Origin of the sequence: Sinomicrobium oceani, from assembly GCF_900119185.1 — a bacterium.
In the GTDB taxonomy this organism is placed as follows: domain Bacteria; phylum Bacteroidota; class Bacteroidia; order Flavobacteriales; family Flavobacteriaceae; genus Sinomicrobium; species Sinomicrobium oceani.
The window spans coordinates 91,938-149,608 of the sequence record NZ_FPJE01000011.1 but is presented as its reverse complement, the minus strand read 5'-3'; the positions used below and the strand labels follow the sequence as shown (position 1 = coordinate 149,608).

Genomic DNA, 57,671 nt, shown 5'->3' with positions numbered 1-57,671 from the left:
TGCAGAAGAACGGAAACAAAAATACGTTTCCCCGGTCCGTGCCACCCTCGAAGAATTGAAAGGTTTGCCCCCTGCCTTGATCCAGGTTGCCGAAAATGATATTCTGTATGATGAAGGCGTGGCTTATGGCCGGAAACTGGATGAAGCGGGAGTGCCTGTTACCACAACGGTGTACAAAGGTATGATACACGATTACGGCATGTTGAATCCGTTGTCGCATATTCCCGGGGTACAGGAAGCGTTGACACAAGCTTCGGCCGTATTGCGGAAAGCGTTGTTTGCCCGATAATCTTTTTAAACGTCATCACCGTGCCGACTGAAACCGGCACGGTGTATATATAGAGAACTTCAGTGCTAAAAATACAAAACAATGAAAACAATATTTGAGCCCATTCCCCTGGTGAAAAATGAGGATAAGAGACGTTTCGAAATAAAGGTCAATCACAATTACGCCTTTACCAATTACGGGGAGTTCGGCAACCAGATGGCTCTGGTCCATACCGAGACCGATCCGGAACTCTCCGGACAGGGAGCGGCCAGTGCCCTGGTTGAAAAAACACTACACTACCTTGAGGACAACGGCATCAGCCTGTTGCCGTTCTGCCCCTTTGTATTTGCCTATATACAGCGACATCCGGAATGGAAACGTATTGTAAGCAAAAAATTTAAGGGCTATGATAAACTGTAGCGGAGCATAATAACCATATTCGGACATAAAATTTTAAACAGATGAAAACAACGACAGTCTCCATCGGGAAACAACAATATAAAACCGAGATACAAGCGGGAAACCATATCATTATGGCAGATGAGCCGGTGGAGGTAGGGGGACAGGATTTGGGGTTTACACCTACAGAACTTCTTGAGTCCTCCTTGGCGGCATGTACGGCAATGACCATACGAATGTATGCCGACAGAAAAGGATGGGGCCTGGAAAAGGTGGAAATCAAAGTCGGATTCAAAAGAAAGATGACCACAGGTGAGGTGACTTTTAAAAAAGAAATCCGATTGTTTGGAAATCTCAACCGTGAAGAGCAGGAAAAGTTATTGGAAATAGGATCTAAATGTCCTATTGAAAAAATGATTACGGGAAATATCACGGTAGAGTCCAATCTAATATAAGATTTAAAAAAGCGAATATAATCATGAACAGAGATTTTGATACGTTGAGCCAGGCAATGAACGCTTTAAGGGAAGAGGGTTATGTGGAAGACTTTAACCTGAAACAGAATTGTATCGAATGCCGAAATGGCGAATATAAAATATTCCATGACGAATTTGAGGTTGATGAATACTTCCGTTTTGAAGGTATGAGCGACCCCGGGGATTCCAGTATTCTATATGCTATTTCTTCGGATAAATACAAGCTAAAGGGACAACTGGTCAATGGCTATGGGATTTATTCCGAAAGTATTACCGATGAAATGTTGGAGAAAATTAAGGTTTGACCCAAAAAGGCACAAATAACTCAAAAATATGAATGAAATATGAAAGAACGATGATAATTAAATTTAAACCATTATTTGGATGAATGTGGATATGAATGGCATCGGTAGGATTGCCTCGGAAGTACGAAAAACTACTTTATTGCGGTTTAAAAAAGATGTGCTGGATGGCTTGCTGGCTTACCCAAAACAATTGCCTTCCAAATATTTTTACGATAAAAAAGGGTCGGCATTATTCAGGGAAATCATGGCCCTCCCCGAATATTACCTGACCGATTGTGAGCTGGATATATTCCGGAACAGGGCCGGTGAGTTGAGTTCCTTTGTTATGATGGACGATACTCCTTTTGACCTGATCGAATTAGGAGCAGGCGATGGGTTAAAATCAAAGTACCTGCTTCGGGAGCTGTACCGGAAAAGCGCAAAATGTATCTATATGCCCATTGATATTTCCGGCTCCGTTCTCGATGTTCTGGGTAGTTCGTTGCAACGGGAGCTCCCCGAACTGGAAGTACAGGGCTTTGAGGGCGAATACATGGAAATGCTGGCCGAGGCATGCTCCCGTTCAAATCGTCGCAAAGTGGTACTTTTTTTAGGGGCCAATATCGGAAATATGGAACCTCATGAATGCAGGGACTTTTGTTGCCAATTACAAAATTTACTATCTCCCGGCGATATGGTACTCATCGGGTTTGACCTGAAGAAAAACCCACAACAAATACTCCGGGCTTATAACGATGCCTCGGGGGTGACTTCCAAGTTCAACCTGAACCTGCTGGAACGTATCAACAGGGAACTTTTTGCCAATTTTGTTCCGGAACAGTTTGAACATTATCCTATGTATGATCCCATTAGCGGTGCATGCCGGAGCTTCCTGGTGAGTAAGAGGGAACAACAGGTCGATATCGATGGACACACTATTCGTTTTGGGAAAGGAGAGGTGATTTGTACGGAGCTTTCACAAAAGTGCGATACTGCCGAAATCCGTCAATTAGCAGCGTATTCCGGATTTGAGACTATCGGAATGCTTACGGATTCCGAAGCGTGGTTTGTAGACGCCATTTGGAAAATCAGACCCGGGGAGCAGTTCAAAGTAGAAGCCCGATGAGAACTCTGCCAAAAGAAAAAAATAGAGGACAAGGACTATTGGAAACCTATAAACTTGTCAGAAAGGGTACCGAGACCATATGTTCCCCTCTCCAAATTGAGGATTATGTGGTACAGCCCATAGGAGACGTGAGCCCCCCCAAATGGCATTTGGGACACACGACCTGGTTTTTTGAAACCTTTGTTTTAGCTCCCAACTTGGTAGGTTATAAGATGTATGATTCCAATTTCAACTATGTGTTTAATAGTTATTATGAAACGGTAGGGGCACGGGTGATCCGAACGGATAGGGGAAACCTTAGCCGTCCTACAGTATCTGAAATATATCGATACCGAAAATATGTGAACGATCATGTTGAACAATTGTTTGAGAATACGGACATCGACAAAGAACTGCAGGACATTTTGGAATTGGGAATCCACCACGAACAGCAACACCAGGAACTGTTGTTCATGGACATCAAATACATCCTGGGGCATAATCCGTTGTTTCCTGCCTATTCCAATGAAACGGTTCTTGATGAAATGGAGGTTTTGCGGGAAGAGCCAGTTACTTTTTCCGAAGGGGCCTATTGGATCGGGCACAAAGGCAAAAGTTTTTGTTATGATAATGAGAAGGGAAGACATTTGGTGTATCTGGATGCATTCGAGATTGCTTCCCACCCCGTTAGCAATGGAGCGTACCTGGAATTTATACGGGATGGGGGATATACGGATTTTCGGTTTTGGCATGCAGCAGGTTGGGACTGGGTGAACAGGAACAAGATCAAGGCCCCGTTATATTGGCATTTCATGGATGGGCATTGGATGCAGTATGGACTCAGGGGTATTCAGGAAATTATCCCCACAGAAGCTGTTTGCCATATCAGCTATTATGAAGCGGCGGCATTTGCAGCATGGAGTGGCAAAAGATTACCTACGGAAACAGAATGGGAGGTGGCTTCGGGCCGGATCAGCTGGGGCCATCGTTGGGAATGGACGGAAAGTGCCTACCTGCCTTACCCGAAATTCAGGAAAGCCAAAGGAGCAATCGGAGAATACAACGGGAAATTTATGGTGGACCAGATAGTCTTGCGGGGGGCTTCCGTCGCGACTCCCGAAGGACATAGCCGTAAAACATACCGGAACTTTTTTCCGACCGATCGCCGATGGCAATTTTCCGGAATGAGATTGGTGCAATAAACGGTTTGCCACCGGAAGGTCTTCAGGGAACAAATGGTAACAAACTGTAACAAACGGCCCCAACAGGAGACTAATGGGGTGCACCTTGTTTTCTGAGTGTTGCAAACCGTCCGAAAATCCAATTTCAGGTATGGTCGATACCATTACAAATATGAAGCTAAAGACTGTCTGGTTTATTGTATTTACTTTTGTAGGATCTTACCTGACTACTTTTATGATTTTGCCCCTCCCGGTTTTAAAATCACATTATACGGTTCCGATTGGTGAGCTATGTATGGATATATTGACGAATCTCCTGTTCTGTATCGGTATGGTTAAACTTAGTCTTTTTGTCGATAATTTTTTAAACAGGAATATTTCATGGATGACCCGTCCATGGAAACGCTTATTGTTACAGGTGCTGTTGCAAATTACAGGCGTGGTGATCCTGGTTATTGTAGTGGGATTACTTTACCTGGTTTTTCAGGATCCCCAGGAAACACCACCGTCTCCTGTCCGTGTACGACATGGAGTATATATATTGATAGCTATACTGTTTTTGACATTGACGATCAGTACATTGAATACCGGTTATTTTTTGCTCGGAAAGTGGAAAGATGAGACCTGGAAAGCTATGGAATATAAGCTGGAGGCCGCCCGAAACCGGCAATTGGCTTCGGAAAAGGAACTGCAGGCCCTTAAACTGCAACTTGACGCACATTTTGTATTTAATAACTTAAGCGCGCTTTCAGAACTGATAAGGAAAGATCAACAGTTGGGATATGAATACACAGAAAACTTCACGAAGGTCTATCGCTATTTACTGGTCAATTCCAAAAACAAATTAATACCGCTTTCCGAAGAAATAAAATTTCTCAGGGCGTACCGATTTCTCATTAAGCACCGAATCGGTGACGGTTGCCGGTTTTATGTTGATATTGATGAATCGGGGTCTGACCTGATGATACCTCCCCTGACTTTGCAGCTGCTGATTGAAAACGCTTTAAAACACAATCGCACGGAAGCCGATGATCCCCTGGAAATAAATATTGATCTGAATGCGGATAATGAACTTGAAATATCCAATAAAATTTTACCGGTAACAAGAACAATGGATTCCACGGGAATGGGGTTGAAAAATATATGCGATCGTTATGCCTTGTTGGGAGACAAAATGCCCGTTGTGGAAAAAACAGAACACATGTTTAAAGTGAAAATACCCCTGTTGCAATGAATGCCGGTATGAAAATATTGATCCTGGAAGATGAAAAACTGAATGCGGAACGCATAGAGCGATTGCTATTCGACATTAGAACAGATATAGAAATTGTCGGTGTTGTAGCGAGTATTAAAAAGGCCGTGAATTGGTTCTCGGCAAACAATGGTCCGGATCTTATACTGATGGACGTGAAATTAGCCGATGGGCTGAGTTTTGAGCTTTTTAACAGGGTACATATCGAATGCCCCGTGATTTTTACGACGGCGTACGATGAGTTTGCCATTAAGGCATTTAAATTTAACAGTATTGATTACCTGCTCAAACCCATTGATAGCGATGAACTGGCATTTGCCCTGTCTAAGTTTGATCGTACAGCCCGGAAATCGTATCTGGGGAAACCGGTTATTGAGGAATTGATTGCCCGGGTCCGGCCAAAAAAATACCGGAACCGTTTTCTTATACCTTATCGGGACACCTACAGAAAAGTGGATGTTAGTGAAATCGCTTTTTTTCACTCCTTTCAAAACATCTGTTATGCACATTTATTTACAGGGGAGAAAGTAAGTATTCCGCACATTTTGGAGTCATTGGACCGGGAACTGGACCCCGGGATATTTTTTAGGGCGAACCGCCAATATATCGTCCATATCAATGCTATCGAAAGTGTCCATGACCATTTCAATGGCAAGTTGAAACTCCACATGAAAAAGCAAGGAACCGATATCATGGTCAGCAGGATCAGGGCGCCACGGCTTAAGGCATGGCTGGATTATTGACAGCCAGGGGTATCTTCGGGTTTCGGGATAAAAAAACAGCCGGTATCAGGTGTACCGGCTGTTTATCCAGGGTATTATGGTTTGTACACGCCTTTATTATCACGGTCTGTCGGGTGTACCTGACGTGTATGCACGTGGAAGGTGGACTACGAAACTGTTTAAGTTTTATGCCCTTCGGCAGGAGATTAGCAACCGTGGCGATCACACTTCAAAGCACCTTCGCCTGATAAAAACCCGGCGGCAGGCGTGCAGGAATACATTACAAAATATTCCAAAAACAAAATTTAAGCAGTTTTTAATTCCTGAACTCCGTTTTCTTTCGGAATACCATGTTAATCCTGTACTTTGCATTACTGCCAAAAGCCTGGACATCTTCTCCCGCGGCAGCGCCTACAGTACCAGCTGATGCATTGTAAGCATCGACATAATCAAAACCTAATTTCGACATGGCATTGAGCAAATCCGTTTGATTACGTATGGCGAGGTTCCTGTTTTTTTGGAGCAGGGCTTCTAAATCTTTTAATACATTCTCATAACTCGATTTTTTACTGGCTATATTAATGTTCATCCCTCCAAGTAATTTGGTGTTCTCGGAAGTGATAACCACATATTCCGGAAGCTTTTCGATTTTAACGGAAGACGAGTTATCGACAGTCAGTTCCTGTGCCGATACTGTAATGGATACCAGGGCTAAAAATAAAACTAATGTTTGCTTTTTAATTGTCATGTTACTTATTTTTTTAAATAGTGGCGCTAAATTATTACGTACGAAAATGATGCAGATTGTATTTTTTAGTGACATGTGAAAAATGCATATCGGAATGAAGCATGGACCTGTTGAAATGAAATTGAGCCATACCGTAGTGGAAGTCCCGGATCTGGTATTAACTGCTAATATCACGCGAATACTGTTTTAGCATTTTTGAGGTGTAAGTATCCGTAAGACTTTAATCTCCTCCGACCGTACCGGTACTTGCTCGGATAACCCGGAAGCACTACCGGTATTCATTAGGGTGGTGAAGGAAACTACGGGATTGTGTATCCCCGGGTAAGCCGGAATAGTGCCATTTAAGGGATTGTGTATACGCCGAACCGGTTTGGTTTAGCCGCTTAAGCAATTGCTTATGCGGCGTAAGTAATCCTGTTAGCGGTCAACTTAACCCGGTTAGCCGCTTGAGTAATTGCGTATGAATTCGTAAGCAACCCTGTGGGCAGTCCACCTTACTGTGTGTGCCGCTAAACTAATTCCTTTAACGGCTAACCCATTCCCTTAAGCGGTCCACCTAATCCGTTTAGCCGCTTAAGTAATTGCGTATGAATTCGTAAGCAACCTTGTGGGCAGTCCACCTTACTGTGTGTGCCGCTAAACTAATTCCTTTAACGGCTAACCCATTCCCTTAAGCGGTCCACCTAATCCGTTTAGCCGCTTAGGTAATTGCGTATGAATTCGTAAGCAACCTTGTGGGCAGTCCACCTTACTGTGTGTGCCGCTAAACTAATTCCTTTAGCGGCTAACCCATTCCCTTAAGCGGTCCACCTAATCCGTTTAGCCGCTTAGGTAATTGCGTATGAATTCATAAGCAACCCGGTTAGCGGCTAACCGAACTACTTCCGGTGTCAAAGGGATTGCTTTAATGGCCCTTTTACAACTTTCCAAGGGAAAATACCTAACCCGAATCCATGGGGCATTACCCGTGAAGCGTGGCGGTTCGGGGGCAGGTATGTACCTGTCCTACGGGATGGCGATATCGGCTCCTGTGAAGATGTGGTATGAAGTGCATGGTTTTTGTGTAAACGGTTGTTTTGAGGTCGTTGTTTTTCTGAACGTGAATACTGTTTAAGTGTAGCGGGTAAACAGTTCGGAACCGGGAGAAATACAAAAGTTAAGGATAAACACATCTTCCGAGGAGCGGATGCTTTTTGTCTTATCGGTTATTCATGTTAACCTATGGTTGGTAATGATGGGTTTGAAGATATGGGATCGTTTCTGCAACACGGATTTGATTCGTCGGACCGGGGGGGAGGCTTAAGCGTAAAAGGACTGTGGAAATTAATGTGATAGCGCTAAGATCCTTTTAAAATGGATATAAAAATATAAAACGTAAGAAATGAAATCTTACGTTTTATAGGATACTGCACAGCGATTATTGAATAGCGGTTTAGCGGGTAAGCTTTCCCATAAAAGCCCTGATCTTCTCCATAATGGGTTCCCCCTCTTCCTCCAGGGCAAAATGCCCGGTATCGTAGATGTTGTAATCTATTTCCTTGAGGTCTTTGCGAAAAGCAGCCGCTCCGCGCTCCGGGAAGTATTCGTCGTTTTTCCCCCAGACGATAAGCATGGGCGGTTGATATTCCCTGAGGTACTGCTGCCATTCGGGGTATTGCTTTACATTGTTCTGGTAGTCATACCAAAGATCAAGGTTTACCCGGTGTGCATGAGGGCGTGACATGCGGAGGTAATCCAGGTGCCAGGTATCGGGATTTACGGTTTCGGGATTCCGGGTTCCGTGTGTGTATTGCCATTTCAGACCGTCCAGGGTAAATGCGGGAAGCAGCGCCTTTTCGGTGTGCTCATTCCTGTCGGCCCAGAATTCCCGTATGAGTTTCCAGCCGTCCCCGAGTCCTTCCTCGTAAGCATTTCCGTTCTGATTGATGATGGCCGTAACTCTTTCGGGATGCCTGACAGCGATCCGAAACCCGATCGGTGCGCCGTAATCCTGCATCATAATGGCATACGACATCAGTCCCTTTTTTTCCAGGAAGGCATCCATAGTACGGGCCATGTTGTCAAAGGTGTATTCGTAGGTGTCGGGAGCAGGGAAATCACTGTTGCCGTACCCGGGATAATCCGGGGCTATAAGATGAAAGGTATCCGATAATCGGTTCAGTACTTTCCGGTATTGATGGGAGGATGCAGGATATCCGTGTAATAGTACGATCGTCGGATTCTCCGGATCTCCGGCTTCCCGGTATGCGATATGTATACCGTCTACGTCAATACTTCTGAATTTTGTGGTTTCCATAGTGGATATGTTTTTAGGTTTAACATTTTGTGATCATGGATAAACTTGCCGATGTTTACACCGGTATTAGCAGATCGACAGGATTTAATAATTACCGAACATTCGGTAAAATATGAAAGCAAATTTTTTAACCGTACCTGTTTTCTATTTTTTTCAATGTGTTTTTAAAGATATTGTTATCCTGCAATCCTTTACTCAGAATGAGGCTACCCTGAATATCGATTAAGCTCTGAAGCGCATTTTCTTCTGCAATTTTATCGGACAATCCCATAGCAGTTCCGAGATTTTTAAAAGCATTTAACCAGTCGTTCATTCCTTTTTTTATACCCTCTTGAAACAGGTCAAGTCCCGCCTGCATGGAGAATGCCCTGAAAATGCAGCCGTCCTTACCACCGTCATAAAGTTTCCCTATCTGTACCAGGGCATGCTTCAGCCTGGTTTCCGGAGGAAACTCTTCCTTAGTAAGTATATTAAAGATGTTTGTAGTAACCCACTGGCCCATATATTCCAGTACGGATTCGGCCATTTCCTGTTTACCGTCAGGGAAACGGTGATACAGACTGGCCTTCTTCAGCCCGGTGACTTCCGCTAATTCCTTGAGGCTTGCTCCTTCATAACCTTTGGTGCGAAATACCCTGGTCAGGGCAGGCAGCAACTGATCATCCGCTATCTTTTGTGGTCTCATGGTACAAATATAGGTAATTAATTTTAATTACCGAACGATTGGTAAAATAATATGATCGGAAGAAATATTGTTTTCAGATACGATGTAGAGCAAGCGCCCGGGGCAGAGGAGGGCTCCGTATATCAACAGCTACGGAAAGAAAGACCCCGGCAGCGCATAACGGATAGTGGAGCATGTGTCGTCATTATTGATATTTATTCCGGTATTCGACAGGAGTTAATCCCGTAATTTTTTTAAAGACATTGCGAAAAGCCTTGGTGTCCGAATACCCCACGTCATACATGACTTCCGTTATATTTTTCCGGGTACTTTCAAAGCTTCGTTTGGCGGCTTCGATCTTTACACGTTGCAGGTATTCGATGACCGTATTGTCGGTAGCCTGTTTAAACCGGCGTTCGAGACTCCTTCTGCTGACGGCAACCTTTTTTGCCAGCTGGTCTATCGTGATTTTTTCCTGGTAGTTTTGCTCTATATATTCCTGGGCTTGTCTCACTTCTTCATCATTGTGATCTTTCTGGCCTCTGAACATCATGAAAGCAGCCTGGCTTTCCCGGTCGATATCTATGGCAAAATATTTGGAAGCGAGTATAGAGATATCCCTGTCCGTATATTTTTCCAGAATGTAGAGCAAAAGATTCCAGAACGAGTGGGCTCCGCCACTGGAGTAGATGCCGTTTTGTTCCGTAATAACACCGCCGTCCACGATTTCGACATCCGCAAAGTTTTCCTTGAATTCATTGTAGTATGCCCAGTGGGTAGAACATTTCTTGCCCTGCAGCAGGCCTGTTGAAGCCAGCAGAAAAGCACCTACACAGAGCGAGGCCACTTCTGCACCATTCCTGTATTGTTCTACAATCCAGGGTAGTGTTCCGCTATTAAGGTGTACGGATGTGGTCATATTGCCGAAGAGCGGTGGTATGATCACCAGGTCGGCCTGTCCGGATTCGTGCAGCAAAGACTGGGTAGAGACCGAATATGTGCCGTCTTCTATGCGCACTTCCTTTTTTTGTCCGACCAGTGTCACCTCAAACAAAGGAGCTTTCCCTGATGCTTTCAAAAACCGGTTTGCCGTGGTAAAGAGATAGCGCGGTCCGGTAACCCCGGAGGGAACGGCAGTTTCCGGAACCAGAATAAATATTTTTTTCATACGTATAAAGATATGAAAATAGTATGGCGTAAATACCCCTGCTGAAAGCCGTTTTTGCACCCCGGAAACTGCTATATTCTTTACCATCTTTGTAAAACACCAAACCCGGAGGATGGACCAAATCATTACATACCTGACATTTAATGGAAACTGTAAAGAGGCTATGGAGTTCTACCAAAGTTGTCTGGGAGGTGAGCTGGAAGTGAAATCTTTAACCGAAACTCCCTATGGATACAGGTTACCGGACGAGTTTAAAAAGCTTGTCGTCACGGCCAGTCTTAAAAAAGAAAGTATCCTGCTGATGGGAACAGATCTCGGTGATGATGAAGTTGTCCGCGGAAACCGTGTTTCCATGTTGCTGGAGAGTAAAGACGAATCACAGATCAGGATGTATTATGAAAAGCTGGTGCAAAACGGAAAAAGGACACATCCTCTCGAAAAAACATACCGGGGAGATCTTTTCGGTCAGTTAACGGACCGATACGGACATCATTGGCTTTTTCACTGTAGAAAATAACAGGCCGTACGGATTATGGCCAAATTACAACTACATAGTAAATGTTTAACTTAAAAAATCAGAAACCATGTCAAAAAACAAAGTAACATTACATCGCGTTCTCGCCGCACCGCCCGAAAGGGTTTTCAAGGCTTTTTCCGATCCTCGTGCCTATGCTTCCTGGGTACCGCCCTATGGCTTCATCTGTACCATCGGAGAAATGGAATTCAGGGAAAAAGGGAGTTATAAGATGTCATTTATCAATTTTTCTACAGGCAACAGCCATGCTTTCGGAGGTGAATTCCTGGAAATAAAACACGGAGAGCTGATCAGGTACACAGACCGGTTCGACAATTCCGGCTTGCCCGGTGAAATGACCACTACGGTAAAACTGAGCAAAGTTTCCTGCGGTACGGAACTACACATCGTACAGGAAGGTATCCCGGATGCCATTCCGGTCGAAATGTGTTACCTGGGATGGCAGGAATCGCTGGAGAAACTGAAGAAACTCGTAGAACCGGAAATCCCGGATGCATAATATCCGTTTTCCGGAGACGACATGCAAAAACAAAGTCAGATTAAAGAGCATCGGAATGAGAAAAATAATTTTAATATCCATGATCACCATGGACGGAGTAATACAGGCTCCCGGCAGTGCGAGGGAAGATATTTCAGATGGTTTTACGTATGGGGGCTGGGCAGCACCTTACGGTGACGAACTGTATAAAAAGGAAATGAATAAGGAATTGAACCAGCAGGTCGATTATCTTTTGGGAAGAAAAACATTTGAGATCTGGGAAGGGTACTGGCCGGAGCATGGCAATGTTTGGGCGAACATCAATGAAGGGACGAAGTATGTACTGTCGGCTACCCGTAACGATACGCAGTGGAAAAATACAGACTTTATTAGAAATGCGGAAGATATTGATACCCTGAAAAAATCGGCAGGTAAGGATATTCAGGTCTGGGGCAGTAGTGCACTTGTTCAGCTATTGCTGAAAAATGATCTGGTCGACGAATTGCGGCTGAAAATTTTTCCGTTGATCCTGGGAAGGGGAAAGCATCTGTTCGGTGACGGGACCGTACCGGCAGCTTTTACCTTGACCGGGAGCAAGGTAACTTCAAAAGGTGTTATCCTGGCTAACTATACAAGGACCGGAGCTTTACGTACCGGAAATATCGGAAATTAAGAATACGTTCCCCGGGAAAAACCGAATGGACCTCCAGTTAAAATAACATGAAAACTTTAGTACCTGTACAAAATAATGTAGAGTATGCTCCGTATTTGTCGATGTCGTGTTTATACGTAAAAGACACGGGATAAGGAATGGGGCTCATGCGGTGCAAACCTTTACGATACTATGATCGGTTATGACATAGCGGATGGGAGAATACCAGGTATGTTGTGGTTCTTAAAGTTTCAGGCGTTATCTTAGTATCTGATCATACGGTGTTGTAAACCAAAATAAAGGATGAGGGCAGAATCGCAAATTAGTAGTAACTTACAGCAGTAAAGTTGTTTTACCGATTATAAAAAGGAGACTACAGACATGGTATTTCATGTTGTTTCTGATGTTTTTTAAACGTTAATAGTTACAGCAACTTAATTTTGTTTCCGTACCGAGAATGCCAAAAATAGAATTACATACCGAAATACAAGCAGCCAGGAAAATAGTTTTCGACCTTTCCCGGAGTATAGACCTGCATAAAGTATCTACGGCGCATACACAAGAGACAGCTGTTGCAGGAAAAACAAGTGGATTTATCGGTTTGAACGAGACGGTGACCTGGCGGGCAAAACATTTTGGAATATATCAAAAAATGACAGTCAGGATTACCGCTTTTGAATCCCCTGATTATTTTGCAGATGAAATGGTGCGTGGTGCATTCCGCGAATTTAAGCATGAACATTACTTTAAAGAATCGGGAGGAATAACCGTAATGACAGATGTTTTCAATTATCGTTCCCCGCTCGGATTTGTCGGCAGATGGGCAGACGTACTGTTTCTGAAAGAGTATATGACCGATTTACTTGCAACACGTAACCGGGTAATCAAAGAGTTCGCTGAATCCGGGAAATGGAAAACACTGTTCACAGTGTAAAAGCATTGTCGCTTTAAAATGCCAGAAATAGCCTGCCACCGGGATTTTGTTATCGGATTCCGTATAATTTAACGTGAATACTGTTTAAGGGATTTATTAATGATTTCATTTTTAGTATTTTAAAATATAAATATCGCCACTGCGACGCCGAGCCATAGCGAGGGGGCGACAGTCTCCAGGCAGGCATACTATGGGGAGTATGCTGCCAGCCTTATGAGATGGCCACGTCACTTTTGCCAACGCGGCAAGCTGGCTCCATCGCTAAAAAGGTACACTGTACCTTTTCTTGACGCCCGGCCCTTCGCTCCCCGGTTATCAGGAGACGCTTTTAAATTTTATGGCTTTGGGAGAAAATATCCGGATCGTCACTACGATCTCATCGGTTTATTCATTATTCACGTTAATTTAGTATCTTTCTGCTGTGGTATTTTACATTTCTCTCAGGTTAGCACATAGATATTCTTCATGTTTTATTGAGGTTTAGAAACAATCATAATATGGAATTCAGCCCCGCCAATCACATTGTACAACTTTGCCTTCAGGGTATGGCCATGGAAGACAGGGACAGTCCCGAAGAAGCACTGACATGGTTTCTCCGGGCCTGGGAGGAAGCCTCCTGTGACTTCGAAAAATTTCTTGCAGCATATTATATCGCCCGGCATCAACACCATACTTCCGACACCTTACTATGGCTGGAAACAGCGCTGAAGGCTGCGCTCAGCGCAGCTGATGCGTCCGTTCGGAGTGCCCTGCCCGGGCTATACTCGAAAATAGCCGGGTGCTACGAGGATTTAAACGATACGGAGAATGCTGAAAAATATAGAATCCTGGCCGGCTCTTCCCAGGGAGAAACAGAAGATCGGGGTCCGTTTTACCACGGCACAAAAGCAGATTTGAAGACAGGTGATCGGTTAACCCCGGGCGGTTTGTCCAATTACAAAGCTGATCTTAGGATGAATCATATCTATTTTACGGCTCTGGTCAACGGAGCCGGACTTGCTGCCGCAATGGCCAAAGGCGAGGGGAACGAAAGGGTTTATATCGTGGAACCCGAGGGAAGTTTTGAAAACGACCCGAATGTTACGGACAAAAAATTTCCGGGAAACCCCACACGTTCCTATCGCTCCGCATCGCCACTGAAGATCATCGGTGAAGTAACCGATTGGAACAGGCAAACCGATAAGGAGATCCGGAAATGGAAAGAAAAACTGGCAAATAACCGTGGCGAAATTATCAATTAATGGTTGTGGATGTACCGCAACCGTTGTGGAAGTATATCACTTCCGGACAATACTCGTGAAATTTGACTAAAAAGGACAGTTCTAATGAAATTAAAATACATCGCTTTAATAGCAGTTTATGCCGGGTGTTTAAGTTGTAAAGACGGGGATATGATAACGGTCCGTCTTGACCCGGAAAGTACTTTCGACACCATTTATATGACCGAATTAATTACAGAAAAGGATATAGCCGAATTACCGGCGAACAGCGAAATAAAAAATATACCACTCGATTATACCACCATTGCGGATATCCATACCAAAAACAATGAAAAACAATATCTGACTATATGGACCCCGGGTAAAGAACTGGTGATATCGGAAACTCCCGACGCCGGTATAACGACAAATGATACCGGAGACTCCCTGGTCAACGATCTTCGAAGGGGGACTTTAAATTTTATACAGCGAAACAGCGCTCTGATCTTTAATCCTGAGGTTAAAGATTCCGTTCCGGGTGTATTCGAAAATTTCCGGAAAGAACGAGAAGCTGCAATAGATCGTTTCCGGGAAGTACTGAATCCGGAAGTTATAGCGCTTCTTCATTTCCAGAACGATGCCCGTATTTATTCCTTTTTGTTCTGGTTGGGAAGAATTTCTAAAAAGCTGGATGCCGATGATCCGTATTTCGATTTTATCACAGATATTCCGGAACCCGGCCAGTTTCTGAAAACACTTCCCGATGTGTACCTTTACAGGTATGAGGTCGAATATTTGAGGGCAAACCGTTCCATAGCGGATATCCCGGCCTTCCTGAGGTTTATCGAAGCGAAGACAGGCGATAAGGACCTGTCGGACTTTTTGAAAGTGATTTATATCAGGGCTCTTATCGAAAATCCTTCATACTGGGAAAGCCATGAACAACTATTCACCAGTGAACTATTAACGCAGGTTTTGGAAACCGAGAAAAGTAGCAATTCCTATTACCGTATATTGGAAAAGCCCATAGCAGGTTTTTATGCTTCCCGGAACGGACAGGAAGCGTTTTTGTTTGAGGCCGAGGATGAATCCGGAAAAAGTTTTCACCTCGAAAGCTTCAAGGGAAAAGTTATTTTTATCGATGTCTGGGCGACCTGGTGTGCACCATGCGTACAACAAAGACCCGAAGTGCTGGAACTCGCCGAAAAGTATAAAGAAAATGATGATGTCAAAATTTTATTGGTTTCTGTAGACTCATCCCGTGAGTGGTGGTTGTCATTTCTGGAGAACGAAACAACCTCTCCGGGCACAAATCTGTATATCGAAAACGGTATGCGAACCGAATTCGGAGATCATTACAATATCAGGTCGATTCCGAGGTATATACTTATCGGAAAGGACGGGAAAATTGCAGACTCACAGATGACGGGCCTCTCCCTGGAGACTGAAAATAAAATCGAAAAGGAATTGAGCAGGAATAATTACCGCTGAAGTTTTATAAAAGGGGTGTGGAATCCGGTTACTTGCTTAAATTTACCAATTCAATTTGCTGTACTGCATGGCATGTAGTTAAGAATCGGGGGAGGCCCGGCTGAAGAAAGATCCCGTCAAAGTGATCGATCCGGACTTTCCGCGTAGCTCTGATGTGCTGCCATGGGACTATAGCTTTAAAATAAATCGAAAAATGACCGGATATAAATACGCTGTACTTCTTTTGCTCACCATGTTTATGGGGTGTCAGACCACCACCGATAAGGAAAGACCGGCCCCTTCCATAGACATTCGGACCGGTTCTGACCGTCCCGAACTCTTCGGGAAAAATATCATTTCCACTTCGTTACCCGAAAGAGATGTGGCTATCCATCCTCAGGGAAAGGAACTGATCTATACCGTGGGAGATTATAAGAACAAAAAGATGTGTCTGGTCGTAGTACGAAAAGTAAACGGGGATTGGGGTAAACCCGGGATCATGCCCATTTCCGGGAAGTACCGCGACCTGGAACCCTTTTACAGCCATAACGGAGACCGGTTGTTCTTCGTCTCCAACCGTCCTGTGTTTAATGATAATACCCGGAATGATTACAACATTTGGTTCAGTAACAGAACAGCAAACGGCTGGTCCGAGCCCGAAGCGCTGGATTCTGTCGTCAATACGAGGGGACACGAATTTTACCCGTCGTTAAGCGAAAAGGGAAACCTGTTCTATACTGCCCGGCGAGCGGACGGGATCGGTGGGGAAGATATCTTTATGTCCGAATTCAGGGAAGGCCGGTTCCAGGCTCCAGAACCCCTTCCCGAAGCCGTAAATACGGAATTCGACGAATTTAACGCGTATGTAAGCCCCGGGGAAGACCTGATTGTTTTTAGTTCGTATGGCAGACCTGACGATTCGGGGCGGGCAGATCTGTATATCAGCCGTAAAGATGCCGCCGGAAAATGGACCCCTGCAAAAAATATGGGACCCCTGGTCAATTCCGATCAACTGGATTACTGTCCGTTTATAGATTGGGAAAACCGTAATTTCTACTTTACCAGCGAACGGGCGGCGGCAGAAAACAGCGGGATCGAAAATATAGATTCCCTGAAACAGGCAGCCCACAGTATCCTGAACGGTTTTGGTAATATTTATAAAATAAGTCTCGATGCCCTGGAACAAACGGAATAACCCGTTTTGAGCTATTGTGCCCGGGAAATCCGGAAGGACCATACGGCAAGTGTCGTGCAACAGCCATCATATCGAAAGGGTAAACAGGGTGTTGGCCCGGGGAATTATGAATGCATAACAACCGTCACAAGATGTTCAAGCAGTACCAGGAAAGAGATTCCATGGTCCATGGGGACTTTTACCATAATTTCCGGAATAAAGATCGTGTTTCCCGAACGGAAACGCTATGCCAGAGCTGAAAATTTGAGACCATATAAAGTTCTCCAAACATAAAACATCCGAAAATCTGACTTAAACTGTAACTTTTTTCATTTTTCTTAATCTTTAGAAAAAGCATAAGAGATGAAAAAGCTATTTGTTCTTGTTACCATACTCACGATGGCGTATTTCTGCCAGGCTCAGGAATTAAATATAATAGAGCAGGATTATAAAAAAGCATTACATATAGCCCGAAAAGAAAATAAACTCATTTTTATTGATTTTTATACCGGCTGGTGTGCTCCCTGTAAAAAGCTGGACCGGCTTGTTTTTCAAAACGACTCCATACAGCAACTTCTCGGAAAAGAATTTGTCTTACTGCGTTATGATGCGGAAAATGATAAAGTCTTTAACCTATCCAAAAAACACCATATATCGAGCTACCCTACCGCTATTATACTCAACCCCGAAGGATATGTGTTGACAAAGCAATACGGATTTCAAGGGGAGGATTTCGACAGGTTAAGTGAAAATGTACTGAAATTCACCGGGCAGGGCATTGTGGCGTACCGGGAACACAATGTATTAAAAGGATACGCCAATACCATTGATATTTCCATGTATCCGCAGTTTTATATCGATTATGTAAACAGGGACAATATTAAAGTGACTAACACTCCGGAGTTTAAAGCATATTGGAAATCTTCTGTAAACAGGACTTCCGAAGCTTACTTTTCTACCCTCATATATTTTGGCAGCGATGTACCGGATTTCGTAGCAGACACTACACTGTTATATAAGAAAGATTACCTTGGCCTTTACGGAGTAACAGATACGGAAACATTGTTTTATTTTCTGAGCGCTGCAAAGTTCGGCAGGGCGATATCTGCCAAAAATCAGGAAGCGTTTGACCAGGCGGAGGTATATGCCAAAAAGGCATTGAGCAAGGCCTGGACTGACGATATTATCCCCGGTTTTAAAGTGACTTTTTTTAAGGCTCAAAACAGGTGGGATCGGGTTTTCGATCACTATCAACAACGCAAAGACCGCGGGCAGCTTAGTCACGAAAATATCAGTTTCTTTTGCCGTGATGTGTATAAAAACTGTGAAGATCCGCAGGTTATTGCACAATGTATGGACTGGATGCAGGAAATCACCGCCCGCGAACCTGTATATGATTACCTGGATACTTATGCTTTTTTGGCCTTTAAAGCCGGAAACAGGGAGAAAAGCAGGAAGATTGCCGAACTGGCATTGGCAGCCGCAAGAAAAGAAAACAGAAAGACCGTAAAAATAGAAGAACTTCTGGAAAGGCTTTAGCGGTATAGCGTATATAAGGCCGGTGGATCTGCCGGTTTCAGTAATACCTTTGATCAGGCAGGGTTTGATCCTCTTCCAAAGCGGTTACGGGATCCCTTATGCATAGGATTTCCGAATCTTTCCGGTGAGGATGTAACATTTTTCCGGGCCATCCGTCTTCTGAAAAAAAGGTATAATGAAAAACACGATGTTCAAGTTTATTCTATTGGTAAATCTCATGATCACGACCGGTCTGGTTATTTATATCGTAAAAAACCATAACGTAGAGATCGATTTGTCCCGGGAAGTACTTCAGGTCAGAGGATTGGTCGTTACCGACTCCACTGGTGTGGAGCGGGTCATTATAGGAACGCATCTGCCACCGGCACAAGGTTCCGGATACCGGTTTTACAGGGGTGACAATTCCGGTGTTTCGGGGGTCATGCTCTACGATCATGAAGGACAGGAGCGGGGAGGTTACGTAACCGACGATTCCTATGGAAACATATTTCTGACGCTCGACTCCAAAATTTCGCAACGCGTATTATTTATGGCTGAACCCCAGGGAGCGGCAACACTCAAAATGTGGGGTAAAAACCAAAACCAGATCAATCTCGGAACTTCCGACGACGGTATCTGGTTTGACGTGTCCGACCAGGGAAAAAATCAAAACATCATTGAAGATAATTAATAATGACAGGATTCAGCAAGATCATAGTACTCTTTTTAATCGCCGGTTTTATTGCCGGTTGTCAACAGCATATCACAGTAAAGAAAACCAAAATGACGGGAATAAACCCGGTATCTTATACGGATGTCACGTTCAGGTCCGGCCGGGATACGGTGCTGGTCTCCACTTTTGACGGTAAAATATATGAAGTGGTCCGTAACCATCCCGGTAAAAAGCAGGTAGCCCACATAGATGATGAAATATACGACATGGCTTATGATCCGGGTAAAGAGGAAATATATGCTGCCACACTACATTCCGGTATAGCGGTTATCGATGTCCGAAATGGTAAAACGGTAAGAACACTTCCCCTAAAAACAACCTGGGCACACCGGCTGTGCTATAACCCCGAAAACGGTATACTCGCGACCTACGATTTCAAGGGTAATAATTATCTGTGGGATACGACAAAAGATTTCAGTACACTGGACATTCCGGAACAACTGAAAAAGTTACGCCCGCAATATATAGCCGATAATGGTACCGTCTATTTCGACGGAAACGGAAAGATCACAGCCTGGAATTCCGGCACAGATACTGTGGAGCAAACTGATGTAAAAGGTAGATTGGCCGATGTGGACGATGAAAATAACCTGCTGCTGACCGGTGGAAAAGAATTTGCCTTTTACCATTCGGAACAAGACAGTGTGTATTACAGGAAAGCACATCCGGACTGGCCCATCTATTTGGCTGACAGGGATACCATTGTGAAAGTTCCGTTAAGTCTGGAGATCAACTTTGCATTGATGACCGGAGAATCCGTTTACACCTGTGGATTGGATAAGTCTTTACGAAAATGGGACAAACGTTCCGGGGCACTTGCCGAAACTTTTTCTTCGCACAGAAATACACCCAGTGGTATGGATATGAATACGGGTAAAACCCAGCTGGTCACTGTCGATCTCGGCGGGAATATCCGGTTTTGGGACCTGTAAAATTATGTGAACAGGGAGATGCTCCCATGCTGTGTAAGACACGTATGGGTATAGAAATAAAGCGACCCGGAACGTGTGAAACGAGGAGGTATTTTATTCGGTATATATGCGAAATCGATACTCCTGTTCAAAAAGCAGGACATTTCATTGGATTAATTTTCAAACATGCTTATCTTGTGAGGGGATAACACCTTTCGGGTAAGCCGGTCAGATAAGAGTTGTAAGTCTGTTGGTACTGATGGCAACTCTTTTCGGTCTTTTAGGTATGGGACGCCCGGGAGTTTTTCTGGGATATCTGCAGGGAGCAGGAATGTACCGGTCCTCTGACAGTTGTTTGGAGTTTAAAAAAATCTTCTGATTTAATGGAATTAACCAATGAAGCATCTGCAATACGGGCTACTTATTTCAGCATTATAGGTAATATTTTATTGGCAGCAGTAAAATTAGTGTCCGGTTTTCTGGGCAACTCGTACGCATTGATAGCAGATGGTATGGAATCGACTACAGATATTTTCTCTTCGTTTTTCGTGCTTATCGGGTTTAAATATGCGCAGCGTCCGCCGGATGAAAACCATCCGTACGGGCATTCGCGTATCGAACCGTTGATTACCTTCCTGGTCGTAGCCTTCCTCGTTACTTCAGCGACTGTTATAGCCTATGAGAGTATTGTGAATATCCGCACCCCCCATAAAATACCCGAGGCCTGGACACTGATCGTTCTGCTGATGATTATATTGTGGAAAGAAGCTTCGTACCGTTATGTGCTTCGTAAAAGCAAAAAGATAAACAGTTCTTCGCTCAGGGCGGATGCCTGGCACCACAGAAGTGATGCGATTACTTCGGTAGCGGCTTTTATCGGGATTTCTGTCGCACTGATCTTCGGTAAAGGATATGAAACGGCAGACGATTGGGCAGCACTGTTCGCCTCCGGATTTATCCTGTACAATGCCTACCTGATTTTCCGGCCGGCCCTCAGTGAGATTATGGACGAACATACCTATGATGATATGGTCGAAAATATACGGGAGATCTCCTTAACCGTTAAGGGCATTACGGGAACGGAAAAGTGCTTCGTCCGAAAAGCCGGAATGAAATACCTCGTAGAACTCCACGCTATGGTAGACGGAAAGATCACCGTTGAGGACGGCCACTACCTGGCCCATAAACTACAGGATAAACTGCAAAACGAAATTCCGGAAATATCACATATCACCATTCATATAGAGCCGGAAAGTATGGGAAAGCTATAACCTTAACCCATGAATCCCGGAGTACCGCGTAAAATCGTACCGTATGTTAAGAAGGTTTCCGAAAAATCTTCCTGGAAAATTACGGTATAACGGTCATATCTCCCCAACAACATCAATCAGTAGCCATAAAGCAACTAATACGAGCGAAGCACTGAAGATGTAATTCAGTACTTTTCGCGACTTTTTATCTCTGATAAATCTTGTGATAAAGTTTCCGGTAGAAACCCATAAGATATGGCACAAAACAGTGAGAACAAGAAGCATTAAAGTAAGGGTAATTGCCTGCCGGCCCTGGTTTTGCTGCGCATCGAGAAATAAAGAGAACATCAGAAAGAGCGACAACATGCCTTTCGGGTTCAGCAGTTGCAGTATCACCCCGTCATAAAAACCATAGACCTTTACCGTCTCCTCACTGTCTGTAGTTTTTTTTGCTTTGAGAAACTTATAGGCCAGGTAGAAAATATAGAGGATGCCCGCTATTTTAATACCCAGCAGCCATTTGGGGTAATGTTTTATGAATTCGCCCAGTCCGAAACCGATGAGCAGGGAGTAACCGGCAATAACGATATTGATGCCTGCAATCAGGGGAATGGATCGCCTTAACCCCTGTTTCATCCCGGCACCGGCCAAAAGTATATTGGCAGGCCCCGGGCTGATCATCAAGGGAAGCATAACTCCAAGCCAGCTTATAAAAGAATCGATATTCATCATAATTTCGAGTGTTTTGTACGATGTGTTTTTGGTATAGGTTGAAGTTTTTCCCCTGCACGATACAACTTTTATCCGAGCTGTCTGCCTGTGAAAAGAAAAACTTCAAAGGTAACCTTTTTTATGAGATAAAGCTCCCGTGACCGCCGGACAGGATACAGGACAATATATGTTACTATTTCATTAAAGAGCTTTACAGTACGGAAGATATTGTACCTTTATACGATTTACAATACAGGCATGTGGTGTAGAATGTTAATGCCGGAATGACTAATATGCTTCCGGGTACACGGGGGCAATATAAGGGTAGCTTAGATGACGACAAAGAAAATCATGAGTATTATAGCAGTGCTTATTATCGTTGGGATAGCGGGCTTCATATTTTTGCTGTACACGACTATAAAAACGAAGTCTGCGGACATTTCGGGATATGAGCCTTTTAAGGCATGGGTAGGACAGACCGTCAGACTCGATAAAGAAACATTGTTGTTCGAGCAAAAAGCTGGGATGAATAACCATAACAGATATCCGTATATCCTGCTGGATAGCCTGCATCCGCAATGGCAGCACGCAGAGGAGGCGAAGGATGTCGAAGATCCCGATCTGAAAGAAGTAATGGCTTTCCCGGCCGGTACACATTTGAAGATCGAAAAAGCTATCCAATACACCAATGGTGTTTCGGGATTTTCTTCTCCTATGCTATTCGGTACCATAAATTATGCAGGCCAAACATATAAAACCGGATATCAATGGGGAGAAGCTGACATCTCCAAAGATCTCAACAATATAGAAAAATGCTGGAAATTTCACCGTGCACCCTGGCAGGCGCAGGAAGATACTTCCTTTTACGCATTACCCAAAGCCGGGATCTGGTGAATGGGCTGACTTTTTTAATGTAAATGTAGCTTTCTGAAATGAATTGACATCCTGTTGCGGCAGTTAAATCCGTATATACAAAAATAGGTTTTGCCGGGTTTTGAAGATGCTATTTGTCAACCTGCCTGCCTGTAATTTTGTCCTGAATCCATAAGATGGTATGTCTGCATAAATATCCGATACGGATTCGTGATTTTTAACATTCCCAACCGATATTTTAATCTTAAAGTGTTTTTGTGTACATTTTCATGGTTATATTTAGTTTTTAAAACAGTATCAATCGTAAAAAAACCACCAAAAAGTGAGAACATATACTATATTAACCCTGTTTTTTGCATTATATTCAATAACCGGATTTGGGCAGGATAAAACCGGGTTAAAGCTGTGGTACGATACCCCATCCGGAGAAGTCTGGGAGAATGCCCTGCCTGTCGGAAACGGCTTTCAGGCTGCTATGGTATACGGCAATCCGGAGAAAGAGATCTTTCAGCTTAACGAACATACCGTATGGAGCGGTAGTCCCAACCGCAATGATAATCCCGATGCGCGGGAGGTACTGGATGAAGTACAGCAGCTTATTTTTTCGGGGGAGTACAAAGCAGCGGAGCACCTTGCCAACGAAAAGATTATCAGTAAGAAGTCGCACGGACAGCTGTTTCAGCCTGTGGGGCAGCTCGAACTCACCTTTGCGGGCCATCAGGATTATTCCGGTTATTACCGGGAGCTCGATATCGAAAAAGCGGTGGCTATGACGCGTTATACCGTGGATGGGGTGACGTACACCCGCGAGGCTTTTATATCCATGACCGACCGCATCATGGTGATACGGCTTTCGGCGGACCGGCCTGGGCAGTTGTCGTTCAGGGCTGCGCTGACTTCACCGCACACCAAAAAGTCATTGGAAGTAACAGGGCATAACACGCTTTCGCTCCATGCCACCACCAGCGATCATGAAGGCGTGGAAGGCAAGGTCGTATTCAATGCGCTGGCCGGGTTTCAGGCAGCGGGAGGAACGATGAGTGTTGAAGGAACTGATATAGTGGTAGACCATGCAGATGAGGTGGTGATCAGGGTATCCGTAGCAACCAATTTCAACAACTACAAGGATCTTGGGGGCGATGCGTCGCGGCGGGCACAAAACTACCTGGCCAAGGTTTCCGGAAAGCGATATGACGTCCTGAAAAAAGCACATATTGCCGGTTATCAGTACTACTTTAACCGGGTATCGCTCGATTTTGGCGCTACCGATGCGGAAAAGCTCCCGACGGATAAGCGACTGGAAAATTTCAGGAATACCGACGATCCTTCTTTCGTTACCCTTTATTACCAGTTTGGAAGGTATCTCCTGATATCGTCTTCCCAGCCGGGCGGACAGCCTGCCAACCTTCAGGGGATCTGGAACGGGCAGATGAAGCCTGCCTGGGACAGCAAATACACGATCAATATCAATACGGAAATGAATTACTGGCCGGCCGAAAAGACCAACCTTTCCGAAATGCACGAACCCTTGCTGAAGATGGTCAGGGAACTCTCCGAAACGGGGAGAGAAACCGCAAAAACCATGTATGGGGCCAATGGCTGGCTGGCTCATCATAATACCGATATCTGGCGTATTACCGGTCCGGTAGACGGTTCCTTCTGGGGAATCTGGAACGGTGGAGGAGGGTGGCTGAGCCAGCATCTGTGGGAGCATTATCTCTATACCGGAGATGAAGCTTTTCTGAAGTCGGTATATCCCGTTCTGAAAGGAGCTGCCGAATTTTATGCCGATTTCCTGGTGGAACATCCCGAACATCACTGGCTGGTCGTAGCTCCCGGAAATTCGCCCGAAAACGCTCCGGAAGAGCACCAGGGAGCATCGATTACCGCAGGTTCTACCATGGACAACCAGATCGTTTTTGACGTCTTTAGCGTTACGGCCAGGGCCGCTGAAATTCTGGGAAAAGACAAGGATTTTGCCACAAAACTCGACAGCCTGAAAAAAAGGCTGCCGCCCATGCATATCGGTAAACACAACCAATTACAGGAATGGCTGGACGACATTGATGATCCGCAGGACCACCACAGGCATATCTCGCATTTATACGGACTTTATCCTTCCAACCAGATATCCGCATATCAGCATCCGAAGCTTTTTGCGGCTGCCAGAAATACATTATTGCAACGTGGCGATGTGTCTACCGGGTGGAGTATGGGCTGGAAAGTTAACTGGTGGGCCAAGATGCAGGACGGCAACCATGCGTACAAACTCATCCGCAACCAGTTAACCCCGCTCGGGGTGGTAAAAGGCGGGGGGGGAACCTATAACAACCTGTTCGACGCACACCCTCCTTTCCAGATAGACGGGAATTTCGGATGTACTTCCGGAATTACGGAGATGCTCATGCAAAGCTCGGACGGTTCCGTACATCTGCTTCCGGCCCTTCCGGACGCCTTGCATACCGGAAGAGTAGGCGGATTAAAGACCAGGGGCGGATTTGTTATTTCGGATATGACCTGGGAGCACGGAGTCCTTACAGCCGTTGAAATAAAAGCGGACCTGGGAGGAAACCTGAGGTTACGTACACCCAACGAAATAAAACAGGTATCCGGAAACCAACTGAAAAAGGCCAATGGAGATAATCCGAACGGGTTTTTCAGGGTTCCGCAGATCAAGGCCCCTGTGATTTCCGGGGCATCCGATATTATACCGCTGCAATTGCGCAAAACCTATCTTTACGACATAGCTACCGAAAAGGGCAAAACCTACAGGTTTGTCCTCAGGTAATCGCGGACAACGGGTGTAGGGCACTCCCCGGAATACTCCGGTTTGCTCGCGGTGTTTTACGCCCCCGGCAGATACATGTCCTTCGAAATTATAGTATAAAAGGAAAAGCAAAGGATGCCGGGTAGTTCCTGTAACGCGATCAGCGGCCCGGTTAGCTAAAGTGCTTACGGAATTCCACCGGGGTCTGCTGCGTTTTGTTTTTAAAGAGTTTACTAAAAGACTGCGGATGCTCGAAACCCAGCAGGTAGGCAATTTCGCTGACCGAAAGACTGGTGGTACTCAACTGTTCCTTGGCATAAGCAATAAGCTTGTCGTGAATGTGCTGCTGTGTACTTTGGTGCGTGTGCAATCGCAGCAATGTACCGAGATAATTGGGCGATATATGCATGTGTTCCGCAAGTTGCGCTACGGTAGGAATGCCGTTTTCCACCAGGTATTCCGTCCGGAAAGAAGCAGTAAGGAGTTCTTCGAAACGAAAGAGCAGTTCGTCTCCCGATTTTTTCCGGGTTATAAACTGCCGTTCGTAGAAGCGTTCCGAATGAATGAGGAGGAGTTCCAGCTGTGCAATAATGAGCTCCTGTGTAAACCGGTCTATATGGGATTGATACTCCGTCCGTATATTCACCAGAATATTTTCCAGGATGTGTTCTTCCTTTTCAGAAAGAAAAAGAGCCTCGTTGACTGCGTAGTTGAAGAAGTCATAAGATTTGATCTTTCCGGCAAGGGAGGTATTCCACAGAAAATCCGGATGAATAAGCAACAACCATCCTGAGGGTACTGTTTCCACATCCGGAAAGACTTCCAGCTTTAAAAATTGTGCCGGTGAGATAAAGGTCAGCACCCCCGAATTGAAATCGTAGGGCTGCTGACCGTAATTGAATTTGTGATGGACATTACGTTTTAACCCGATGGAATAAAACTGCTGTACCCATTTGAGGATATCGCCTGTTATAGGGTAGCTGACCTTGCTGTAATCAATAAGACTGATTAACGGGTGTTCCGGTTGCGGAAGGTTACAGAACGAATGGAATTCTGCGATCGAATTAAAATGAAACGTGTGGTCCATAATGTATTGTTATTCTTTATAGAGGATCATTCCGGCGTGGTATAAAATACCGTCTTTAAATTCGCCATCAGCCGTAAATCCGGTATCGTCCCGGTAATCGATATGGTTTCCTGTTACTTTATAACGTCCCCGGTAAGCGCTCTTTCGTGTTCCCCTGGATTCGTCATAACGGCCATTCGGTAACAGTTCGTGCCGGATATGACCGTCTTTGGTTACCCACATCCCGAGATATTCGCCGGTAGCCTCCATGGTTCCCTGCGGCCCTGTCCTGTTTTCTGACCTATTATCTTTCATTAAAATTACCAATTCGTGCGTATCTAAAAAAGCAATTCCCCGTATAATTTTTCCTGCTTCCAACTGTAGCTTCCACAAGTACGTATTTTCATAAATCCGTCCTGATAGCGTCGTGGCACGGGCTTTGAAATGTAGCCATACATACTTGTTGTCGGTGGTAATACCGATGAGTTCCGGAACCAGGGGAGCGCGGAATTGACCGAGTACAGGGGCCACCGCCTGGTTCATAAAACATGCTTTACCCTTATAGGTTCCCGAAACCGGTGATCTGCCACTTACGGTCCATATCACATCATCGTGCAGAAGATCGAAGAAGTTTCCTTTGCCGCGTTGCCATTGTGCAAACTGACGGGCTACGATATCCCCGGAGAGGGCCACCCCGCAGGGGGCAGGGGAATACGGTTTGCTGCCGCAACCCTGCTGAAGCATTCCCATACCGAGGAGAAAAGCCGCTATTGCAGAGCGATGTGTTCTCAGAAGCCGTTTCAGGTACGGATACATTTAAAAACTTTTCTGTGCCGTGTGCCTTACCACGATCTCGTTGACATCCACATCCGCAGGCTGGGCCATGGCGTATGCTACCGCTTTTGCTATGGCCGCTGCAGGCAAGAGGTCGGTACGGAATCTTTCGATAGCCAGTTTTTTGAGTTCCGGGTCCGAAATACTTTCGGCAAGTTCCGATTCCGTAGCTCCGGGAGCGACCAGGGTAACCCGGATGGTAGTACTCACTTCCTGCCGTAACCCCTCGGATATGGCCCGCACCGCAAATTTGGTGCCGCTGTACACCGTAGAAGTCGGCCCTACCCAACGATCGGCTACCGAGGTGATATTGATAAACTGACCACTGTTGCGGCTTTCAAATACGGGAAGTGCCGCTGCAATACCGTGTAGGACTCCCTTGATATTCACATCGATCATGCGGTGCCATTCCTCTATCTTATAACTGTTGATCATAGATAAGGGCATAACCCCGGCATTGTTGACCAGCACATCCGGTGCCCCGAATTGCTCCGTGGCGAACTGTATAAATGCACGGACATTTTCGATATCGGTCACATCCAGTTTCCGGTATACGGCCTTACCGCCTTCTGCTGTGATCGATTCCGTAACAGCGCTGAGTTTGTCGACCCGGCGGGCACCGAGAACAACCCTGGCCCCGAGACTCGCCAGGTGTCGGGCAGTAGCTTCACCGATACCACTGCTGGCCCCGGTAATAGCAACCACTTTTCCTTCAATACTTTTCATAAGATCTGTTTTTTAAATTGAACAGGGCAAAGATCAGGAGTACAGCGATATGGGATGTAGCCGGATCGTTAAAGAACGTAACCGTATCGTGAATGAACGGAAATTTCTCCGCTCAACGCGATTTAAAAAAGAAAAGTTTGATCAAAAAAATAAACCACCGGGTTGCACAATATATTTAATCATCGTAATATTGCAATAAATAAATAGATGTGGTCATGGGAATAACCAAAAGCGAAATATTTACGGACAGACAAAATCGTATTGCCATGTTTGCAAAAGTATTCGGACACCCGGCGCGCGTGGCCATACTCGAGCATCTTTTTAAGATACAGACCTGTGTCTGCGGAGATCTTGTCGAAGAGATAGGACTCGCACAACCTACCATATCACAGCATCTCAGAGAACTCAAACAGCTCGGGCTTATCCGGGGAACCATAGAAGGAACGCGGGTGTGCTATTGTATAGACCCGGAAAAGTGGACAGCGATGAAAGCCGTGCTTTATGATTTCCTGGACCGGGAGGCTCCCGGTACGGAATGCTGTTAAAAAAATTTATACCATTCAATCGTAATATTACAATAGATAATAAAAAATGAAACTCAGACAACTCCGAGAAATACTCCAAAATGCGGCAACCATAGCATTTCGCTTACCGGACGGTTCACAGGTACCGGGACATTTTCACGTTACGGAGATCGGTAAGGTCACCCGGCATTTTATAGATTGCGGCGGAACCGAACGTAAAGAAGAGGTTGTTAATTTTCAATTGTGGAATGCCAACGATTACGATCACCGGTTGCATCCGGACAAACTGCTTCGTATTATAACACTTGCCGCAAAGACCCTCGGGCTTGACGATGAGGAGATAGAGGTAGAATACCAGGGGCAAACCATTCAGAAATTCGGACTGGATTTTGACGGGGAACGTTTTTTACTCACGGCGACCCATACCGATTGTCTGGCAAAGGAGGCCTGTGGAATCCCGAAACAAAAGAAAAAGATACGATTATCCGAACTCCGTTCCGATTCCTGTTGTTCCCAGGATATCAGGAAATAACGTAACGTTCGTAAACAGGCCATCATCGGGGATACACAGTATTTTTTAATCACATTTTTTGATATGTACAAAGCACTAACCACATCGATCAGGGAGCTCGACCCACAGAACATTCCGTCAAGCAGGAAGGCCCTGCTGCAGCCGCTTATCGCCTATATAATAAAGAAGCTCGGGGATGGGGAGGATATCCGTATGGTATTTATCTGTACCCACAATTCACGCCGGAGTCATTTGTCCCAGGTTTGGGCACAGGCGCTTGCATCGTATTTCGGAATACAACGGCTATACTGCTATTCCGGCGGAACCGAAAGTACGGCACTGTATCCGGCCGTGACCGGGACACTGCGGGAGTCCGGCTTCCGGATCGAAGTGCTTTCCGGAGGAGAAAACAAGGTGTACGGTATAAAGTATGCCGAAAACGAACCTGCGGTTATCGGGTTCTCCAAACGGTGGGATCATCCTTTCAATCCCGCAACCGGCTTTGTCGCAGTAATGACCTGTTCGGCGGCCGACAGTGACTGTCCTTTTATTCCCGGGGCAGACCTCCGTGTTTCCATGCCCTTCGAAGATCCCAAGCGCTATGACGATAGTCCGCAACAAGCTGAAAAATACCGCGAATGCAGCCTGCAGATCGCAACCGAACTCTATGATGTCTTTACCGAAATAACTACGGGATCATGGCGGTAAAAAAACTGGGTTTTCTGAACCGTAACCTGACGCTGTGGATTTTTGTGGCGATGCTTACCGGAATAGGTTTGGGCTATTTCTTTCCTGCATTTCCGGACATGATGAACCACTGGAACGAAGGAACCACCAATATTCCCATAGCCATAGGGCTGATCCTGATGATGTACCCGCCCTTGGCAAAGGTAAAGTACAGGCTGTTGCCCCGGGTATTCAGAAATACGAGAATATTGTCCGTTTCCCTGTTGCTCAACTGGGTGGTGGGTCCGGTACTGATGTTTGTACTGGCCCTGTTGTTCCTGCGCGATGATCCGGAATATATGGCCGGTCTCATCCTTATCGGCCTGGCCCGGTGCATTGCCATGGTCCTGGTATGGAACGACCTGGCAGGCGGCGATAGCGAATACGGGGCGGGACTGGTGGCCCTGAACAGTATTTTCCAGGTATTTGCCTACAGTTTTTACGCCTGGCTGTTTATGACGAAGTTGCCCCCTCTGTTGGGTTATGAAGGTGCCGTAGTACAGGTTTCGATGGGCACTGTTGCAGAAAGTGTGGCGATCTACCTGGGTGTCCCTTTCCTGCTGGGCATACTGAGTCGGGAAATTCTCGTAAAGTTGAGGGGAGAATCGTGGTACGATGAAAAATTTATTCCTGCCATAGCTCCCCTGACCCTGATAGCCCTTTTATTGACTATTGTTCTGATGTTCTCGCTCAAGGGCGAACTGATCATAGAGATCCCTTCGGACGTTTTGCGTATTGCGGTGCCGTTGCTGCTTTATTTTGTGATCATGTTTGTCATCGGTTTTTTTGTGACCAGGGCCATGGGGGCGACCTATGACAAAACGGCTGCGGTGGCCTTTACGGCGGCAGGAAACAATTTCGAACTGGCTATAGCGGTAGCCATTGCAGTTTTCGGACTGGATTCGGCACAGGCGTTTACCGGGGTCATCGGTCCGCTGGTAGAAGTCCCGGCACTTATTCTATTGGTAAAGGTATCCTATTACCTGAAGGATCGTTTTTTTTAATCATTGCGATAGCGGGAGAACAGATCATCCGGGCATACGTTTATTTCTACAGGACTATTTCCAGGTTTTTTATCCCGGAGTTCATCATTTCCCCGGTCTTTTCTTATATTTAGAAAAACATGAACCTGCCCGACTATGAACTTATACCGGTTACTTCCCCTGATATTCCTTCTTTTTTTGTGTAACGGCTGGACTTATGCCCAGCATCCCCCGCATATTATCCTTATTCTTACGGATGATATGGGATATGGGGATATAGGTTGTTACGGAGGAGATTTTGTACCCACTCCCCATATAGATCGCCTTGCGGAGGCCGGCACCAGGTACACCCGGTATTATAGTGCAGCCCCGATATGCAGTCCTTCCCGCGCCGGGATACTCACGGGGATGTTTCCGGCACGGTGGAATTTCACCACCTTTTTAAACGATCGCAGGAGTAACGCCCGGGCGGAGCAGGCCAATTACCTGAATGTAAATGCTCCTTCCATGGCTAAAGTGCTGAAAACAGCCGGGTACATGACCGCACATTTCGGAAAGTGGCATATGGGCGGAGGCCGGGATATCAGGAACGCACCCGGTTTTGAACAATATGGTTTTGATGAACATGCGAGTACCTACGAAAGTCCCGCCCCCGATCCGTTACTGACAGCAACGGATTGGATATGGTCGGATAAAGACAGTATAAAACGATGGGACCGTACAGCATATTTTGTAGACAAGACCCTGGATTTCCTCGAAAGGAACAAGGACACACCGTGTTTTATTAACTTGTGGCCGGACGATATGCATACGCCCTGGGTGCCGGAAGCAGCGGGTCGGCAGACCGGCAAATACCCCATGAATCCCGAAGAGGAAAAAGCATTCAAACTGGTGCTTAAGGAATACGACAGGCAGATGGGGCGCTTGCTGGACGGTATCAGGAGCCTGGGCATAGCCGATAACACCCTGATCATTTTTACCAGCGATAACGGCCCCTTACCCAGTTTCCGGGGAAGCCGATCGGGAGGGTTGCGCGGAACCAAGCTTTCGCTGTACGAAGGAGGTATCCGTATGCCCTTTATCGTAAAGTGGCCCGGACATGTTCCGGAAGGGGTAACCGACAGTACATCCGTGCTCAGTGCTACCGATCTTTTGCCCACCCTGGCAGCCATAGCTTCGGCAAGTCTGCCCGAAAATTACAGTGGTGACGGAGAAGATATGACCTCGGTATGGAAGGGCCGTCCTGCCGCCCGCCGTAAAGCCATGTACTGGGAGTACGGCAGAAACGATTACGCTTTCCATTATCCCCGCGGACGCGACAGGAGTCCGGATATGGCCATACGTTCCGGAAAATGGAAACTGCTTACGGACTACCATACCAACACCACGGAGCTCTACGATATGGAAAATGATCCCGAAGAAACGGAAAACCTCGCCGAAATGCATCCGGAAATCGTACGCAGTCTCCGAACCCGGCTGGTGACCTGGCGGACGTATCTTCCCCGGCTTACCCCCGAACGTGCCAATCCGGAAAGGAAGTAACCGTAAGGTTACGGTATGACCTTATTAACGTGAATACTATGCGAAGGGGCGGCAGTCGCCCGGCAGGTTTGCGCCTGCCTTTGAGGGTATGCTACCTGCCTCCGGAAGATGGCCACACCGCCTCCTTAGTCGGCTCTTCGCTCCCGGTTATCGGGAGACGCTTTTCCGTTACGGCTTTGGAAGAAATATCCAAATCATTACGAATACATCATCTGTTGATCAGTACTTTATATTTCTGCTTATCCATTATTCACGTTGATTATTCGGAAACCATGTTTAAATTTCGGACACGGTGCCTGCGATGGATGCCCCGGATGCAGTATGCGATAGCAAGGCCGATAGTTAATGTGGTTATCGCGGTACATGCAGGAAAAGCGATACCTGCCGGAAGCATTAATAAAAAGCCTTCACGCCCTGATGTGATCGCGAGGATACCGCCCAGATGATACTATTAATCAAGAGGGAGTACCTGAAAGAGACCAGGAGCAGGGGTTTTCCCTGTTGTATGTCTTTGGCCGACAGTTTTCCTCCCCACCACAAGGCGATCAGAAATGCGGCGAGGAGGCCAATGGCCGGAATCCCGTACACAGCCCCCATAAGCATGGAGGATAAACCTTCTCCCGAGAACAATGCGGGAACCCAGAAGGTGGCGACTACCGCAAAAATTCCTATAGGGGCACCGATAAGGTAAGAGACCAGTATGCTTTGTCGGAAGGAATACTTCATAAGAACCATTTGCATACAAAGATAAAGTCAGTTTTTGAGATTAGTCTTTTTTTTGTAGCCAAAGACCCTGTAACATTCCGATGGTTATTCTCATTGCGATAATCAGGCTACCAGGTTGTATTTCTATAAAGGAGGTTACAGCGTAGTCCTGAGATTATTCTTCGATACCGCAGTAAGCCCATCCGTATCGGGCTATATGGTACACTTCTTGTGAGGCCCTTGATATAAACCGATAAAACCGATGAATTATGATAAGAAAAATTACGGTGACGGGATTGCTTGTTTTGGTCTGTGCATGCAAAACCCCGAAAAAAATCACGGAACACAGGCTGCTGAACGATCAAACTTTTTTGCTGAGCGAAATTTCCGAAGATCCCGATTACGGGCTCACCCCGGAAAAACCCGTGGAAGTAGGCGGGGTCAAAGAGAAAGAAGGTCCGTTGAATGAAAGAAGGTTTCTGAATGCGCTTGCCGGGCCGGAAGGGCAGCAGATCAGTTATTACAGGGCAGGCAGTTGCTGTGCCGTAAAGAGCAAAAACGGCTTTATGGGAATGGCCATGCTCGATAACTACAGGGTAAGCTGGGAAGGTGCTTCAGATACGGTCTCCATCTATATAAATATGTACGACCGGGGTGTGCTGAAGGCTCCTTCCGGGTTTACTATCAAAAAGTGAGAACAATCAATACCGTTCTTACAGCAGTTTGCCGGGCCTTGTCCCGGCAAATGCCGCAAATTTTTTATATGTCGCGTATCCAAGAATACAACAACCAGGAAATCGCAGAAGAACCCAATATCTCTATTCGCACGGTCGAAACCCATATCAGTAATGCCCCGAAATATTTTAAGACTTATTTTCCGCTCTTCCTCCCGGGATGGTGACTGTTCTTTATTTTATATACAGGCTTTTTAAAATTTTGCGGTGGAGATTGTAACAACCCCGGAAGGAAATCGTCTTGCATATATAGTCTTATTGAAAAACATATTGTATATGGATCATCATTTGCCCTTAGCCAAAAAAGGTTGGCGACGAAACCGCTTGTGGATTATTTCTCTGAGTGGGATAGCCTTGATCTTGGCAGGAATCTTTGTCGTAACTGATATGCCCGAAGCTACTGTAAATCTTGTTAGGGCTTATAATGATAGTGAACTTTATGAAAAAGCATGGGCAAAAGCTGCTGTGGATGAGGAGGTGATAGAGATTCTCGGGGAGCTTGAACCGGTAGATAAACTGGCCATACTCGAAGGAGAAGTCATTTACCACGATGATAATACGGTTGATGCCACGATCCGTATTTCAGGGAACCGTGGTCGGGGACGCCTTGATATTACAGCCCGGAAAATTACGGGTAATTGGGTATATTCGCGCATTGGTGTACGGATAAAATCCGGGCGGCATAAAGGCAAGACTATAGAAGTCGATCCGGAAGTGTTTAAGAAATAATAGCTGAGCTATTTATCCACACGCACCCGCCATATTATACCACCCTCATCGTCATTGACGAGCAGGTCGCCGGCGGGGGTTACGGTAACACCAACAGGGCGGCCATAGACTTCGTCATTCCCTTCGTCTGCGATAAACCCGGTGAGGAAATCTTCCGGTGGTTGGGGGAAGCCTTCATGGAAGGGGATAAAAACAACCTTATATCCGCTGAAGTCCGATCGGTTCCACGAACCGTGTTGCCCTATAAAAGCTCCGTTATGGTAGTGTTCCGGAAAAGTTTTGGCATCGTAGAATGCCAGTCCGAGCGATGCGGTATGGCTGCCCAGCGGCACATCGGGGACAATGGCTTTACGGACTTCATCGGGGTGGGGATCGTCTTTCCAGCGCGGGTCGCGGACCTGTCCGAAATACGAATACGGCCAACCATACCAGCCACCGTCCTGTACACGGGTGGCATAGTCGGGAACCAGCCCGTCGCCCAGTTCGTCCCTTTCGTTGACCGCGGTCCATAAGTCGCCTGTTACCGGGTTCCAGTCCATACCTACCGGGTTGCGAAGGCCGGAGGCATAAACCCTTTTTCCGCTCCCGTCCGGGTTGACCTCAAAGATCAGGGCGCGGCCTTCTTCTTTTTCCATACCCTGTTCGCCGACATTACTGGCGGACCCTACGGAAATATAAATTTTACTGCCGTCCCGGTTACTGATGATATTACGTGTCCAGTGGTTGTTATACCCGCTGGCCGAGAGTTCCACGATCTTTTCGCCTTCCGTTTCGATCCGGGTATCACCTTCGGTATAGGGGTATCGGTAGAGCCCGTCCGTATTGGCTACATAAAAATAACCGTTCAGAACGAGCATGCCCAGGGGCTGATTGAGGTCTTCGAGAAAGACATGGCGAAGGTCCGGTTGGGCATCATCATCGGTATCGCGGAGCAGGGTAATCCGGTCTGCACTGTTTCTCGTGCCGGCCTCGGCGACGAAATAATCACCGTTGGGTGCGATATACGTCCACCGTGGACTATCGAATTCATCGGCAAACCGGGTCACCGTAAAGCCCTCGGGGGCTTTCGGGGCCTGGTCGTCTTTCCAGGCCACGGTTTTACTTTCTTTGGTCACCGCTTCGGTAGCGTAGGGCGGCGGCAATAGCAGATCGCCCACCGTGGTTTTTACCGTGGTGGAATCGTAGTTTTCAACGACTTCCTTTTTTTCCTGCCGGGAAAGTTTTTTGTCGTTCCTGCAACTGTAACTTATACATAACAAAAGGAGTATACTCAGCGATAATGTAGGTTTTTTCATGACTTGGTGTTTCGTTTAATTTACGATTTTCCTGTGAATATGGTGTTGAACTTTACCCGGATTAATAATTTTTTAACGCTCGCAACGGACAGTGATGAGAAATCTGCAATACACAGGCTTAATAACGGTATGGGCGTGCTGTCAGATCCCGGGAGATGGGCTGTCCTTGTTTTTACCGAGATCTCCGGCGTGGGCTTCGATAAAAGTGATGATCTGTTTTGTGAGTTCGCTGACCACTTTCTTTAGATTTTCCGGATGATTTACATACTTTAAAAATGCTTTATCGGAACAATTGATAATTTTATTTTCACTGCCGTTATAATCATAGGTCAGGTTCTGATAATGTCTCCAGTCTTTATTGGAATTAATAGGGGAAAGCTCTTTAGTGATTATGGGGTCCTTACTGTATAGTCCTACAAACAACGTCCCCTCCAAGTGTCCCTGCCCGCTAAAACTACATATCCCGAACATCTTATTGGAATTTTCTTTTTGAGGGATCCAAATGCCCGAATAGGTAGCGTTCACAGTCTTATTGATTTTTATTTCGTAGTCTTTCAGTTCGTTTGCCCGTTCCTGATATTGTTTTAATGCTTTCAGCAATGCATTTCTGAATGTATCGCGTATCTGTGCCAGAACACTATCATAATTCCTGGCGATGAGTTCGGCTTCTTCGAGATTATTTACTATCAATTGGTGGAGTTCCATTTTTTGTTTGTTTTCGAGAGTATTGGTCAATTTTTTTATTAAGATTTGGTATTGTTTTATACTTTCTCTGAGAATGGGCTGATCTGCGGCCAGTGTATGGCATTTTTCGAGCCAGGAAATAATGTGATGACGATAACTAATAATGTGAAAATCGGTCTCGGACTTCAGGTGTTTTTTACTTTCGATGCTGGGCTCATCTCCGTACTTGTTCAGATAATAGACCGTATTTTTAGGATGGTTATAATTGTAATAGCGGAGTATCTGGTTGTCCTGATCGCAAGCATCGATTTTGTTTTCTATGGTAATGGTATTTTTCCTGCGATCTTCGAGTAGAATATCGATACGTCCTCCTGTTTCTGTCGTTATAGTACCGATATGTACTTCTACATTGACAATTGCTGTAGAAGTGTCGAACTTCAGGTTTTCATCTTTTGTCGTGAAGTTGTTGTCGTGCCGGATGGTTTCCAGGAAAGCCTTCAGAAAAACGGTTCCCATAAGGTGAGAACCTTTTGGATTCAGTAGTTCGGCCAGAAAGGCAGAATGTGTCCGGACTTCATTGGTCTGAAGATTGAGCACATCAAATATATTAAAGTTTTCTCCTTTTAATCGCTTTAGCTCATTATGGTGTCTGACTATTGTTCTTACCTTATCAAAAAGTATTTTGTATTCCATTTTGTGTTCGGTTTCTTCAAAATAAAACTGATATAAATATAAAGCTTATCCCGTACGATAAGGGACAATAAAACAGTATCACATATATTTTTCACTAAAAAACGGTTCAAACCTGTAAAAACCTTATACCTTTACTATGTTGGGGACGATGTTTAAGCGTCCCTGTTTTAAACCTATAGAGTGATATGTTCAGGCATCAGGGCAAGAGCAGAACGCTAAAGCATAACCTGCAGATTGCTACCGTACTTTCGTTTGTAGCCGGAATGGTCAATGTGACGGGTTTCCTGGCTTTTCACCAGTTAACCACCAACGTTACCGGGCATTTTGCCTTGTTTATACATGATGTTGCGGGGGCAGAGGTATGGAAAGGTACGGTTTATTTTCTTTATATCTTTTCGTTTTTGTTAGGATCGTTCCTATCCGGTCTGCTTATCGAAAAGTACCGTAACAACAGGAGACTGAACGTCTTTGTAATTCCCACAATGACGGAGTGCCTGGTGCTGGTCGCTGTCGTGGTGCTCGGCTATGGTACAGGACCGGAATATGCGGATATGCTGGTTTGCCTGTTGCTTTTTGCCATGGGACTGCAAAACTCTTATGTAACCAAGATCTCCAATGCGGTGGTCCGGACCACGCACCTCACCGGACTTTTTACGGATCTGGGGATAGACATATCGCATCTCTTTTTTCCGCGATCGTATCCGCAGCGGAAACGCTTGAGAGACAATATCAGGCTGCGGTTGTTTATTATTGCTTTCTTTTTTGCAGGCGGACTGGCCGGCGGATTTTTTTATTCCGCACTCGGTATGAAACTGCATACGCTGTTGCTGTGTGTCCTGATATTAATGACCAGCCTGTTTTACGATAATTTCCGCTATACCTGGATCAGGGCAAGGCGTCATTATAAACAAAAAGGTGTAGTGCACAGGAGATAGAGACTCTTGCAGTCGTCTTGTCTGTACATATTTCAAAATGTATTGTAAAGCGGCATATATCACCGGGTAATACGGATGCCGTGTACTTTAATCATGGAAAATAAATTCAGGAGACGATAACCGGACTCATACCGTCTCCTGAATGATACAACTACGCTCAGAGCATCACCTTGAAACCGCCGTTAACGACAAAACCGTCTACGGGAGCATAGATATCCCGGAACTGCGGATCATTGATGCTCCCGGTATAGATGGTGTCGAACCGGGTTTGCCGGGTATCGAGCATATTTTCGAGGTTGAGAAAAACAGAAAAATGTTCTCCCAGCTTTTTTTCTGACATAATACCCATAATCCAGTATGACTTCCCGGTAGAACCGTCGTTCAGGCCTTGCGGGCTGTAGTAATAGGCTTCCAGGCCGACCCAGAAGTTTTCGTGTTTTTCGTACATCAACACATTGTTGAGCCGGTGTTTGGCTACCAGGGGATAGGGAGACGTGCCGTTGGCATAGTGTTCCTTTACATCGGCGTAGGTATATCCCATAAACAGTTTAAAATCCTTGTATCCCCATTTCATATTGGCTTCGATGCCCTGTGTATTGACATATCCTTCCGGTTGTGTAAACCGGTATGTACGGTTATCATCGGATGTGAGAACCAACGGATCATCGATCCGGGTGTAGAACAGTAAAGTATTCGTAGAAAGACTTAAGTCACCGGCTATGGGCCAGCGATAATTGATATCGAGGTTTATTCCCGTAGATTTTTCTGCTTTGCTCCCCGAAATATCCGGAGGTAGGACGTTACGGAACTGTAAGCGTTCGGTATCTTCGGTAAAAATGGTGGGGGTTTTGTAACCGAGCCCGCCACCGGTACGGAAGGTAAGCCGGTAGGAAGGTTCGAACATCAGGGAGAAACGAGGCAGGAAAAAGCTGCCATAATGGTTCTGGTAATCGCCGCGTAAACCGGTTTCGAGAGTCCACTTTCCTGAAATGTTCCAGGTATTCTGTATAAAAGCTCCTAAAGTATGATCGGAAAAACTCAGGTCCTGCCCGGGGTCTCCATCAGACTGGGTAAAGTTTTCCGTCCATAGATTAAGACCACCTACCCATTCTGTTTTCTCATTGTTAACAGTGATGTTGACTTCCGAAAAGGAAGAGACCTGTTCCCCGCCAAAGGTATATCCGGGAATACCGATATTCCTTTTGAACAGGCTTATACTGTTTTTCGCCTGTAAACGGGTGTGTTCGGAAAGGGTATGGGTAGCCAGGAACTGCGTGGAGACCCGGTCGGTATTGTTTTTTTCGAAATAGCCCGAATCACTTTTATCCCCGATGAAATCCATGCTTCCGCCAAGGCGGTTTTCGGTAACATAGTTAAGCCCCAGTTGTATCTCGGTATGATTCAGGTAGAGAAACAGTTTCGGATTTAGCGTAAAACGCTCAAACTCCGGAATAGCGGTAAGGCCTATGTCTGCCGGGTCATAGGCAGTACCTTTATTATAGGAGGCAAAAACCGTAATACCGGCTTTTCCGTATTTTTCCGCATAAAACCCACTGGCATCGAGCCCAAGTGCAGAGGTACCGTTAACCATAAAGTTGAGCTGTCTTTTTTCTTCGGGTGTCCTGGATATCAGGTTGACGAGGCCGGCAATGGCCCCGCCCCCGTATAGCGTGGATGAAGATCCCTTGATAACTTCTACCTGTTTCAGGTCCAGCGGCGCAATCTGCATCAGGCTCAACCCACCGGAGTAGCCGGAATACAACGGGAGACCATCCCTGAGGAGCTGGGTGTACTTTCCGTCCAGCCCCTGGATACGAATACTCGAATTATAACTTGTTGCAGAGGTTTGCTGGGTCTGAATACCGGTACTTTCATTGAGCAGCATCCTGATATCACCGGGTTTCATGTTTCCTTTCTCGGCAAGTTCTTCTCCGGCAATAAACTCTATACGGGTGGGAATGTCTTCAATGGTCCGGGTACTCCGGGTAGATGTGAGGACCACTTCATCCATGGTTTCATGCGTTGGAGAAAGATAAAAGACGAGCGGTAAGTCGTTTGCCGGAACGGGAAATGTTTGTTCGATCTGCAGGGAGCCGTATCCCATATACCGGAATTCTATGGTGTATTTCCCTGTGGGAATACCCGGAATGGAAATAAAGCCGTCGGAGTCGCTCGCCCCTCCTTTTTCCAGTTCCGGGAAATATACGGAAACCCCCGGTAAGGGTTCCCGGTTGTGCTCGTCTTTGATATAAGTTTCAAAAGTGTGTTGTGCGAATGCCATACTATATACGCATAGTAACAGCATTCCGGTGAGATAATATTTCACGGATGTTATGGAATATAAAAAATGAATATATTGATCTTTTTTCGTAAGATCTTAATAAAGAATAACGGTGTAATGATCTAATGGCGCGGAGGCCTCAGCAGATCGGATGGTGGGAGAAAAGAAAGCATTACGGGCTCGAAAATGATAAGGCCCTTATGTTCCCCGGGTAAGGGTGCAGAGGAAAAATCCTGGGCCGGAAGTACAAAACCGGAACAGGTACCACAGGTGAAAAACGGGGAACAATTCCCGCACGGATCATGGTCGCCCGAAGGAGACTCATCGTCACACAAATGAACCGTTGCTGTCGTACACGGGTCTTCAAAGGCACAGCAAGGCATGACCGACAAGGTTAGGGTTAGCAGTGCCAGTATGACGACCATTATACGCATAAAGACAAATGTAGTGATTTTGTCCGGCCGGGCAACAGTAGTTCTAAAAAAACGGGGAACAAATGACTGGTATCACTGGTTTTACAATACTCTTCTCTGATCGGAAGAAGAACGGTTTGGGCAGAGGCCGGAAAGGCTTACGTCCCCCGTTTTTGAACCGGGCTGCCTGCTGGTGAAGTCCGGTAGTTTCTCCGCAGGGGTCAGGGGGATTGGGTTTAATCACAAAAAAACGTATATTTGTTTACTTAAAATGCAGAGTCGATAGCACATGTGAAAAAATATTTCTTTCTGGCCCTTTAAAAAATCAGACTGTTTTTTGGTTTGATACACGTTTTATTTTTAAAGAAAGAAATTATGTTGACTTTACAGCAACTTACCTATTTGCATCCTAACAGGGATGTACTTTTTACGAATATCAGCTTCACCATACATCATCATGACAAAGTAGCTTTAACCGGCAATAACGGAGCAGGAAAATCTACGTTGCTAAAAATCATCGCGGGCGAATTACATGCATCCGAAGGTCAGTTAAATATTGATTGCAGATTTTATTACGTTCCGCAAGCGTATGGGCAATACAATGACCTTACTATAGCACAGGCTTTGCAGATTGATGAGAAAATCCGTGCCTTAAACGAAATTCTGGAAGGAAAGGTCACAGAAGACAACCTGCATACCCTCCATGATGACTGGACAATTGCAGACCGGTGTACAGAAGCCCTTGAATATTGGCAATTATCGGATCTGGACCTGACACAAAAAATGGAGACCTTGAGCGGTGGGCAGAAAACAAGAGTTTTTCTCGCAGGAATAGCCATTCACCAGGCACCCCTGGTACTACTGGATGAACCAAGTAATCATCTGGATAGTATAGGAAGGACACTTTTGTACTCCTTTATCCGGTCTACCGGAAGTACACTGATCGTCGTTAGCCACGACAAAAAGTTGCTTAATCTTTTGAACACAACATACGAGTTGGGGGCAAAAGGAATAAAGGTATATGGGGGTAATTATGATTTTTATATAAAGCAAAAGCAAATAGAACACAATGCCTTACACCAGGATATCCAAAGTAAGGAAAAGGCATTGCGAAAAGCAAGAGAGAGGAAAAAGGAAATATCGGAACGACAACAAAAGTCGGATAACCGGGGAAGAGGAAAGCAGGAAAAGTCTGGTGTTGCCCGGATTATGATGAACACATTGCGCAATAAAGCGGAAAACAGTACATCGAAGTTGAAAAATGTCCATACGGAAAGGATCGGTGATCTCTCGAAAAATTTACGGGAGTTACAGGCTGTCCTGCCTGACAGGGACCAGATGATTTTTGATTTTAATTCTTCCCGAATGCACCCCGGAAAAATACTTTTCACCGCTACGGACATCAATTTCGCTTATGGTAGCCGGTTACTCTGGGAAAAGCATCTTAATTTTCATATTACCGGAGGGGAGCGTATTGCGCTGAAAGGGGCAAATGGTTCCGGGAAAACAACGCTTATACAAATGATTACGGGGAGGTTACAGCCGGTGTCGGGCACCGTGTATAGAGCAGAACATGAATCGGTGTATATGGATCAGGACTATACATTAGCCGATGAGGAAATAACGGTTTATGAACAGGCACAATTATATAATACCGATCTGTTGGAAGAACATGAAGTTAAGACCAGGCTTCACCGTTTTTTATTTACCATAGACGATTGGGAAAAGCCCTGCCGGGCATTAAGTGGTGGAGAAAGAATGCGACTGATATTGTGTTGTCTGACCATGAAAAACCGTTCTCCCGATATGATTATTCTGGATGAGCCGACAAACAATCTGGATATCAGAAATACAGATATCCTCATATCAGCGGTTAAAGCGTACCAGGGTACACTCCTGGTTATTTCGCATGACGAAAGTTTCCTGGCACAAACAGGTATTACACGAACTATGGAATTATCCTGTTCCCGAAAATACAGGGACTGAAGCCCGGCTCCCGGGTATGCTAAATTTTTTAATCCGGGCCGGAGCGTCGGTTACCAGTTTTAGAAAGATCGCTATTTTACTCCTGTGTATTTCGGAGCATTTTGCTTGAGGTAAATAGTTTTGAGGTGTTGCCTTAACAGATTGATCTCCTGATTAAAAGTAGTTGAACGGTACGTAAAGTAATGGTTTTTTTATACATTACATACGCCGATAATTATCGGAACAGGTAGGTTGAAAAAGGATAGGACGATAGTAAATATCCGGGAAATGATGTGTAAGTTTATGATAAGAGCTGCCTGGGGAAAAGGAAATGTCTTGTGGGTATAGAGAGCACTTCAGCCGGGGTATTGTCCGTTCCGGATATGATAGTGTATATAGTATAACCCTAAAAAAAAGAGGAATTATTGTCCCCGTCGGTGCATCCCGATCGTCATAATAATGAACGTTAAAAGTATATTGAAATGAAAGAATTCGCATTAATTTTCAGGTTAAAAGACATGGCCGATTTCAAACCTTCCCCGGAGCAAATGCAGGAACGGATGAACTGGTTGGCAGGGATAGCTGCACAGAATAAACTGGCCGATAAGGGCAATACACTGCTTCCTGCTCCGGGAAGTGCCAAAACCGTACAGACGGACCGCACGGTAACGGATGGTCCTTTTACGGAGATCAAGGAGTTTATCAGCGGGTATATCGTCGTTAAGGCAGAAAGTATTGACGAGGCCGTGCACATGGCCAAAGGAAACCCCATTTTCGAACAGGTAGGAGGAACTATCGAGGTCAGAGAAGTTTTAAAACGCGATTAGTATTGGGGGCTCAAACACCTTATAACGAACTGTTACCCCATTTATTCCGGCAGGAATATGCGAAAATGACGGCTGTTTTATGCCGTCATTTCGGCTTAAAGCACCTGGAGACAGCCGAAGATATAGCCAGTGATACGTTCCTGAAAGCATCGGAGCATTGGGCTGTTCACGGTATTCCCGAAAATCCGCAGGCGTGGCTTTATACGGTGGCGAAGAATAAAGCAAGGGATTATTTCAGGCATCGTACTGTTTTCGAAACACAGGTCAGGGATCGTCTGAGCCCTGGAGAAGCGGAGCAGGTCCCCGTTATCGTATTTGACCGGCACCTGATTGCCGACAGCCAATTGGCCATGATCCTTGCCGTATGCAATCCTGCCAATGCGCGCGAAAGCCAGATAGCGTTGGCACTACAGGTACTTTGCGGTTTTAGCGTGGCAGAAATTGCGAATGCTTTTCTGACCAAACCGGAAACCATAAAAAAGCGCCTGCAGCGGGCAAGGAAGAATCTGCGTGAGGATAATTTCCGTATCGAACCGTTGAGCGAAACAGAAGTGGCGTCAAGACTGGATACTGTGCTCAAAACACTATACCTGCTTTTTAACGAAGGGTACTTTTCGGGGACCGGCAACCGGCTGGTCCGGAAAGAACTTTGTTCCGAAGCGGTGAGGCTCGCCCTGGTACTCACCGAACATCCGTGTACCGATACGCCCCAAACCAATGCTTTACTGGCATTGATGTGCTTTCAGAGTTCGCGATTGGAAGCGAGGACAGATGATAAGGGCGAAACCATCCTTTTTGAGGAACAGGACCGGTCATTGTGGGATGAAGCACTTATCCGGCGGGGAAATTATTTCCTGGTCAATGCTACCAACGGCGGGGAAGTATCGCGCTACCACCTGGAGGCAGCTATTGCCTACTGGCATACCACACCAACCGACGGCGATAAGTGGCGTTACATTCTTACGCTTTACGATCAGCTGGTTCTGCTGGATGCTTCGCCCCTGACCGCATGGAACAGGATATTTGCCCTGGCTATGGTGCACGGAAAGGAAAAAGCAATTGCAGAAGCGGAAAAAACAAAAGCTACGGATAGCAGATTTTACCATGCATTACTGGGATTTCTGTATGCCGGTAAAGACCGTGACAGGGCCATAGCACATTACAAACAGGCTATAGCCCTGACCCCGTCCCTGCCAGAGCGGATGACGCTGACAAAGGCCATAAAGCGCCTGAAAAGAACGTAGCTGCAAACCCGGATGAATGTCCTGACGGTATTGTACCATCAGTTAAACCCCGCCCGGAATTCCAGCGGGCTCTGCCTGGTTTTGGTCTTGAACAGTTTGCTGAAGCTTTGCGGGTGTTCGAAACCCAGGCTGTAGGCAATTTCGGAGACGGACAAAGCGGTAGTGGACAATTGTTCTTTGGCTTTTTCGATGAGTTTTTCGTGAATGTGCTGCTGGGCATTCTGCCCGGTGAGGGTGCGTAACATATCGCCCAGGTAACCCGGGGAAACAGACAGGCTGTCGGCCAGGTCGCGAACTGTGGGAATGCCCCGGTGAAGGGGTTCTTCTTCATCAAAATAGCTGTTCAGTCTTTCTTCGAACTGTTGCAGCAGGTTATTATTGATGGTTTTACGGGTAATAAATTGCCGTTTGTAGAACCGCTCGGCATAACTGAGGAGCAGTTCCAGCTGGGCGATAACGACATCCTGGCTGTGTTCGTCGATGCGGTTGCCGAGTTCTTCTGCGATACTCCGGAAGAGGTAGAGGACGATGTCTTTTTCTTTTTCGGACAGGTGCAGCGCCTCGTTGACGGCATAGGAAAAGAACCGGTATTTCCTGATCTTAGCTGCGAGGGGATAGTGCAGTAAAAAATCGGGGTGCATCAGGATCGCGATTTCCCGGCGGGTGCAGGGAGCTTCTCCGGGTTCGTTTTCGTCCGGGGCCACGATCTGGTTGGGTGCGGCAAAAAACAAGCCCCCTTCGTTATAATCGAAATGGGTCTGTCCGTACCGCAGCAGCCCCCCTATATTCGGACGGAAAGCGATCTTGTAAAACGTCAGTACATGCCCGGCCGGACGGGCATGATGTTCCGGTGGACTGTCTATACCGTTCATCACGGTGATCAACGGATGCAAAGGCGGCGGAAAACCGAATGCTTTCAGGCCTTCTGCAAGCGATGCGAATTTTATCGGAGCTGGATTGTTCTTTTTCATCCCGGTTGTCGTGTAATGATCGTACAAAGTACTGAAAAAATCAGCAACAGAAAAGCAGGAGGCTGACTGTCGCTGATTTTTTGGTGGATTATCCCTGAGCTGCGACAGCAACGTCCTGCCAGGCTTCCCAGACCTTGATGCGGTCTGCATAGGTCTGTTTGATACCGTCCAGGTTCTGACTTCCCAAAAACAATCGCAACGGTGGTGTAGCCGTATCTACTACGGTTAAAATTGCAGATGCGGTAGCATTGGGATCACCTTTTTCGTATTGACCGATGTTTTCCCAGACCGAGGCCCTGAGGTTATCGTACTGCGATTGATTATCGGAAAATTTGAGTGATGCCTGGCTTCCGAACTCAGTGGCATAGGCTCCCGGCTCGATGATAGTAACGTGGATACCGAAGGCTTTTACCTCTGCGGCCAGACTTTCGTGAATGGCTTCGAACGCCCACTTGGAGGAGCAGTAATAGCCGATAAGGGGGATAACAAAATGTCCGAGATTGCTGGAGGTTCCCAGAATATGTCCGTAACCCTGCTTTCGCATGATGGGCAATACCTCCCGGATAACCGATACGGGACCGAGGACATTGGTTTCGTAAAGGGCGCGGATGTCTTCGGGCCGGGCTTCTTCTATCGTCCCTACGAGGGAATACCCGGCATTGTTGATAACGATATCCAGCTTGCCGAAATGTTCGTGTGCAGCCTTAACGGCATGTTGTACCTGGTCCGGTTTTGTAACATCGAGGGGAAGGATGAGGGCGTTATCCCCGTATTTTTCTTTAAAGTCGGCAATACTGTCCGTATTCCTGGCTGTGGCTGCCACTTTATCGCCCCGTTGCAGTGCGGCTTCGGTCCATACCCGGCCGAAACCTCTGGATGAGCCGGTTATAAACCATACTTTCGGCTCGTTTGCTTTGTCGTGTTCCATCGTGAATGCTGTTTTTAATTTGATACTACAAAATTGAGTAATTGCCAGCCCCTGGCTGTAGCCGTTTTGCGGGATTTTGTGTGCGAAATGGGGATAGGGGATAAAAAGGAGTGGGAGTATAGTATAAACAGAATAGCGGCAACCGATTTTGCGATGGACATTTGGCGTTGCCGAACAGCAGTTTGTTCCGAAAAAGGATGAAGACAGGGTGAAAAGTTTACTGCTATTGTAGGCTTTAACTTTCGATTCTTAAAAAAATTGAACTTTCTTTACAGATATATGGAAAACCGTAATGGAAAGTAATATATTTCCAGAAAATTAGCGACCCGGAAAAAGATAACCCTTTTTGAAACATACCAGTACCCTGTAAAAACAAACAACCTAATCTATATATTAACCAATTTGTAATTCATGAATAAGAATTTTACACGTATTGCCCTTTTGGGAATGCTGCTCATCGGTACAAGCTGTGCAAGTATTGTAAGTAAGAGTAGTTATCCTATTATGATTAGCAGCACCCCAAGTGAAGCTAAAGTTTCGATTACCAACAAAAAAGGAAAACAGGTATTTATCGGAAAGACACCCACTGTCGTAAAACTCGAATCCGGAAGTGGTTTTTTTTCAAAAGCACATTATCAGGTACTCCTGGAGAAGCCGGGATATGAACCGAAAACAGTTCCCGTTACTTTTAAGGTGGACGGGTGGTATTTCGGTAATATTTTATTCGGGGGACTTATTGGGATGCTTATTGTAGATCCGGCGACGGGGGCCATGTATAAATTGGATACCGAATTTATCAACGAAACGATGCAAACTCAGGAAAATATTATTGTCGGTACGGAAAAAGAAGAGCGGGCATTAAAAGTCTATACGCTAAATGATATTCCGGAGCAATGGAAATCTCACTTAACCCTGGTACATTAAAATACCGGGACAGGCCTCAGACAGTGTTTTAAGAAATATCATCAGAACCTGTTATGAAATCCTATGGATAAAGGTATCGAATCGAATACAACGTTATCAAGGTATGGTAAGGGCCTGCCTGCCGACAAAACTGATTATTAAAAAGTAAATATAAAAAGAGATGAAAAGACTAAAGATCGTAGTAGCGCTGATGGTATGTGCATTGGCAAGTTCTTGTGCATTGAAGCCGATATCATCGGAATATGCCTTTATAAAAACGGACCTGAAAAATGTAGGGCCGGAGCAGCTGGGCAACGGAAGTGTACTTATCTATAACGGCGCCAATCTGCTGCATACGGCAGACAATACGGCAAGATTAAATATCTGGCTGGATGAAAAGCCTATGGGACAGATCAGGCCGGGTGAATATGTTATTATCAACATGAAAAACGGGACACACCATTTTAAGCTTTTGCATATCGACATGGTAAACATGCGAAGCGAGCACGATGTGGAGGTTACCGAAGATACGCGTATTATTATGGCAAAACCGACGATAACATCAAACAAGCTGGAAGTGACCAATATACTGCCTTCGAATTTTGATAAATTTGAATATGCCGAGAAACGATAGGAAGATCATATACATAAGGAGATACTTATAGAGTTACTCCGTAGTGATCGGTAACAACATAAAAAGAGCCACTTCGCAGCTATGGAAGTGGCTCTTTTTGTTGGTCATAAGACCGGCTTTCATTAAAACTTATAGGCAATGCTGAGTCTGAAATTTCTTCCGGGTTCGGACTGCCAGTACATATACGAACCGTAGTTGGCGCCGGAGTAGAGGTATTTGTTCAGGAGATTATTTACATTCAGACGAATATCGATATTGGAGTTTCTCCAGAAGATACCGCCGTCCATACGGAAATAGTCGGGAAGGTCCGAAGTGTTGTCGGCTCCCCAGTTCCACGAAGAGCGGTTTACCTGGTACTGGTAACCCAAAGAAGCTCCGAAACCGTGTAAAACCGAGTATTCGTTAAAGCTGTAATTGAGCCATCCGTTGGTAATGTGTTCGGAGAACCCTGCTATTTTGTTGCCATCTCCGTCTTCTACGTTAGTGTAGGCGTAGTTGAGCACCAGGTTGAGTTCGGGAGTAAGCTGCCCGGAGGCATCGAATTCTATTCCTTTGGAAACGGCTTCTCCTATTTGTACGGAATACGGATAGGAAATGCCTCCGCCATCGGTCGGAACCCCGTTTTCATAATCGGTAACGGCGAGGTTTTTTTTCTTCATCCGGTATGCGGTCAGGGAAGTTTTGAGTCTTCCGTCGAACCACGATTTTTTAAGCCCTCCTTCTATATCATGAGAATCTTCCGGATCGAGCGGTGCCGCAGTGTCTTCGTCTATATATCTGGCACCCTGCTGGGGGAAGAACGACTGGTCGTACAATCCGTAAACCGTCAGGGAAGGGGTAATGTCAAAGCTAAGGCCGAAACGGGGCGTAAATTTACTGGCATCATAGTAGACACCATAAGCATAAACATCGGCCTGTGTGTAGCGTCCGGCGAGGGTCACGCGAAGGCGTTCGTCCATAAAATTCAGTTCGTCCTGTGCGTAGTATGCGCGTATGGTTTGTCCGAGAGCATTGGGTAGCCCTCTTGTTTTTATATTGACAGAGCGGTCGAATACCGGCATGGTTACATCGCCGTAGTGCGGATCGAAAATATTAAAGGGGTTTTCGGGGGTATCGATAGCCCCGCCCTGGTTCCAGTCGGCCCAGAATTGTTTCTCATTAAAATCAAATCCGGCAAGAACTTTGTGTTTCACGGCACCGGTATTGAAATCGCCGTTAACAAAGGCCTGGAAGATGTTATAGGTGCCAAGGGCATCGGCACTGGTTACACTTCGGATAAGGTCGCCGTTATCAGCAATACTGGCCGGCCATAGGGTAGCGCCTTCCTGCTCGTATTGCATATACATATACTGCGCCTGGAAGGTCCAGCGGTCTCCGAGTTTCTGGGTAAAGTTGGTCGTTGTGTTGTATTCTTCCACATTCATGGTCGGATATGCCGGATCTATGGTCGCAAAATCGCGGTCGAGTCCGCCGAAACCAACATCTACCGGGGCAAAGACATAGGCCGCCCCGGCTTTCATCTTGGCCTTTTGGTAAGTGAATTCCTGGGTAAGGATGGAGTTTTTGGTGATTTCATAACGCAGGGAAGGCACTACGGAAAACCTGGAAGAAGGTTCGTAATCGCGATGCGAGTTGGCCGATTGTGCCATGGCATTAACCCTGTACTGTAGTTTTCCGTCGCCGGCATAGCTGCCGACATCGACAGTTCCGCGATAGGTGTCATAACTCCCGGTGGTGAAAGACACATGGGCAAAAGTCTCTTTTTTAGGCTTCTTGGTCACTACGTTATAAAACCCGCCGGGTTGTCCTGCCGCCATCATAAAGCCGGCCGGTCCCTTGACGAATTCTATCTGTTCTACCATACTCAGGTCTTCGGAGAGCGGCCCCCAGGTCATTTCCACATTCATTCCGTTCCGGAAGGCCGGAAGCCGGAACCCACGCATATTCACCCGGGCAAACCATCCCCAGTGTTCTACCATCTGTGCACCACTGACATTCCTGGTAATGGCGTCCATCATGGTAAACGACTGCTGATCGGTAAGAAGCTCTTCGGGAACGACCTGTACGTTTTGCGGCATTTTGCTGATCTGCTGATTCATTCGGAGTGAAGGCGATACGGTTTCTCTCGAATAATTATCTTTCTTGCTCCCGGAGAGTGTGATCTCCTGCAACTGGCTAACGCTTTCCCGGAGTTCTACATCTACCGGCCCCATACCGGAAGTGACCGAAAGGGAGATCTCACGGGTCTGAAAGCCGATGGTACTGACTACAAGGATATGCGCCCCGTGTGGCACATTTTTTATATTGAAATTTCCGTTGGTATCGGTAGACGATCCGTAATGCGTGCCTTTAATAAGAACATTGGCCCCCATCACAGGTTGCCCGGAATTATCGGTAACCGTACCCCGAACCGCTGATCGCTGGGTTTGTGCAAAGAGCCCTGCGGACAGGCAGCAAACATATACTATGAAAAGTATTCTTTTCCCCATTTTTATATTTATTTGGATTTGTTTTAAATAGCACGGCAAAACTACTAAGTTTTTTGCTTTTATCAAGACTGAATTTAAATAAAAGTTAAATTTTTTACATCTTGTTTCTTTTCCGGGTGGGGTGGAGGCTGTTCCGGAGTTTTGTTTGGGAGAAATCCGGGGTACCGCCGCTTAGGGATGGTTATGGCAGGAAGAATATGTTCTACTACCCGGGGAATGCGGTTTACAGGTGCAAGAATATTGGACGCAGTCGCGAGAATGCCCGGCACAGGCGCAAGAATATTAAATGTAGTCGCGAGAATACCCGGCACAGGTGCAAGAATATTAAACGCAGGCGCAAGAATACCCGGCACAGGGATAAGAATATTAGATGCAGTCGCAAGAATATTGGACACAGTAGCAGGAATATTCGATACGGTTGTAAGAATACCGGGTACGGTCATACGTATATTCCGGTCGACCGGGAGCATCAGATTCCGGGTTTGCAGAACCGGTATCGTTGTTAATTCCGGTCGGGCTGCTTTTTGATTTTTCGGTTGGTATAAGCGGTTTTTTGGCGGGTAATATGGAATAAAAGTATATTTTCGCTTTTTTATTAAAAAGCATAACTTCTAACCATCCGATAATGTCATTACATGGCCCTGTTGCCCGTACTGTAAAAAAATGTACTCTTACATTATGCACGCTATTCCTGAGTTACTTCCTGCACGGACAGACCGCACGCGGGGAATTTATTCAGGCTTCTATAGGGTACGGTATGTCGGCTCCTTATGACGATGTGGATATTTTGGGAGACGGTTTCTATGCGCAGGGAGAGTACGTTCTGAACCTGAAAAGCTGGTTGAGCCTACGCCCTTATGCCGGGGTTATATTGGTTAAAACAAGCGATAAGAATTCCATGCAGCGCGAAGCAGGTTACGAAATTTCGGCAAATGCTTTTCTCCTTGGTGGCAAAGCACGGGTTATAGCTCCTATTCCGTGGGTAGCGCCTTATGCAGAGGGAGGGATAGGGACTTCGTTAGGATCGTTTGTGACGTATACCGGCTACACCGATATTAAAAAGAGCGGAATGCTTTGGCATATCCCGTTTTCATTCGGACTGCTCGTCGGGCGTCATCATAACTTCGATATCGGGTTTGTCTATTACTTTCATCCTTCGGCAGAACAATATTCCGGAGCTTTTGCGGTGGGGATGTCGTTTGCATTGGATTAGGTTCTTACTGACAATCCTATCTATTTCCGGTACTTCGGAGTTGTATTATTATCTTCTTTGCCCGATTATTACTTCTGCCTCAGGTATATTCATAAAACATTCGGGCATAAAAAAACCTCCTGATTATGGACAAGAGGTAACCCAGATGTTTTCACAACGGAATAATCCTTATTGTGAATTGCTTTTCAAAAATTGTACGGTAAAGATATGAAAACTATTTTAGTACAGATGTGGCTTCCCGTAAAAGTTATGATATTTTTTATTTATTTTTAAAAAATCAAATTTCGCCCCATTACCGAATACACTAAAAATGCATTACGGATTAAACTAACCGCGTAAATCTTTAATTGAAATGAAAACAATATTAGGACTGGATCTGGGTACTAACTCTGTTGGGTGGGCATTGGTTGAACAGGATTTGGAAAATAAGCAAGGTAAAATACTCGGCATGGGAAGTCGGATTATTCCGATGAGTCAGGATGTTTTGGGTGATTTCGGGAAGGGAAATTCAATTTCACAAACTGCCGAAAGGACAAAGTACAGAAGTACAAGAAGACTTAGAGAAAGACATCTTCTACGCAGAGAGAGACTGCATCGAATACTTAACGTTCTTGGATTTCTCCCGGAACATTATGCTTCGCAAATAGATTTCGGGAAACGTTTAGGAAAGTTCTTTGAAGAAACCGAACCCAAAATAGCCTGGAAGAAAAATGAAAGAGATCGATTTGAATTTCTTTTTAAAGATTCTTTTTCCGAAATGGTAGCTGATTTTAAGGTTAACGGAAAAGAAGTAAAAATTCCTTACGACTGGACTCTTTATTATTTACGCAAAAAGGCTTTGTTCTATAAATTAGAAAAAGAGGAACTGGCCTGGATCATTCTCAATTTTAATCAGAAGCGGGGGTATTATCAATTGCGGGGAGAAGAAGAAGAAGAGAATCCTAATAAATCGGTTGAATTCTATTCTTTAAAAATTGTCGATGTTACAGCCGATGAAGAACCCAATAAAAAAGGAGAAACCTGGTATTCTTTAGTACTGGAAAATGGATGGATTTACAGGCGTTCCAGTAAAACTGATTTGTCCGATTGGAAAGGTAAAAGCAGAGATTTTATTGTAACAACAGATCTGAATGATGATGGTTCTGTAAGAACGAATAAAGACGGAGAAGAAAAAAGGAGTTTTCGTGCACCTAAGGAAGATGACTGGACCTTAGTCAAAAAGAAAACAGAATCTGATTTGGATAAACATATCGGTAGACATAAAATAAATACCGGCATAAAAGGAACTATAGGAACTTATGTTTATGATAATCTACTCCAAAATCCGGATCAAAAAATTAAAGGTAAATTAATCAGGACTATTGAGCGTAAGTTTTATAAAGATGAATTAAAACAGATTCTGCAAAAGCAGATAGAGCTACAGCCTGAATTATTTTCTAAAGATTTGTATAATGACTGTGTTCGTGAATTATACAGAAGTAATGAAGCTCACCGATTACAATTGAGTAATCGCGATTTTGTTCATTTGTTTATAGACGATATTATTTTCTACCAACGTCCGTTAAAGAGTCAAAAATCATCTATAGGAAACTGCGCTTTGGAATTCAGGATCTATAGAGACAAGGATGGAAATGAACAAACTCGATATTTAAAAGCTATACCTAAATCTAATCCTTTTTATCAGGAGTTCAGAGTATGGCAATGGCTATATAACCTGAAGATTTATAGCAGGGAAGACGATGTTGATGTAACCACTCAATTTATCAAAGGAACTAAAGATAAAGAGGAAGTTTTTGAGTTTTTGATGGGCCAAAAAGAAGTGGATCATATTGATGTCCTGACTTATTTTATCGAGCCCCTGATCAAAGAAAAATTTCCAAATGCCAAAGGAAGATCGTTAAAGAATGAAGTATCAAAGAAGATAGAGAAATATCGATGGAATTATGTTTATGATCCGGATAAAGGGGAATCTAAAAAATATCCGATGAATGAAACGGGATATGAGATCAGGAGACGGTTGAATAAGGTTGAAAATATCTCCGAAAATTTCTTAACCAAAGAAATCGAACAGCACTTGTGGCACCTGATTTACTCAGTTACCGACAAAATTGAGTTCGAAAAAGGGTTAAAATCTTTTGCCGGTAAATATGGATTGACTGAGGCCTCATTTGTAGAAAACTTTAAAAAATTCAAACCTTTTGACAGTGATTATGGTAGATATTCGGAAAAAGCAATAAAAAAACTATTGCCTTTACTGCGAATTGGTAAATACTGGAATTGGGACGCTATTGATAAGGAAACAAAAAAACGGATAGACAGAATAATTACCGGAGAGTATGACGAAGCTATTAAAGACAGTGTGCGTGAGAAGGCCATTGATCTGACAGAAGAAATTCATTTTCAGGGATTACAATTATGGTTGGCTCAGTATATTGTGTACGATCGTCATTCGGAAGCAGATATTGCAGGGAAGTGGAATTCTGTTGACGACCTGGAAGATTATCTAAAAGATTTTAAACAGCATACTTTACGTAACCCGATAGTAGAACAGGTTGTTACCGAAACTTTACGAGTTGTTAAGGATATATGGATACAATTCGGAAAAGGCACGAAAGATTATTTTGATGAAATTCATATTGAGCTGGGTAGGGATTTGAAAAATCCGGCAGATAAGCGTAAACGTCTATCAGGTATCGTTTCCGAAAATGAAAATACCAATTTGCGTATAAAAGCAATCCTTTTGGAATTGATAAATGATCATTCTGTGGAAAATGTGCGGCCGTATTCTCCTATGCAACACGAAGCATTAAAAATTTATGAAGATGGAGTACTTAATTCCGGGATTGAAATTCCCGATGAAATTGAAAAAATAAGTAAGAAATCCGAGCCTACAAAGGCTGAAATTCAAAGATATAAGCTTTGGCTTGAACAAAAATATAAATCGCCTTATACCGGAAGGCCTATTCCGATGAGTAAACTATTTACATCTGCCTATGAAATAGAACATGTAATTCCACAAAGTCGGTATTTTGATGATAGTTTTAGTAATAAGGTGATTTGTGAAGCTGAAGTAAACAGTATGAAAGATAAGCAGCTCGGATTAGAATTTATTAAAAATCATCACGGACAAAGGATAATGACCAGTTCAGGAGAAGTTGAAATTTTATCAGAAGTGGCCTATAAGTCATTCGTAAAAGAGCATTACGATAAAAATCACGGAAAGAAGAACAAATTGTTGCTGGAGGAAATTCCAGAAAAAATGATTGAACGCCAATTGAACGATACACGTTACATCAGCAAATTCGTGTCCGGGCTGTTGTCTAATATTGTTCGGGCAGAAAAAGGTGATGAAGGTGTAAATTCCAAAAACATAATTCCGGGCAATGGAAAGATAACAGGAAGATTGAAACAGGATTGGGGACTGAACGATGTGTGGAATGATTTGATTTTGCCACGTTTTGAGCGAATGAATGAATTGACAAAATCGGGTGACTTTACTTCCTGGAATGGAAAACATCAGAAATTTTTACCAACCGTTCCTATAGAATTGTCGAAAGGGTTTCAAAAAAAGCGGATAGATCACAGGCATCATGCTTTAGATGCCTTGGTTATTGCTTGTGCCACCCGTGACCATGTTAATTTATTGAATAATAAACATGCCAGATCAAAAGAACGATTTGATTTGCAACATAAGTTACGTAACACCGAAAAATGGAAGGATAACAACGGAAGAGAAAGAGATAAGTTTACGGAATTTAAAAAACCATGGAAAAGCTTTACTATCGATGCCAGGAATGAGTTGGAAAAGATCGTGGTAAGTTTCAAGCAGAATTTACGCGTTATCAATAAGGCTACCAATTATTATGAGAAAATTGTAGACGGAAAGAAAATAAAAGTAGAACAAAAAGGAGTGAATCTTGCAATAAGAAAGCCTATTCATAAGGAAACAGTATCAGGACAGGTTCACTTATCCAGAATTAAAGTACCTAAAGGAAAAATCCTCACCGCCACCCGTAAAACCCTTGATACCTCTTTTGATTCAAAAAGTATTGACAGCATAACTGATACCGGAATTCAAAAAATATTGATTAATCACCTACAAAAATATGATGAACCTGCAGCAGGTATTCCACTCAACAATCTTTCACAAAGGATTTCGAAAAGGAGGGAGCTAATCAAAAGTAAAAAGTTGATAGAGCACCCGGAATTGGCGTTTTCACCTGAAGGAATTGAAGATATGAACAAAAATATTGTGCAATGTAATGAGGGAAAACCACATCATCCTATATTAAAAGTTAGAGTTTTTGAAACGGGAAGTAAGTTCCCGGTTGGTTTTAAAGGAAACAAAAAGGATAAGTATGTTGAAGCCGCTAAAGGGACAAACTTGTTTTTTGCTGTTTATTGGGATGAAAAAAAGCAGAAACGAAGTTATGAAACCATTCCGCTGAATATCGTTATTGAAAGGCAAAAACAAGGCCTTAATTCAGTTCCTGAAATGGATGAGAAAGGGAATAAGTTAGTATTCCATCTTTCTCCTAATGATTTGGTATATGTACCATTGGAAGTAAGACCTGATATTGTGCATACAATAAATACCGATGATATAAGCCAAATACAGGTTTCAAGTATTTATAAAATGGTGAGTTCGACAGGAAGCGAATGTCATTTTATTCACTCAAATATTTCCACGCTAATTAAATCTTATGATGCTAAAACTAAGATTGGTGAACTTGGGAGTTTAAATAAATTGGAAATAATGATGAACGATTCGGTTCGTATAAAAGAAAGATGTATCAAACTCAAAGTCGATCGTTTAGGCAATATATCAAAAGCATAAAATAATTTTTATGAGCCCGTACAACCCCCATATCCATCATCGCAGAAGCATCCGCCTAAAAGGCTATGATTATGCCCGGGAGGGATTGTATTTTATAACGCTTTGTGTACAAAACAGGGAGCATATTTTCGGGGATATCAAAAAGGGGAACATGATTTTAAACCCTTATGGACAAATGGCCTGCGAGGAATGGGTGAATACAAGCAACATAAGAGATCAGGTGGCTTTACACGAATTTATCGTGATGCCAAATCATTTTCATGCTATTATAGAGATTTTATTCCATAAAGGAAAAGAAGGCGAAACCGGAACATTCAGATCCCCTTCCCAAACCATAGGTTCTATAATACGAGGCTATAAAATAGCCACGATAAAGAAAATCAAAGATTTTATCCGGGAGGGCGAAGCGGAAAGATCCGGAAAGATAGGATCGGATATCCATATCGATACGGGCGAATTGCAATTCGCCCCAAGCGGATCGGCCCCAAGCGGATCGGCCCCAAGCGGATCG

55 protein-coding genes (1 of these 55 only partly in view) are annotated in these 57,671 nt (G+C 45.0%); 39 read left to right on the top strand and 16 right to left on the bottom strand.

All coding sequences use genetic code 11. The annotated features are described in order from the left end of the window. The 8 genes from BT112_RS11395 to BT112_RS11360 form a co-directional block, all read left to right on the top strand. A protein-coding gene (locus BT112_RS11395; RefSeq protein WP_072317552.1) for an alpha/beta hydrolase crosses the window boundary here: on the top strand, window positions 1-289 show its final stretch. 692 nt of this gene lie to the left of the window's left edge; 289 of the gene's 981 nt are visible here — the last part of the coding sequence; its start codon lies off the left edge, out of view; it ends in the stop codon at window positions 287-289. Window positions 290-370: 81 nt separating this feature from the next. After that, on the top strand, window positions 371-688 hold the full coding sequence (locus BT112_RS11390) for a GNAT family N-acetyltransferase (protein ID WP_072317495.1): 318 nt from the start codon (window positions 371-373) through the stop codon (window positions 686-688). 41 nt (window positions 689-729) lie between these two features. Then, window positions 730-1,122, top strand: a complete 393-nt coding sequence (locus tag BT112_RS11385) for an OsmC family protein (protein ID WP_072317494.1) — start codon at window positions 730-732, stop codon at window positions 1,120-1,122. Window positions 1,123-1,145: 23 nt separating this feature from the next. Next, window positions 1,146-1,448 (top strand): phosphoribosylpyrophosphate synthetase, encoded by a 303-nt coding sequence (locus BT112_RS11380; protein WP_072317493.1) that lies wholly within the window; start codon window positions 1,146-1,148, stop codon window positions 1,446-1,448. A gap of 79 nt (window positions 1,449-1,527) precedes the next feature. Further along, a complete protein-coding gene (gene egtD, locus BT112_RS11375) occupies window positions 1,528-2,553 on the top strand; it encodes an L-histidine N(alpha)-methyltransferase (RefSeq protein WP_083564888.1) in 1,026 nt (341 codons plus the stop codon). Next, window positions 2,550-3,734 (top strand): ergothioneine biosynthesis protein EgtB, encoded by a 1,185-nt coding sequence (gene egtB / locus BT112_RS11370; RefSeq protein WP_072317492.1) that lies wholly within the window; start codon window positions 2,550-2,552, stop codon window positions 3,732-3,734. Before egtD ends, egtB begins: the two co-directional genes overlap by 4 nt. Before the next feature lie 151 nt (window positions 3,735-3,885). Beyond that, complete coding sequence (locus tag BT112_RS11365) at window positions 3,886-4,947, top strand: sensor histidine kinase (protein ID WP_217652374.1); 1,062 nt, start codon at window positions 3,886-3,888, stop codon at window positions 4,945-4,947. An 8-nt stretch (window positions 4,948-4,955) separates the two neighbouring features. After that, the gene (locus BT112_RS11360) at window positions 4,956-5,708 is read left to right on the top strand and encodes a LytR/AlgR family response regulator transcription factor (RefSeq protein WP_072317550.1); all 753 of its coding nucleotides are present in this window, start codon (window positions 4,956-4,958) and stop codon (window positions 5,706-5,708) included. A gap of 295 nt (window positions 5,709-6,003) precedes the next feature. Here BT112_RS11360 and BT112_RS11355 read toward each other — a convergent pair whose 3' ends face one another. After that, window positions 6,004-6,435, bottom strand: coding sequence for a hypothetical protein (locus BT112_RS11355; protein WP_072317490.1), 432 nt, complete (start codon window positions 6,433-6,435; stop codon window positions 6,004-6,006). Window positions 6,436-7,342: 907 nt separating this feature from the next. Between BT112_RS11355 and BT112_RS21650 the strand changes: the two genes are divergently transcribed. After that, window positions 7,343-7,549, top strand: a complete 207-nt coding sequence (locus BT112_RS21650) for a hypothetical protein (protein WP_139276142.1) — start codon at window positions 7,343-7,345, stop codon at window positions 7,547-7,549. A gap of 318 nt (window positions 7,550-7,867) precedes the next feature. Here the strand turns inward: BT112_RS21650 and BT112_RS11350 are convergent, their stop codons facing one another. The 3 genes from BT112_RS11350 to BT112_RS11340 all read right to left on the bottom strand — a co-directional run bounded on the left by BT112_RS11350 (window position 7,868) and on the right by BT112_RS11340 (window position 10,563). Continuing rightward, window positions 7,868-8,731: an alpha/beta fold hydrolase gene (locus BT112_RS11350; RefSeq protein WP_072317489.1), complete on the bottom strand. Its 864-nt coding sequence runs from the start codon at window positions 8,729-8,731 to the stop codon at window positions 7,868-7,870. 127 nt (window positions 8,732-8,858) lie between these two features. Next, the gene (locus tag BT112_RS11345; RefSeq protein ID WP_072317488.1) at window positions 8,859-9,416 is read right to left on the bottom strand and encodes a TetR/AcrR family transcriptional regulator; all 558 of its coding nucleotides are present in this window, start codon (window positions 9,414-9,416) and stop codon (window positions 8,859-8,861) included. Between the two features lie 184 nt (window positions 9,417-9,600). Next, window positions 9,601-10,563: a GlxA family transcriptional regulator gene (locus BT112_RS11340; protein WP_072317549.1), complete on the bottom strand. Its 963-nt coding sequence runs from the start codon at window positions 10,561-10,563 to the stop codon at window positions 9,601-9,603. Window positions 10,564-10,675: 112 nt separating this feature from the next. Here BT112_RS11340 and BT112_RS11335 point away from each other — a divergent pair, with 112 nt between their 5' ends. The 11 genes from BT112_RS11335 to BT112_RS11285 all read left to right on the top strand — a co-directional run bounded on the left by BT112_RS11335 (window position 10,676) and on the right by BT112_RS11285 (window position 21,438). Continuing rightward, window positions 10,676-11,080, top strand: coding sequence for a VOC family protein (locus BT112_RS11335; RefSeq protein WP_072317487.1), 405 nt, complete (start codon window positions 10,676-10,678; stop codon window positions 11,078-11,080). 67 nt (window positions 11,081-11,147) lie between these two features. Continuing rightward, entirely contained in the window at window positions 11,148-11,597 is a 450-nt protein-coding gene (locus BT112_RS11330; RefSeq protein WP_072317486.1) for an SRPBCC family protein, read from the top strand. Window positions 11,598-11,652: 55 nt separating this feature from the next. Then, complete coding sequence (locus BT112_RS11325) at window positions 11,653-12,249, top strand: dihydrofolate reductase family protein (protein WP_072317548.1); 597 nt, start codon at window positions 11,653-11,655, stop codon at window positions 12,247-12,249. A gap of 436 nt (window positions 12,250-12,685) precedes the next feature. Then, the gene (locus tag BT112_RS11320; protein WP_072317485.1) at window positions 12,686-13,162 is read left to right on the top strand and encodes an SRPBCC family protein; all 477 of its coding nucleotides are present in this window, start codon (window positions 12,686-12,688) and stop codon (window positions 13,160-13,162) included. A gap of 824 nt (window positions 13,163-13,986) precedes the next feature. After that, a complete protein-coding gene (gene arr, locus BT112_RS22220; protein WP_072317547.1) occupies window positions 13,987-14,403 on the top strand; it encodes an NAD(+)--rifampin ADP-ribosyltransferase in 417 nt (138 codons plus the stop codon). An 84-nt stretch (window positions 14,404-14,487) separates the two neighbouring features. After that, the gene (locus BT112_RS11310) at window positions 14,488-15,852 is read left to right on the top strand and encodes a TlpA family protein disulfide reductase (RefSeq protein ID WP_072317484.1); all 1,365 of its coding nucleotides are present in this window, start codon (window positions 14,488-14,490) and stop codon (window positions 15,850-15,852) included. A gap of 193 nt (window positions 15,853-16,045) precedes the next feature. After that, window positions 16,046-17,026, top strand: a complete 981-nt coding sequence (locus BT112_RS11305) for a TolB family protein (RefSeq protein WP_072317483.1) — start codon at window positions 16,046-16,048, stop codon at window positions 17,024-17,026. 342 nt (window positions 17,027-17,368) lie between these two features. Continuing rightward, window positions 17,369-18,544: a thioredoxin family protein gene (locus tag BT112_RS11300; protein WP_072317482.1), complete on the top strand. Its 1,176-nt coding sequence runs from the start codon at window positions 17,369-17,371 to the stop codon at window positions 18,542-18,544. A 175-nt stretch (window positions 18,545-18,719) separates the two neighbouring features. Continuing rightward, on the top strand, window positions 18,720-19,214 hold the full coding sequence (locus BT112_RS11295) for a hypothetical protein (protein WP_072317481.1): 495 nt from the start codon (window positions 18,720-18,722) through the stop codon (window positions 19,212-19,214). 92 nt (window positions 19,215-19,306) lie between these two features. Continuing rightward, window positions 19,307-20,188, top strand: coding sequence for a WD40 repeat domain-containing protein (locus BT112_RS11290; RefSeq protein WP_139276140.1), 882 nt, complete (start codon window positions 19,307-19,309; stop codon window positions 20,186-20,188). Window positions 20,189-20,550: 362 nt separating this feature from the next. Beyond that, the gene (locus tag BT112_RS11285) at window positions 20,551-21,438 is read left to right on the top strand and encodes a cation diffusion facilitator family transporter (RefSeq protein ID WP_072317479.1); all 888 of its coding nucleotides are present in this window, start codon (window positions 20,551-20,553) and stop codon (window positions 21,436-21,438) included. A gap of 93 nt (window positions 21,439-21,531) precedes the next feature. Here the strand turns inward: BT112_RS11285 and BT112_RS11280 are convergent, their stop codons facing one another. Continuing rightward, the gene (locus BT112_RS11280) at window positions 21,532-22,149 is read right to left on the bottom strand and encodes a LysE family translocator (protein ID WP_083564885.1); all 618 of its coding nucleotides are present in this window, start codon (window positions 22,147-22,149) and stop codon (window positions 21,532-21,534) included. A 312-nt stretch (window positions 22,150-22,461) separates the two neighbouring features. On the opposite strand from BT112_RS11280, the gene BT112_RS11275 reads away from it, so the two are divergent. Further along, window positions 22,462-23,022, top strand: a complete 561-nt coding sequence (locus BT112_RS11275; RefSeq protein ID WP_139276138.1) for a hypothetical protein — start codon at window positions 22,462-22,464, stop codon at window positions 23,020-23,022. Between the two features lie 301 nt (window positions 23,023-23,323). Then, window positions 23,324-25,789 (top strand): glycosyl hydrolase family 95 catalytic domain-containing protein, encoded by a 2,466-nt coding sequence (locus BT112_RS11265; RefSeq protein ID WP_245777029.1) that lies wholly within the window; start codon window positions 23,324-23,326, stop codon window positions 25,787-25,789. Window positions 25,790-25,940: 151 nt separating this feature from the next. On the opposite strand, the gene BT112_RS11260 is transcribed toward BT112_RS11265, so the two are convergent. The 3 genes from BT112_RS11260 to BT112_RS11250 are packed head-to-tail and all read right to left on the bottom strand — an operon-like array spanning window position 25,941 to window position 28,394. Then, complete coding sequence (locus tag BT112_RS11260; protein ID WP_072317476.1) at window positions 25,941-26,855, bottom strand: helix-turn-helix domain-containing protein; 915 nt, start codon at window positions 26,853-26,855, stop codon at window positions 25,941-25,943. 9 nt (window positions 26,856-26,864) lie between these two features. Continuing rightward, on the bottom strand, window positions 26,865-27,650 hold the full coding sequence (locus BT112_RS22075) for an Atu4866 domain-containing protein (protein ID WP_245777028.1): 786 nt from the start codon (window positions 27,648-27,650) through the stop codon (window positions 26,865-26,867). After that, entirely contained in the window at window positions 27,651-28,394 is a 744-nt protein-coding gene (locus tag BT112_RS11250; protein ID WP_072317475.1) for an SDR family oxidoreductase, read from the bottom strand. Window positions 28,395-28,609: 215 nt separating this feature from the next. Between BT112_RS11250 and BT112_RS11245 the strand changes: the two genes are divergently transcribed. The 5 genes from BT112_RS11245 to BT112_RS11225 all read left to right on the top strand — a co-directional run bounded on the left by BT112_RS11245 (window position 28,610) and on the right by BT112_RS11225 (window position 32,680). Further along, window positions 28,610-28,939 (top strand): ArsR/SmtB family transcription factor, encoded by a 330-nt coding sequence (locus BT112_RS11245; RefSeq protein ID WP_072317474.1) that lies wholly within the window; start codon window positions 28,610-28,612, stop codon window positions 28,937-28,939. Between the two features lie 46 nt (window positions 28,940-28,985). Next, window positions 28,986-29,450 carry a DUF6428 family protein gene (locus BT112_RS11240; RefSeq protein ID WP_072317473.1) on the top strand — a complete coding sequence of 155 codons (465 nt, stop codon included), beginning with the start codon at window positions 28,986-28,988 and terminating at the stop codon, window positions 29,448-29,450. A 63-nt stretch (window positions 29,451-29,513) separates the two neighbouring features. After that, a complete protein-coding gene (locus BT112_RS11235) occupies window positions 29,514-30,137 on the top strand; it encodes an arsenate-mycothiol transferase ArsC (RefSeq protein WP_072317472.1) in 624 nt (207 codons plus the stop codon). Beyond that, window positions 30,128-31,159: an ACR3 family arsenite efflux transporter gene (gene arsB, locus BT112_RS11230; protein ID WP_072317471.1), complete on the top strand. Its 1,032-nt coding sequence runs from the start codon at window positions 30,128-30,130 to the stop codon at window positions 31,157-31,159. Before BT112_RS11235 ends, arsB begins: the two co-directional genes overlap by 10 nt. Before the next feature lie 135 nt (window positions 31,160-31,294). Further along, window positions 31,295-32,680: a sulfatase-like hydrolase/transferase gene (locus BT112_RS11225; protein ID WP_072317470.1), complete on the top strand. Its 1,386-nt coding sequence runs from the start codon at window positions 31,295-31,297 to the stop codon at window positions 32,678-32,680. A gap of 393 nt (window positions 32,681-33,073) precedes the next feature. Here BT112_RS11225 and BT112_RS11220 read toward each other — a convergent pair whose 3' ends face one another. After that, window positions 33,074-33,406: a hypothetical protein gene (locus tag BT112_RS11220; RefSeq protein WP_139276136.1), complete on the bottom strand. Its 333-nt coding sequence runs from the start codon at window positions 33,404-33,406 to the stop codon at window positions 33,074-33,076. Between the two features lie 248 nt (window positions 33,407-33,654). Between BT112_RS11220 and BT112_RS11215 the strand changes: the two genes are divergently transcribed. From BT112_RS11215 to BT112_RS11205, 3 genes are all read left to right on the top strand, one after another. Then, complete coding sequence (locus tag BT112_RS11215) at window positions 33,655-34,080, top strand: hypothetical protein (protein ID WP_072317468.1); 426 nt, start codon at window positions 33,655-33,657, stop codon at window positions 34,078-34,080. After that, complete coding sequence (locus tag BT112_RS11210) at window positions 34,077-34,286, top strand: sigma factor-like helix-turn-helix DNA-binding protein (RefSeq protein ID WP_072317467.1); 210 nt, start codon at window positions 34,077-34,079, stop codon at window positions 34,284-34,286. The genes BT112_RS11215 and BT112_RS11210 overlap by 4 nt, the downstream gene beginning before the upstream one ends. Window positions 34,287-34,395: 109 nt before the next feature. Beyond that, entirely contained in the window at window positions 34,396-34,848 is a 453-nt protein-coding gene (locus BT112_RS11205) for a cytochrome c oxidase assembly factor Coa1 family protein (RefSeq protein ID WP_072317466.1), read from the top strand. Between the two features lie 8 nt (window positions 34,849-34,856). Here the strand turns inward: BT112_RS11205 and BT112_RS11200 are convergent, their stop codons facing one another. Beyond that, window positions 34,857-36,143, bottom strand: a complete 1,287-nt coding sequence (locus tag BT112_RS11200; RefSeq protein WP_072317465.1) for a PQQ-dependent sugar dehydrogenase — start codon at window positions 36,141-36,143, stop codon at window positions 34,857-34,859. Between the two features lie 141 nt (window positions 36,144-36,284). Beyond that, window positions 36,285-37,520 carry a PDDEXK-like family protein gene (locus BT112_RS11195; protein ID WP_072317464.1) on the bottom strand — a complete coding sequence of 412 codons (1,236 nt, stop codon included), beginning with the start codon at window positions 37,518-37,520 and terminating at the stop codon, window positions 36,285-36,287. 185 nt (window positions 37,521-37,705) lie between these two features. Between BT112_RS11195 and BT112_RS11190 the strand changes: the two genes are divergently transcribed. After that, window positions 37,706-38,455: a YoaK family protein gene (locus tag BT112_RS11190; protein WP_072317463.1), complete on the top strand. Its 750-nt coding sequence runs from the start codon at window positions 37,706-37,708 to the stop codon at window positions 38,453-38,455. A 157-nt stretch (window positions 38,456-38,612) separates the two neighbouring features. Here the strand turns inward: BT112_RS11190 and BT112_RS11185 are convergent, their stop codons facing one another. Further along, entirely contained in the window at window positions 38,613-40,736 is a 2,124-nt protein-coding gene (locus BT112_RS11185) for a TonB-dependent receptor (protein ID WP_245777026.1), read from the bottom strand. 788 nt (window positions 40,737-41,524) lie between these two features. Between BT112_RS11185 and BT112_RS11175 the strand changes: the two genes are divergently transcribed. The 3 genes from BT112_RS11175 (at window position 41,525) to BT112_RS11165 (ending at window position 45,185) form a co-directional block, all read left to right on the top strand. Further along, window positions 41,525-43,135, top strand: a complete 1,611-nt coding sequence (locus BT112_RS11175; RefSeq protein ID WP_072317543.1) for an ABC-F family ATP-binding cassette domain-containing protein — start codon at window positions 41,525-41,527, stop codon at window positions 43,133-43,135. A 461-nt stretch (window positions 43,136-43,596) separates the two neighbouring features. Further along, window positions 43,597-43,941: a YciI family protein gene (locus BT112_RS11170; RefSeq protein WP_072317460.1), complete on the top strand. Its 345-nt coding sequence runs from the start codon at window positions 43,597-43,599 to the stop codon at window positions 43,939-43,941. 2 nt (window positions 43,942-43,943) lie between these two features. Then, window positions 43,944-45,185: an RNA polymerase sigma factor gene (locus BT112_RS11165; RefSeq protein WP_072317459.1), complete on the top strand. Its 1,242-nt coding sequence runs from the start codon at window positions 43,944-43,946 to the stop codon at window positions 45,183-45,185. A gap of 38 nt (window positions 45,186-45,223) precedes the next feature. On the opposite strand, the gene BT112_RS11160 is transcribed toward BT112_RS11165, so the two are convergent. After that, a complete protein-coding gene (locus BT112_RS11160) occupies window positions 45,224-46,156 on the bottom strand; it encodes a helix-turn-helix domain-containing protein (RefSeq protein WP_072317458.1) in 933 nt (310 codons plus the stop codon). Window positions 46,157-46,244: 88 nt separating this feature from the next. Next, window positions 46,245-47,084: an SDR family NAD(P)-dependent oxidoreductase gene (locus tag BT112_RS11155; protein WP_072317457.1), complete on the bottom strand. Its 840-nt coding sequence runs from the start codon at window positions 47,082-47,084 to the stop codon at window positions 46,245-46,247. 411 nt (window positions 47,085-47,495) lie between these two features. Here BT112_RS11155 and BT112_RS11150 point away from each other — a divergent pair, with 411 nt between their 5' ends. Then, window positions 47,496-48,008 carry a PEGA domain-containing protein gene (locus BT112_RS11150; protein ID WP_072317456.1) on the top strand — a complete coding sequence of 171 codons (513 nt, stop codon included), beginning with the start codon at window positions 47,496-47,498 and terminating at the stop codon, window positions 48,006-48,008. 160 nt (window positions 48,009-48,168) lie between these two features. Next, window positions 48,169-48,621, top strand: coding sequence for a hypothetical protein (locus BT112_RS11145; RefSeq protein ID WP_072317455.1), 453 nt, complete (start codon window positions 48,169-48,171; stop codon window positions 48,619-48,621). A gap of 122 nt (window positions 48,622-48,743) precedes the next feature. Here BT112_RS11145 and BT112_RS11140 read toward each other — a convergent pair whose 3' ends face one another. Both BT112_RS11140 and BT112_RS11135 read right to left on the bottom strand, forming a co-directional pair. Beyond that, entirely contained in the window at window positions 48,744-51,110 is a 2,367-nt protein-coding gene (locus BT112_RS11140; RefSeq protein WP_072317454.1) for a TonB-dependent receptor, read from the bottom strand. Between the two features lie 74 nt (window positions 51,111-51,184). Then, window positions 51,185-51,580 carry a hypothetical protein gene (locus BT112_RS11135; RefSeq protein WP_072317453.1) on the bottom strand — a complete coding sequence of 132 codons (396 nt, stop codon included), beginning with the start codon at window positions 51,578-51,580 and terminating at the stop codon, window positions 51,185-51,187. A gap of 155 nt (window positions 51,581-51,735) precedes the next feature. Here BT112_RS11135 and BT112_RS11130 point away from each other — a divergent pair, with 155 nt between their 5' ends. From BT112_RS11130 to BT112_RS11120, 3 genes are all read left to right on the top strand, one after another. Further along, entirely contained in the window at window positions 51,736-52,323 is a 588-nt protein-coding gene (locus BT112_RS11130) for a hypothetical protein (protein ID WP_083564884.1), read from the top strand. A gap of 352 nt (window positions 52,324-52,675) precedes the next feature. After that, window positions 52,676-57,160, top strand: a complete 4,485-nt coding sequence (gene cas9, locus BT112_RS11125) for a type II CRISPR RNA-guided endonuclease Cas9 (protein ID WP_072317452.1) — start codon at window positions 52,676-52,678, stop codon at window positions 57,158-57,160. A gap of 10 nt (window positions 57,161-57,170) precedes the next feature. Continuing rightward, on the top strand, window positions 57,171-57,671 hold a 501-nt coding region (locus BT112_RS11120; RefSeq protein WP_317039591.1), incomplete at its 3' end, for a transposase.

Bases quoted from the DNA above. Each gene is read 5' to 3' on its own strand.
- BT112_RS11390 (WP_072317495.1), top strand. From the start codon at position 371: ATGAAAACAATATTTGAGCCCATTCCCCTGGTGAAAAATGAGGATAAG.
- BT112_RS11385 (WP_072317494.1), top strand. From the start codon at position 730: ATGAAAACAACGACAGTCTCCATCGGGAAACAACAATATAAAACCGAG.
- BT112_RS11380 (WP_072317493.1), top strand. From the start codon at position 1,146: ATGAACAGAGATTTTGATACGTTGAGCCAGGCAATGAACGCTTTAAGG.
- egtD (WP_083564888.1), top strand. From the start codon at position 1,528: ATGAATGTGGATATGAATGGCATCGGTAGGATTGCCTCGGAAGTACGA.
- egtB (WP_072317492.1), top strand. From the start codon at position 2,550: ATGAGAACTCTGCCAAAAGAAAAAAATAGAGGACAAGGACTATTGGAA.
- BT112_RS11365 (WP_217652374.1), top strand. From the start codon at position 3,886: ATGAAGCTAAAGACTGTCTGGTTTATTGTATTTACTTTTGTAGGATCT.
- BT112_RS11360 (WP_072317550.1), top strand. From the start codon at position 4,956: ATGAAAATATTGATCCTGGAAGATGAAAAACTGAATGCGGAACGCATA.
- BT112_RS11355 (WP_072317490.1), bottom strand. From the start codon at position 6,435: ATGACAATTAAAAAGCAAACATTAGTTTTATTTTTAGCCCTGGTATCC.
- BT112_RS21650 (WP_139276142.1), top strand. From the start codon at position 7,343: ATGGCCCTTTTACAACTTTCCAAGGGAAAATACCTAACCCGAATCCAT.
- BT112_RS11350 (WP_072317489.1), bottom strand. From the start codon at position 8,731: ATGGAAACCACAAAATTCAGAAGTATTGACGTAGACGGTATACATATC.
- BT112_RS11345 (WP_072317488.1), bottom strand. From the start codon at position 9,416: ATGAGACCACAAAAGATAGCGGATGATCAGTTGCTGCCTGCCCTGACC.
- BT112_RS11340 (WP_072317549.1), bottom strand. From the start codon at position 10,563: ATGAAAAAAATATTTATTCTGGTTCCGGAAACTGCCGTTCCCTCCGGG.
- BT112_RS11335 (WP_072317487.1), top strand. From the start codon at position 10,676: ATGGACCAAATCATTACATACCTGACATTTAATGGAAACTGTAAAGAG.
- BT112_RS11330 (WP_072317486.1), top strand. From the start codon at position 11,148: ATGTCAAAAAACAAAGTAACATTACATCGCGTTCTCGCCGCACCGCCC.
- BT112_RS11325 (WP_072317548.1), top strand. From the start codon at position 11,653: ATGAGAAAAATAATTTTAATATCCATGATCACCATGGACGGAGTAATA.
- BT112_RS11320 (WP_072317485.1), top strand. From the start codon at position 12,686: ATGCCAAAAATAGAATTACATACCGAAATACAAGCAGCCAGGAAAATA.
- BT112_RS11310 (WP_072317484.1), top strand. From the start codon at position 14,488: ATGAAATTAAAATACATCGCTTTAATAGCAGTTTATGCCGGGTGTTTA.
- BT112_RS11305 (WP_072317483.1), top strand. From the start codon at position 16,046: ATGACCGGATATAAATACGCTGTACTTCTTTTGCTCACCATGTTTATG.
- BT112_RS11300 (WP_072317482.1), top strand. From the start codon at position 17,369: ATGAAAAAGCTATTTGTTCTTGTTACCATACTCACGATGGCGTATTTC.
- BT112_RS11295 (WP_072317481.1), top strand. From the start codon at position 18,720: ATGAAAAACACGATGTTCAAGTTTATTCTATTGGTAAATCTCATGATC.
- BT112_RS11290 (WP_139276140.1), top strand. From the start codon at position 19,307: ATGACGGGAATAAACCCGGTATCTTATACGGATGTCACGTTCAGGTCC.
- BT112_RS11285 (WP_072317479.1), top strand. From the start codon at position 20,551: ATGGAATTAACCAATGAAGCATCTGCAATACGGGCTACTTATTTCAGC.
- BT112_RS11280 (WP_083564885.1), bottom strand. From the start codon at position 22,149: ATGATGAATATCGATTCTTTTATAAGCTGGCTTGGAGTTATGCTTCCC.
- BT112_RS11275 (WP_139276138.1), top strand. From the start codon at position 22,462: ATGACGACAAAGAAAATCATGAGTATTATAGCAGTGCTTATTATCGTT.
- BT112_RS11260 (WP_072317476.1), bottom strand. From the start codon at position 26,855: ATGGACCACACGTTTCATTTTAATTCGATCGCAGAATTCCATTCGTTC.
- BT112_RS22075 (WP_245777028.1), bottom strand. From the start codon at position 27,650: ATGTATCCGTACCTGAAACGGCTTCTGAGAACACATCGCTCTGCAATA.
- BT112_RS11250 (WP_072317475.1), bottom strand. From the start codon at position 28,394: ATGAAAAGTATTGAAGGAAAAGTGGTTGCTATTACCGGGGCCAGCAGT.
- BT112_RS11245 (WP_072317474.1), top strand. From the start codon at position 28,610: ATGGGAATAACCAAAAGCGAAATATTTACGGACAGACAAAATCGTATT.
- BT112_RS11240 (WP_072317473.1), top strand. From the start codon at position 28,986: ATGAAACTCAGACAACTCCGAGAAATACTCCAAAATGCGGCAACCATA.
- BT112_RS11235 (WP_072317472.1), top strand. From the start codon at position 29,514: ATGTACAAAGCACTAACCACATCGATCAGGGAGCTCGACCCACAGAAC.
- arsB (WP_072317471.1), top strand. From the start codon at position 30,128: ATGGCGGTAAAAAAACTGGGTTTTCTGAACCGTAACCTGACGCTGTGG.
- BT112_RS11225 (WP_072317470.1), top strand. From the start codon at position 31,295: ATGAACTTATACCGGTTACTTCCCCTGATATTCCTTCTTTTTTTGTGT.
- BT112_RS11220 (WP_139276136.1), bottom strand. From the start codon at position 33,406: ATGAAGTATTCCTTCCGACAAAGCATACTGGTCTCTTACCTTATCGGT.
- BT112_RS11215 (WP_072317468.1), top strand. From the start codon at position 33,655: ATGATAAGAAAAATTACGGTGACGGGATTGCTTGTTTTGGTCTGTGCA.
- BT112_RS11205 (WP_072317466.1), top strand. From the start codon at position 34,396: ATGGATCATCATTTGCCCTTAGCCAAAAAAGGTTGGCGACGAAACCGC.
- BT112_RS11200 (WP_072317465.1), bottom strand. From the start codon at position 36,143: ATGAAAAAACCTACATTATCGCTGAGTATACTCCTTTTGTTATGTATA.
- BT112_RS11195 (WP_072317464.1), bottom strand. From the start codon at position 37,520: ATGGAATACAAAATACTTTTTGATAAGGTAAGAACAATAGTCAGACAC.
- BT112_RS11190 (WP_072317463.1), top strand. From the start codon at position 37,706: ATGTTCAGGCATCAGGGCAAGAGCAGAACGCTAAAGCATAACCTGCAG.
- BT112_RS11185 (WP_245777026.1), bottom strand. From the start codon at position 40,736: ATGGCATTCGCACAACACACTTTTGAAACTTATATCAAAGACGAGCAC.
- BT112_RS11175 (WP_072317543.1), top strand. From the start codon at position 41,525: ATGTTGACTTTACAGCAACTTACCTATTTGCATCCTAACAGGGATGTA.
- BT112_RS11170 (WP_072317460.1), top strand. From the start codon at position 43,597: ATGAAAGAATTCGCATTAATTTTCAGGTTAAAAGACATGGCCGATTTC.
- BT112_RS11160 (WP_072317458.1), bottom strand. From the start codon at position 46,156: ATGAAAAAGAACAATCCAGCTCCGATAAAATTCGCATCGCTTGCAGAA.
- BT112_RS11155 (WP_072317457.1), bottom strand. From the start codon at position 47,084: ATGGAACACGACAAAGCAAACGAGCCGAAAGTATGGTTTATAACCGGC.
- BT112_RS11150 (WP_072317456.1), top strand. From the start codon at position 47,496: ATGAATAAGAATTTTACACGTATTGCCCTTTTGGGAATGCTGCTCATC.
- BT112_RS11145 (WP_072317455.1), top strand. From the start codon at position 48,169: ATGAAAAGACTAAAGATCGTAGTAGCGCTGATGGTATGTGCATTGGCA.
- BT112_RS11140 (WP_072317454.1), bottom strand. From the start codon at position 51,110: ATGGGGAAAAGAATACTTTTCATAGTATATGTTTGCTGCCTGTCCGCA.
- BT112_RS11135 (WP_072317453.1), bottom strand. From the start codon at position 51,580: ATGCTCCCGGTCGACCGGAATATACGTATGACCGTACCCGGTATTCTT.
- BT112_RS11130 (WP_083564884.1), top strand. From the start codon at position 51,736: ATGTCATTACATGGCCCTGTTGCCCGTACTGTAAAAAAATGTACTCTT.
- cas9 (WP_072317452.1), top strand. From the start codon at position 52,676: ATGAAAACAATATTAGGACTGGATCTGGGTACTAACTCTGTTGGGTGG.